General features: G+C 62.1%; 46 protein-coding genes (2 of these 46 running past the window's edge). 21 read left to right on the forward strand and 25 right to left on the reverse strand.

Annotation, left to right across the window (positions count from 1 at the left end):
* The 3 genes in view from M1E16_RS23665 to M1E16_RS23675 are tightly spaced (at most 21 nt apart) and all read right to left on the reverse strand, a layout consistent with a single transcriptional unit that may run on beyond the window.
* On the reverse strand, window positions 1–22 hold the 5' end (the start) of the coding sequence (locus M1E16_RS23665; RefSeq protein ID WP_434605841.1) for a DUF2474 domain-containing protein. It extends 143 nt beyond the left edge of the window; 22 of the gene's 165 nt are visible here — the first part of the coding sequence; the start codon lies at window positions 20–22; its stop codon lies off the left edge, out of view.
* Window positions 23–43: 21 nt separating this feature from the next.
* Window positions 44–1,051, reverse strand: a complete 1,008-nt coding sequence (gene cydB / locus M1E16_RS23670) for a cytochrome d ubiquinol oxidase subunit II (protein WP_434696747.1) — start codon at window positions 1,049–1,051, stop codon at window positions 44–46.
* A 1-nt stretch (window position 1,052) separates the two neighbouring features.
* Complete coding sequence (locus M1E16_RS23675) at window positions 1,053–2,492, reverse strand: cytochrome ubiquinol oxidase subunit I (RefSeq protein ID WP_434601886.1); 1,440 nt, start codon at window positions 2,490–2,492, stop codon at window positions 1,053–1,055.
* 500 nt (window positions 2,493–2,992) lie between these two features.
* Between M1E16_RS23675 and M1E16_RS23680 the strand changes: the two genes are divergently transcribed.
* The 3 genes from M1E16_RS23680 (at window position 2,993) to M1E16_RS23690 (ending at window position 5,912) form a co-directional block, all read left to right on the forward strand.
* Window positions 2,993–4,231: an MFS transporter gene (locus tag M1E16_RS23680; RefSeq protein WP_458128520.1), complete on the forward strand. Its 1,239-nt coding sequence runs from the start codon at window positions 2,993–2,995 to the stop codon at window positions 4,229–4,231.
* A 351-nt stretch (window positions 4,232–4,582) separates the two neighbouring features.
* The gene (locus tag M1E16_RS23685; protein WP_434696745.1) at window positions 4,583–5,029 is read left to right on the forward strand and encodes a hypothetical protein; all 447 of its coding nucleotides are present in this window, start codon (window positions 4,583–4,585) and stop codon (window positions 5,027–5,029) included.
* Window positions 5,030–5,111: 82 nt separating this feature from the next.
* On the forward strand, window positions 5,112–5,912 hold the full coding sequence (locus M1E16_RS23690; protein ID WP_458128521.1) for a hypothetical protein: 801 nt from the start codon (window positions 5,112–5,114) through the stop codon (window positions 5,910–5,912).
* A 161-nt stretch (window positions 5,913–6,073) separates the two neighbouring features.
* On the opposite strand, the gene M1E16_RS23695 is transcribed toward M1E16_RS23690, so the two are convergent.
* From M1E16_RS23695 to M1E16_RS23715, 5 genes are all read right to left on the reverse strand, one after another.
* Window positions 6,074–8,275, reverse strand: coding sequence for a xanthine dehydrogenase family protein molybdopterin-binding subunit (locus tag M1E16_RS23695; RefSeq protein WP_458128522.1), 2,202 nt, complete (start codon window positions 8,273–8,275; stop codon window positions 6,074–6,076).
* A complete protein-coding gene (locus tag M1E16_RS23700; protein WP_458128523.1) occupies window positions 8,272–9,264 on the reverse strand; it encodes an FAD binding domain-containing protein in 993 nt (330 codons plus the stop codon). Before M1E16_RS23700 ends, M1E16_RS23695 begins: the two co-directional genes overlap by 4 nt.
* Window positions 9,261–9,785 carry a (2Fe-2S)-binding protein gene (locus M1E16_RS23705; RefSeq protein WP_434571674.1) on the reverse strand — a complete coding sequence of 175 codons (525 nt, stop codon included), beginning with the start codon at window positions 9,783–9,785 and terminating at the stop codon, window positions 9,261–9,263. Before M1E16_RS23705 ends, M1E16_RS23700 begins: the two co-directional genes overlap by 4 nt.
* Before the next feature lie 178 nt (window positions 9,786–9,963).
* On the reverse strand, window positions 9,964–10,530 hold the full coding sequence (locus M1E16_RS23710; RefSeq protein WP_458128524.1) for a DJ-1 family glyoxalase III: 567 nt from the start codon (window positions 10,528–10,530) through the stop codon (window positions 9,964–9,966).
* A gap of 80 nt (window positions 10,531–10,610) precedes the next feature.
* Window positions 10,611–11,057: a DUF4879 domain-containing protein gene (locus M1E16_RS23715; RefSeq protein WP_458128525.1), complete on the reverse strand. Its 447-nt coding sequence runs from the start codon at window positions 11,055–11,057 to the stop codon at window positions 10,611–10,613.
* Window positions 11,058–11,266: 209 nt separating this feature from the next.
* Here M1E16_RS23715 and M1E16_RS23720 point away from each other — a divergent pair, with 209 nt between their 5' ends.
* The 4 genes from M1E16_RS23720 (at window position 11,267) to M1E16_RS23735 (ending at window position 15,198) form a co-directional block, all read left to right on the forward strand.
* Window positions 11,267–12,562 (forward strand): NCS2 family permease, encoded by a 1,296-nt coding sequence (locus M1E16_RS23720; protein WP_458128526.1) that lies wholly within the window; start codon window positions 11,267–11,269, stop codon window positions 12,560–12,562.
* Window positions 12,559–13,638, forward strand: coding sequence for a tRNA (uridine(54)-C5)-methyltransferase TrmA (trmA, locus tag M1E16_RS23725; protein WP_458128527.1), 1,080 nt, complete (start codon window positions 12,559–12,561; stop codon window positions 13,636–13,638). The genes M1E16_RS23720 and trmA overlap by 4 nt, the downstream gene beginning before the upstream one ends.
* A 262-nt stretch (window positions 13,639–13,900) precedes the next feature.
* Window positions 13,901–14,341, forward strand: coding sequence for a type II 3-dehydroquinate dehydratase (gene aroQ / locus M1E16_RS23730; RefSeq protein WP_305498655.1), 441 nt, complete (start codon window positions 13,901–13,903; stop codon window positions 14,339–14,341).
* A gap of 5 nt (window positions 14,342–14,346) precedes the next feature.
* Window positions 14,347–15,198 (forward strand): shikimate dehydrogenase, encoded by an 852-nt coding sequence (locus tag M1E16_RS23735; RefSeq protein WP_458128528.1) that lies wholly within the window; start codon window positions 14,347–14,349, stop codon window positions 15,196–15,198.
* Between the two features lie 127 nt (window positions 15,199–15,325).
* Here M1E16_RS23735 and M1E16_RS23740 read toward each other — a convergent pair whose 3' ends face one another.
* Both M1E16_RS23740 and quiC read right to left on the reverse strand, forming a co-directional pair.
* Window positions 15,326–16,003 (reverse strand): TetR/AcrR family transcriptional regulator, encoded by a 678-nt coding sequence (locus M1E16_RS23740; RefSeq protein ID WP_320389482.1) that lies wholly within the window; start codon window positions 16,001–16,003, stop codon window positions 15,326–15,328.
* A 102-nt stretch (window positions 16,004–16,105) separates the two neighbouring features.
* A complete protein-coding gene (gene quiC, locus M1E16_RS23745; RefSeq protein ID WP_458128529.1) occupies window positions 16,106–18,004 on the reverse strand; it encodes a 3-dehydroshikimate dehydratase QuiC in 1,899 nt (632 codons plus the stop codon).
* A 269-nt stretch (window positions 18,005–18,273) separates the two neighbouring features.
* On the opposite strand from quiC, the gene M1E16_RS23750 reads away from it, so the two are divergent.
* A complete protein-coding gene (locus M1E16_RS23750) occupies window positions 18,274–19,611 on the forward strand; it encodes an MFS transporter (protein WP_458128530.1) in 1,338 nt (445 codons plus the stop codon).
* Between the two features lie 154 nt (window positions 19,612–19,765).
* Here M1E16_RS23750 and M1E16_RS23755 read toward each other — a convergent pair whose 3' ends face one another.
* Window positions 19,766–20,644 carry a DMT family transporter gene (locus M1E16_RS23755; RefSeq protein ID WP_458128531.1) on the reverse strand — a complete coding sequence of 293 codons (879 nt, stop codon included), beginning with the start codon at window positions 20,642–20,644 and terminating at the stop codon, window positions 19,766–19,768.
* 245 nt (window positions 20,645–20,889) lie between these two features.
* Here M1E16_RS23755 and ypfJ point away from each other — a divergent pair, with 245 nt between their 5' ends.
* A complete protein-coding gene (gene ypfJ, locus M1E16_RS23760) occupies window positions 20,890–21,777 on the forward strand; it encodes a KPN_02809 family neutral zinc metallopeptidase (RefSeq protein ID WP_434655494.1) in 888 nt (295 codons plus the stop codon).
* On the forward strand, window positions 21,778–22,725 hold the full coding sequence (locus M1E16_RS23765) for an alpha/beta hydrolase (RefSeq protein ID WP_458128532.1): 948 nt from the start codon (window positions 21,778–21,780) through the stop codon (window positions 22,723–22,725). It begins immediately after the preceding gene.
* Between the two features lie 123 nt (window positions 22,726–22,848).
* On the opposite strand, the gene M1E16_RS23770 is transcribed toward M1E16_RS23765, so the two are convergent.
* The 3 genes from M1E16_RS23770 to M1E16_RS23780 all read right to left on the reverse strand — a co-directional run bounded on the left by M1E16_RS23770 (window position 22,849) and on the right by M1E16_RS23780 (window position 24,983).
* Window positions 22,849–23,442 (reverse strand): HAD family hydrolase, encoded by a 594-nt coding sequence (locus M1E16_RS23770; RefSeq protein WP_458128533.1) that lies wholly within the window; start codon window positions 23,440–23,442, stop codon window positions 22,849–22,851.
* A complete protein-coding gene (tesB, locus tag M1E16_RS23775) occupies window positions 23,439–24,308 on the reverse strand; it encodes an acyl-CoA thioesterase II (protein ID WP_072411434.1) in 870 nt (289 codons plus the stop codon). Before tesB ends, M1E16_RS23770 begins: the two co-directional genes overlap by 4 nt.
* A gap of 105 nt (window positions 24,309–24,413) precedes the next feature.
* A complete protein-coding gene (locus M1E16_RS23780) occupies window positions 24,414–24,983 on the reverse strand; it encodes a GNAT family N-acetyltransferase (RefSeq protein ID WP_434571658.1) in 570 nt (189 codons plus the stop codon).
* 72 nt (window positions 24,984–25,055) lie between these two features.
* On the opposite strand from M1E16_RS23780, the gene M1E16_RS23785 reads away from it, so the two are divergent.
* Together M1E16_RS23785 and M1E16_RS23790 are read left to right on the forward strand one after the other, a co-directional pair.
* Window positions 25,056–25,976, forward strand: coding sequence for a histone deacetylase family protein (locus M1E16_RS23785; protein WP_458128534.1), 921 nt, complete (start codon window positions 25,056–25,058; stop codon window positions 25,974–25,976).
* A gap of 281 nt (window positions 25,977–26,257) precedes the next feature.
* Window positions 26,258–27,505 carry a TIGR03862 family flavoprotein gene (locus M1E16_RS23790; RefSeq protein ID WP_458128535.1) on the forward strand — a complete coding sequence of 416 codons (1,248 nt, stop codon included), beginning with the start codon at window positions 26,258–26,260 and terminating at the stop codon, window positions 27,503–27,505.
* A gap of 70 nt (window positions 27,506–27,575) precedes the next feature.
* Here the strand turns inward: M1E16_RS23790 and M1E16_RS23795 are convergent, their stop codons facing one another.
* The 5 genes from M1E16_RS23795 to M1E16_RS23815 all read right to left on the reverse strand — a co-directional run bounded on the left by M1E16_RS23795 (window position 27,576) and on the right by M1E16_RS23815 (window position 32,246).
* Window positions 27,576–28,913, reverse strand: coding sequence for a DEAD/DEAH box helicase (locus tag M1E16_RS23795; protein ID WP_458128536.1), 1,338 nt, complete (start codon window positions 28,911–28,913; stop codon window positions 27,576–27,578).
* A gap of 58 nt (window positions 28,914–28,971) precedes the next feature.
* Window positions 28,972–29,874 carry a drug/metabolite exporter YedA gene (gene yedA / locus M1E16_RS23800; protein WP_458128537.1) on the reverse strand — a complete coding sequence of 301 codons (903 nt, stop codon included), beginning with the start codon at window positions 29,872–29,874 and terminating at the stop codon, window positions 28,972–28,974.
* Between the two features lie 375 nt (window positions 29,875–30,249).
* The gene (locus M1E16_RS23805; RefSeq protein WP_458128538.1) at window positions 30,250–30,861 is read right to left on the reverse strand and encodes a 3'-5' exonuclease; all 612 of its coding nucleotides are present in this window, start codon (window positions 30,859–30,861) and stop codon (window positions 30,250–30,252) included.
* 21 nt (window positions 30,862–30,882) lie between these two features.
* The gene (locus M1E16_RS23810) at window positions 30,883–31,362 is read right to left on the reverse strand and encodes a LabA-like NYN domain-containing protein (protein ID WP_008012653.1); all 480 of its coding nucleotides are present in this window, start codon (window positions 31,360–31,362) and stop codon (window positions 30,883–30,885) included.
* A 128-nt stretch (window positions 31,363–31,490) separates the two neighbouring features.
* Entirely contained in the window at window positions 31,491–32,246 is a 756-nt protein-coding gene (locus M1E16_RS23815; RefSeq protein ID WP_458128539.1) for a DUF2076 domain-containing protein, read from the reverse strand.
* Window positions 32,247–32,422: 176 nt separating this feature from the next.
* On the opposite strand from M1E16_RS23815, the gene M1E16_RS23820 reads away from it, so the two are divergent.
* Together M1E16_RS23820 and M1E16_RS23825 are read left to right on the forward strand one after the other, a co-directional pair.
* The gene (locus M1E16_RS23820) at window positions 32,423–33,082 is read left to right on the forward strand and encodes a YciC family protein (RefSeq protein WP_434571649.1); all 660 of its coding nucleotides are present in this window, start codon (window positions 32,423–32,425) and stop codon (window positions 33,080–33,082) included.
* Window positions 33,079–34,158, forward strand: coding sequence for an endonuclease/exonuclease/phosphatase family protein (locus tag M1E16_RS23825; RefSeq protein ID WP_458128540.1), 1,080 nt, complete (start codon window positions 33,079–33,081; stop codon window positions 34,156–34,158). The genes M1E16_RS23820 and M1E16_RS23825 overlap by 4 nt, the downstream gene beginning before the upstream one ends.
* 130 nt (window positions 34,159–34,288) lie before the next feature.
* Here M1E16_RS23825 and hrpB read toward each other — a convergent pair whose 3' ends face one another.
* Window positions 34,289–36,805, reverse strand: coding sequence for an ATP-dependent helicase HrpB (gene hrpB / locus M1E16_RS23830; RefSeq protein ID WP_458128541.1), 2,517 nt, complete (start codon window positions 36,803–36,805; stop codon window positions 34,289–34,291).
* Between the two features lie 95 nt (window positions 36,806–36,900).
* Between hrpB and M1E16_RS23835 the strand changes: the two genes are divergently transcribed.
* Together M1E16_RS23835 and M1E16_RS23840 are read left to right on the forward strand one after the other, a co-directional pair.
* Complete coding sequence (locus M1E16_RS23835; protein ID WP_434571645.1) at window positions 36,901–37,320, forward strand: polyribonucleotide nucleotidyltransferase; 420 nt, start codon at window positions 36,901–36,903, stop codon at window positions 37,318–37,320.
* A gap of 27 nt (window positions 37,321–37,347) precedes the next feature.
* Window positions 37,348–38,241, forward strand: coding sequence for a cation diffusion facilitator family transporter (locus M1E16_RS23840; protein ID WP_458128542.1), 894 nt, complete (start codon window positions 37,348–37,350; stop codon window positions 38,239–38,241).
* 145 nt (window positions 38,242–38,386) lie between these two features.
* Here M1E16_RS23840 and M1E16_RS23845 read toward each other — a convergent pair whose 3' ends face one another.
* Window positions 38,387–39,367 carry a DUF6515 family protein gene (locus M1E16_RS23845; protein ID WP_434571643.1) on the reverse strand — a complete coding sequence of 327 codons (981 nt, stop codon included), beginning with the start codon at window positions 39,365–39,367 and terminating at the stop codon, window positions 38,387–38,389.
* Window positions 39,368–39,710: 343 nt separating this feature from the next.
* Between M1E16_RS23845 and M1E16_RS23850 the strand changes: the two genes are divergently transcribed.
* From M1E16_RS23850 to M1E16_RS23870, 5 genes are all read left to right on the forward strand, one after another.
* The gene (locus M1E16_RS23850) at window positions 39,711–41,402 is read left to right on the forward strand and encodes a ShlB/FhaC/HecB family hemolysin secretion/activation protein (RefSeq protein WP_458128543.1); all 1,692 of its coding nucleotides are present in this window, start codon (window positions 39,711–39,713) and stop codon (window positions 41,400–41,402) included.
* Window positions 41,403–41,437: 35 nt separating this feature from the next.
* Window positions 41,438–51,076, forward strand: a complete 9,639-nt coding sequence (locus tag M1E16_RS23855) for a hemagglutinin repeat-containing protein (RefSeq protein ID WP_458128544.1) — start codon at window positions 41,438–41,440, stop codon at window positions 51,074–51,076.
* 20 nt (window positions 51,077–51,096) lie between these two features.
* On the forward strand, window positions 51,097–51,879 hold the full coding sequence (locus M1E16_RS23860) for a hypothetical protein (protein WP_458128545.1): 783 nt from the start codon (window positions 51,097–51,099) through the stop codon (window positions 51,877–51,879).
* A 324-nt stretch (window positions 51,880–52,203) separates the two neighbouring features.
* A complete protein-coding gene (locus M1E16_RS23865; protein WP_305498616.1) occupies window positions 52,204–52,683 on the forward strand; it encodes an Lrp/AsnC family transcriptional regulator in 480 nt (159 codons plus the stop codon).
* Window positions 52,684–52,909: 226 nt separating this feature from the next.
* The gene (locus M1E16_RS23870; protein ID WP_305498615.1) at window positions 52,910–53,119 is read left to right on the forward strand and encodes a DUF2788 domain-containing protein; all 210 of its coding nucleotides are present in this window, start codon (window positions 52,910–52,912) and stop codon (window positions 53,117–53,119) included.
* On the opposite strand, the gene M1E16_RS23875 is transcribed toward M1E16_RS23870, so the two are convergent.
* The 4 genes from M1E16_RS23875 to M1E16_RS23890 all read right to left on the reverse strand — a co-directional run.
* Window positions 53,114–53,680: a pseudouridine synthase gene (locus M1E16_RS23875; RefSeq protein ID WP_434574092.1), complete on the reverse strand. Its 567-nt coding sequence runs from the start codon at window positions 53,678–53,680 to the stop codon at window positions 53,114–53,116. The two genes, M1E16_RS23870 and M1E16_RS23875, sit on opposite strands and share 6 nt — an antisense overlap.
* A 145-nt stretch (window positions 53,681–53,825) precedes the next feature.
* Window positions 53,826–55,325 (reverse strand): AMP nucleosidase, encoded by a 1,500-nt coding sequence (gene amn / locus M1E16_RS23880; RefSeq protein ID WP_458128546.1) that lies wholly within the window; start codon window positions 55,323–55,325, stop codon window positions 53,826–53,828.
* Between the two features lie 565 nt (window positions 55,326–55,890).
* On the reverse strand, window positions 55,891–57,540 hold the full coding sequence (locus M1E16_RS23885; RefSeq protein WP_458128547.1) for an acyl-CoA dehydrogenase family protein: 1,650 nt from the start codon (window positions 57,538–57,540) through the stop codon (window positions 55,891–55,893).
* A 73-nt stretch (window positions 57,541–57,613) separates the two neighbouring features.
* Window positions 57,614–57,671, reverse strand: the 3' end of a protein-coding gene (locus M1E16_RS23890; protein ID WP_458128548.1) for a hybrid sensor histidine kinase/response regulator. Its footprint extends 2,327 nt past the window's final position; the window shows 58 of its 2,385 coding nt (coding positions 2,328–2,385); the start codon falls outside the window, past its right edge — the gene reads right to left on this strand; its stop codon occupies window positions 57,614–57,616.

A 57,671-nucleotide genomic window follows, 5' to 3' on the forward strand; every position in this document is an offset into this window, starting at 1 on the left:
CTTTCAAGTCAGGCTTGGCCATTCTCGGCACCTCGCAGGTCGGTCAATGGTAGCCATCGTCATGGGTGACCTTGCCGCGGAACACGTAGTAACTCCAGAAGGTGTACACCAGGATCAACGGAATGATGAACAGCGTGCCGACCAGCATGAAGCCCTGGCTCTGGGGCGGTGACGCGGCGTCCCAGATCGAAATGGATGGCGGCACGATGTTCGGCCACAAGCTGATGCCGAGGCCACTGTAGCCAAGAAAGATCAACACCAGCGTCAGGATGAACGGCGTGTAGTTGGCGTTGCGGGCCACGGCGCGGAACAAGCCGTACATGGTGACGAGCACCAGGATAGGCACCGGCAGGAACCAGAACAGGTTCGGCAGGGTGAACCAGCGTGCCGCGATGTCGGCGTGAGCCAGCGGCGTCCAGATGCTGACGATGCCTATCACGGCGAGCACCACGAATGCCAGTGGCCTGGCCAGGTCGTGCATCTGCTCTTGCAGCTTGCCTTCGGTCTTCATGATCAGCCAGGTACAGCCGAGTAAAGCGTAGGCGGCGATCAACGCCAGGCCGCAGAACACCGTAAACGGGGTGAACCAATCCAGGGAGCCGCCGGCAAACTGGCGATTGACCACCTCGAAACCGTCGATGAATGCCCCCAGCGCCACGCCCTGGAAAAAGGTCGCCGTCAGCGAACCACCGATGAACGCCTTGTCCCACAAATGCCGCTTCTCGGCCTTGGCCTTGAAACGGAACTCGAATGCCACGCCCCGGAAGATCAGGCCGATGAGCATCAGGATCAACGGCAGGTACAGCGCCGAGAGCACCACCGAATAGGCCAGCGGAAACGCCCCGAACAGCCCGGCGCCGCCCAGCACCAGCCAGGTTTCGTTACCGTCCCAGACTGGCGCGACGGTATTCATCATCACGTCGCGGTCGCGTTCGCCCTTGACGAAGGGGAAAAGAATGCCGATCCCCAGGTCGAAGCCGTCCATGATCACGTACATCATGATGCCGAAGATGATGACCACGGCCCAGATCAGCGGAAGATCAATACCCATCTCAATTCCCCTTGTGCGAGCTGTCGTTGTGGTCCACTTCGTCGTCGCCTTCGTTGGCGGCCGACAATGGACGGGCCGGGGTGCGTTTCTGGCCCGGACCGCCATCGCTCGGCTCGGCTTCGTGAGCCACTGGGCCCTTGCGCACCAGGCGCAGCATGTAGCTCAGGCCCGCACCGAACAGCGCGAAATACACCACCACGAACATGATCAGGGTGAAGCTCATTTGCGCAAAGCTGTGGCCGGACGAGGCATCCGCCGTGCGCATCAGGCCGTAGACCACCCAGGGTTGGCGGCCGATTTCAGTGGTGAACCAGCCCGCGAGAATCGCAATCAAGCCCGACGGTCCCATCCACAGCACCAGGTGCAAAAACGGCCGGGATTGGTAGAGCCGTTCACCACGCCGCAGCCAGAGGCTGCACAGGCCGGTGAAAATCATCAGCAGCCCCAGGCCCACCATGACCCGGAACGACCAGAACACGATGGTCGAATTCGGCCGGTCCTCCGGCGGAAACTCCTTCAGGGCCGGCACTTGATCGGTCAGCGAGTGCGTCAGGATCAGGCTGCCCAGGTAAGGGATCTCCACGGCAAATCTGGTTTCCTCGGCTTCCATGTCCGGCCAGCCGAACAGAATCAGGGGCGTGGGCTCATCGCCGACGTTTTCCCAGTGCCCCTCGATCGCGGCGATTTTTGCCGGCTGGTGCTTGAGCGTGTTGAGCCCGTGGAAGTCGCCGATGACCGCTTGCACCGGCGCCACCAGCAGGGCCATCCACATCGCCATGGAAAGCATGCGGCGAATGGCCGGATTATCGCGACCACGGAGCAAATGCCAGGCCGCCGACGATCCGACGAAGAACGCCGTGGCAACAAATGCCGCGACCGACATGTGCAACAGGCGGTAAGGGAACGAGGGGTTGAACACCACCGCCAGCCAGTCCACCGGGATGACCCGGCCATCGATGATTTCGTAGCCCTGCGGAGTCTGCATCCAGCTGTTGGAGGAAAGAATCCAGAAAGTCGAGATCAGGGTGCCGATCGCCACCATGACAGTGGAGAAGAAGTGCAGCCCCCTGCCGACGCGGTTCCAGCCGAACAACATGACCCCGAGGAAACCCGCCTCCAGGAAGAATGCCGTGAGCACCTCATAGGTCAGCAACGGCCCGGTGACCGCACCGGCAAAGTCCGAAAAGCGGCTCCAGTTAGTGCCGAACTGATAGGCCATGACCAGCCCGGACACCACGCCCATGCCGAAGTTGACGGCAAATATCTTCGACCAGAAGTGGTAAAGGTCGCGGTAGGTGTCGTCACGCGTCTTCAGCCACAGCCCTTCGAGCACCGCCAGGTAGCTCGCCAGGCCAATGGTGATGGCCGGGAACAGGATGTGGAACGAGATGGTGAATGCGAACTGGATTCGGGCGAGATCGAGCGCCTCCAAACCGAACATAAGTCTTCCTCTGTCAGGTAAAACCGGCTGCGGGCGGGGCTTGCATCACAGCTCCCTGGGGATATGGAGTGTGATGCTTTTCAAATCGTTCTTTTTTTAGAACCGTCACAACGCAGGATTCTGGCCGGGTGGCCCCAGCGCAACGCCTTTGCAGGCATTGATCTGGATCAAGCAATGCTCAAAGAGTAGACCCATATTTGCCGATGGACGGCGTGGTCTTTTGTCGCGTGGCAGGTTGTCTCAGTGCTGTCATCCTGTTCCAAGTCTGGATTTCCCAAACCTGCACGGCCCCCGTGGCGAGGGAGCTTGCTCCCGCTCGGTTGCGTAGCGACCGTCAAAAATCGAGGGCCGCTGCGCAGCCCAGCGGGAGCAAGCTCCCTCGCCACTAAAGCTCCAAACTGTCCAAGATCGATGTTTGGCTAACTATTTTTCCAGCCACCGCAACTTCCAGTTACAGCTCGGTGATAATCTCGCTCTTCACGTTACCGGACCCGTCATAGATGCCCAGCCAAGCGCCCTTGCTGCTCCGTCACCACCGACCTTTCATCGCCTTCTGGCTGGCCCGGATCTTCACGGCGAGCGGCTTCCAGATGCTCACCGTGGCCATTGGCTGGAACCTCTATCAACTGACCGGCAACGTCTTGGACCTGGGTCTCGTAGGGCTGGTCGAGTTCGCACCGCGGGTGCTGTTCATGCTGCACACCGGGCATGTGGCCGATCGGTATGACCGGCGCAAGGTCGCGGCCATCTGCCAATCCCTGCAGGCGACGATTGCCGTGGCGCTGGTGATCGGCAGCGCCACCGATAATGTTACGCGCGAGATGATCTTCATCCTGGCGTTCCTGCTGGGCGCGGCCCGCTCCTTCGAAATGCCGACGACCCAGGCGCTGCTGCCGAGCATCGTGCCTTCCGCGCTGTTTCCCCGCGCCGTGGCCGCTGCGCAGTCGGCACAGCAATCGGCGACCATCGTCGCGCCCGCCTTGGGCGGTTTGCTGTACGCCTTCGGCAGCGTCTGGGTCTACGGGCCGACCGTGCTGCTCTACCTCATCGCCTGCGGCCTGATGCTCAACCTGCCCGCCCGGCAGACGCCGTTGAACAAAGGCAAGGCGACCCTGGATTCGCTGCTGGCGGGCATCCGCTTCATCCGCAGCCGGCCGGATATTCTCGGGGCGATTTCCCTGGACCTGTTCGCGGTATTGCTGGGGGGCGCGACGGCGTTGCTGCCGGTATTCGCCAAGGACATCCTGCTCACCGGCCCCTGGGGCCTGGGCCTGTTGCGCTCGGCACCGGCGGTGGGCGCCTTGCTGATGTCGTTGTGGCTGGCGCGGTTTGCCGTCGAGCGCAAGGTTGGCCGAGTGATGTTTACGGCGGTGGGCGTGTTCGGCGTCGCCACGATCGCCTTCGGCCTCTCCACTTCGTTCTGGTTTTCCTTGGCAGTACTGGTGGTGCTGGGCGCGGCGGACATGATCAGCATGGTCATCCGCGCCTCTTTCGTGCAATTGGAAACGCCGGACGAAATGCGTGGCCGGGTCAGCGCCGTGAACGGCCTGTTCATCGGCGCCTCGAACCAGCTGGGCGAATTCGAATCCGGCCTGACCGCCCACTGGTTCGGCACGGTGCCAGCGGTGGTCATGGGCGGCGTCGGCACGCTGCTGGTGACCGGGGCCTGGATCAAACTGTTCCCGACCCTGGCCAACCGCGACCGCATGCACGAGCCGGTTGTCGAAACGAAAGCCTAGGGCGTATTGCTTCGGGGACCGCTAAGCTTTTTTGCCTGTGGGTATGGCCTTGCGGGCTTGCTGGGTTTGGCCGATTTTTCTCTGTTCGATTCTTGGGCATCCGAGTTGAGGAGTGCATTGGGCCTTTTCGGCAGTATTTGTGGGAAGAGTCCTAAGGGCCAAACCTGCTTGTTTATATAAACAACTTACTTACTACACGCCAGAGTAAATCTTCTTACGTATCTTTCCCTTATTAACATACGCAGACTTATTGGCATTGCAAAAAACCACTTAGCGTCACACCATGCAAAAAACATCCTCCGTGAAGCAATACCGGCAACGTTGTATAAAAATCGATACAGGGAACAAACCATGCGCGCATCAAACTGGATAATAACAACTCTTGCATTGACAATTTTCTCCGTGGCTTCAGCTATGGCTGGGCCAACCGTAACCGTCACATTCAAGAACCTTGGCACAAAGGACGCGACATACACCGTTACAAACAACAACGAAGCCTCCACCAGGAACAATTCCAACCCCACCCCCACGTCATCAATAAAAGCAGACCAATCCAACACCTACAAGGTGCAAAGTCGAACCTCTCCAGATGCCAACTTTGCAAGTTTGCGCTACAAAATGGGCAGCAAGGAGTGTGTTTATTCAACTACTTTCGTGGCGACTGCAGGTTCAGGAGGCTCCAAGATTCCAAGATGGAAGGAGTCTGCTACTCCGAGTGGCGGTGCTATCTGCACTATCACAGTCCTGTCCAGAGACTTCAGAACTTATGAATGGGCAGTGCAAATCACCATGAAGTAAGGACCGTTCGAATTCGAAGTCTTTTCAGGCCTGGCCTCGGAAAATAAATGTCTGCACACCTCGCGAGGAAAAGGTGACCACCATGGCAATTTCCAATATCAATTTCATGACCCACAGCGCTCCCACTCTGAATAAAGCAACCGGAGCCAAAGCCACCGTCAGCGATAATCTGAATATCATTCACGACCCGGTAAATACCGGAGGTGATGACAGCAGCACCGTTTCTCCGCTCTCACGCCAATTGAGCGAGGCTGCTGAACGCGCAGAGGCGCGGGACGCTAGCCTGAGCAGGAAAGAGCTTTTCGCCTTGGCCATGAGCACAGCAGAAAAATTGGGTGAGGATTATATTGAAACCAAAGCCAGATATGATGCTGAAGTTCCTGATACCGATGACCCCGAACTCTTGGCGCGTGCCAGACAGGCCACTGAATACATCAACGGAGTCGTCACAGACGGCCGAGGCAAAAATCCTTTTTCCGGGATGCCGAGAGATCAACTGACCTTGATCATTTACGATGACAGCGGCGCTTTTACCGTCAATGAGCGGCGCTCTGCGCAACATGAAGTAGGCCAGCAGGAAGAGGCATGGCGGCAGATAGTCATCGCCAAGTCGGGGATGGAATCCAGCAACACAGGAAAAATGACCGATTTCTACAAGAATGTGCTCGAGCATTACCGTGGCTTGCCCGCCATTGAACAATCGCAGTATCCAGCCGATTACGAAGCCAGGCTGCTGCTTGATATAGCAATGGACCTCAAAATACCTGTTACCGATAGTGAAAACTTCTGGAACGAACTCTTCAAGGGCGATACCTCACTGGCCAAGCCCACCGCCCCCACCGAGGAGAAAGCAGCGGTCAACACCCATATCAAGGAGCCCTGAACAGATTATTCAAGAGCGACAACCCGCTGTTCGACAAGCCCCCACCTGAGCGGGACGCATGACAACTGGAGGCTCTCCGTTGAACTCAGCAGGCGTTTGAACCACTGCTCTCCAGCCTGTGGAACCGAAGTCCCACAGGCTCACTGTTATTCACCACTCCATCAGAGCAATTTATCCAGCGTAATGGGAAAGTCCCGCACCCGCTTGCCGGTCGCATGGTAAATGGCATTAGCCACCGCCGCCGCCACGCCCACGATGCCGATTTCACCGACGCCCTTGGACCCCAGCGCATTGACGATGTCGTCCTGTTCATCGACGAACACCACGTCGATGTCACCGATGTCGGCGTTGACCGGCACGTGGTATTCGGCCAGGTTGTGGTTCATATGACGGCCCAGGGCGTGGTCGGTCAGGGTCTCTTCGTGCAAGGCCATGCCAACGCCCCAGACCACGCCACCGAGAATCTGGCTGCGGGCGGTTTTCGGGTTGATTACCCGCCCGGCCGCGATGGCGCTGACCACGCGGTTGACCTTCACCGTGCCCAGGTCTTCGTCGACCAGCACCTCGACGAACACCGCCGAGTGCGTAGCAGTGGCATAGGCCTGGCGTTTCTCCTCCGGCTGGGCCGTGACTTGTGCCTGCAACGGCGTCTCGCCGCTGTTCTGAGCGAGCTCCGCCAGGGTGACACTGGCCTCCCCCATGCGCAGTTCACCGTCGACAAACGTCACTTGCTCAAGGGTTGCGCCGCTGAAGGCCGGGCAAGTTTGCCGAGCCACGGCGAGCAGTTTTTCCCGCAGCGCCTCACAGGCTTGCTGCACTGCGGTGCCGACGGACGAGACGGTAAACGAACCGCCCTGCAGCGGTGCGGTCGGCAGCGACGAATCGCCAAGCACAAAAGTGACATTCTCCAAGGAAACGCCGGACGTCTCGGCAGCAATCTGGGTCATGACGGTATAGGTACCGGTGCCGATGTCAGTGGTCGCGCTGCTGACGGTCAGCTTGCCGTTGGGATCCAGCGACGCTCGGGCGCTGGCCTTCTGCTGCATGGCCTCCCAGACACCGCCGGCCATGCCCCAACCTACCAGTTGCCGCCCTGCGCGCATGCTGCGCGGCTCCGGATTGCGCTTGCTCCAACCGAAACGGTCGGCACCCTGGGCATAACATTCACGCAACTCCTTGCTCGAATACGGCTTGCCTTCGTTCTCGTTACGTTCGGCGTAGTTGATCAAGCGCAGCTGGACCGGGTCGATGGCCAGGGCGCAGGCCAACTCGTCCATGGCGCACTCCAGACCGATCAGTCCAAGGGCGGCGCCGGGGGCACGCATGTCCAGCGGCGTGTAGACGTCCAGGGGCACCAGCTTGTAGCTCAATTCGACGTTATCGCAGTGATAGAGCATGCCGCTCCATTCCACCACATGCTCGGTGAAGTCCTCGAAGCGCGACGTCTGGCCTACGGCGCTATGGGCCACCGCGAGCAAACGTCCGTTGGCCGCAGCTCCCAGTTGCACGCGCTGGAAGGTCCGGGGCCGGTAGCCGAAGGTAAACATTTGCTGACGGGTCAGGCTGACCCGCACCGAGCGCTTGAGCGTCAGCGCGGCCATTACCGCCAACGGCAACTGGTACTGCGGGCGCAGCCCGGAACCGAAAGCGCCGCCAACGTAGGCGGCAAACACCCGCACCTGTTCTTTTTCCAGCCCGAACACCTCTTGTACATAGGCCTGGCAATTCTGCGTGCCCTGGGTTTTGTCATGGATGTGCAGGCTGCCGTCGGGTTGGTACAGAACGGTCGAAGCGTGGGGCTCCATCGGGTTGTGATGTTCTATCGGCGTGCTGTAGGACACATCAACGCTGAGTGCCGAGCTGGCGTACTCGCCCTGAAAATTCCCACGGGGCTTGGGCAATTCGGCCGGTGCCGGATGCGCTTCGTTTTGCAGGATCGTCAGATCGGTCTGATGGTCCTGGGTCTCGTAGTCGATCTCAACGAGCGAGCCGGCATAACGCGCCAACTCGAGATTTTCCGCAACCACCAGGGCGAGCGGCTGGCCGCTGTAGAGGACCTGGTCGTTGAACAACGGCCGGAACGGCGAACCCTCCGCGGCATCGGCATCCTGGTAGGGCTCGTCGTAACTGGCGATCTTCGGGCGGTTGGTATGGTCGATCACCGCGACGACGCCCGGCAGCGCCAGGGCTCGGGAAGCATCGATGCGCACGACCCGGCCACGGGCGATACCGCTGGAGACGACACTGCCGTGCAGCAGGCCATCTTCGGGATACTCCCCGGCGTATCGGGCCCGACCGGTGACCTTGAGCAGGCCATCGGTCCGGTCAAGCGGCTTGCCTATGGTTTTGCTCAATGCATTCATCGGGTGGTTCCCCCCACCAGCGCGGCATCGCTCAAGGCGCGGATAATTGCCCGGCGTGCCAGTTTGACTTTGAAGCCGTTGTGCTCCAGCGGCTCGGCGTTCTGCATTAACGCATCGGCAGCCGCCGTAAAGGTTTCGCGGCTGACGGGCTGGCCGACCAGCCAGTTTTCCACGGCCTTGTCGCGCCACGGTTTGTGGGCTACACCGCCGAGGGCCAGCCGAGCCTGGCGAATCACCGGCCCATCAAGCTCCAGCGCCGCCGCCACCGAAACCAGCGCAAAGGCGTAGGAGGCCCGGTCACGGATCTTCAGGTAGTGGCTATGTTCAGCAAAACCCACTGGGGGCAACTCGATGTAGGTGATCAGCTCGTCATCGGCCAATTGGTTGTCCCGATCCGGTGCGTCACCGGGCAGACGGTGAAAATCCGCGAACTCGATGGTCCGCGCGCCGCCCCGTCCCAGCACATGAACAACCGCCTCAAGCGCCGCCAGGGCCACGCACATGTCCGACGGATGAGTCGCCACGCACTGATCACTGGCGCCGAAAATCGCGTGGATCCGGTTCAGGCCGCTTCGGGCCGGGCAACCGCTGCCTGGGCGCCGCTTGTTGCACGGCACGGAGGCGTCATAAAAGTAATAGCAGCGCGTGCGTTGCAACAGGTTGCCACCGGTGCTGGCCATATTGCGCAACTGCGGCGAGGCACCCGCCAGGATGGCTTGGGCGAGCAGCGGATAGCGCCGTTGAATCCACGGATGCCAGGCCAGATCGGCATTACTCACCAATGCGCCAATCATCACCCCGCCCGACGGGGTCTCGCTGAGGTCCGTCAAAGGCAGACCGGTGATATCGATCAAGTGCTGGGGGCGGCTGAGGTTTTCCTTCATCAGGTCCAGCAGGTTGGTACCACCGGCGATGAAGCGCGAGTTCGCACTGGACAACTCGACGGCCGCCTGCACGGTGTCGGGCTTGCTGTAGCTAAAGGGATTCATCGCTCGCCCTCCGTTGGCTGGCAGAGCGGAAGCGCTTCCTCGATCGCGTCGCGAATATTGTTGTAGGCGCCGCATCGGCAGAGGTTGCCGCTCATCAGTTCGCTGATTTCGGCGCTGGTCTGCGCCCGGCCCTCGTTGGCCAGCCCCACCGCCGAACAGATCTGCCCCGGCGTGCAGTAGCCGCACTGGAACGCGTCATGCTTGATGAACGCCCGTTGCATGGGGTGCAGCTCATCGCCATTGGCCAAGCCCTCGACGGTGGTCAACTCAGCGCCGTCGCACATCACCGCCAGGGTCAGGCAGGCGTTGATGCGCTTGCCATCGCGCAACACCGTGCAGGCGCCGCATTGGCCGTGATCGCAGCCTTTCTTGCTGCCTACCAGGTCCAGTTGCTCGCGCAGCAGGTCCAGCAGCGTAGTCCAGGGCAGCACCTGCAACTCACGCACGGCGCCATTGAGTGTCAGACGTATCGGATGACGGACGAAGGACGCCTGCGTCGCTTCGGACAAGGTCGCGCTCATGGAACACCTCACGGTTGGTCGTACTCGCGGCGTTTTGGGAAACCGCCGTCATAAGGGGTACGACTTCGAGGTGGGGTGAGCGTTCAAGGCAATTGGGCGACGAAACGCCAGCGGCCGCTGCGCAGCCGAGCGGGAGCAAGCTCCCTCGCCACAGGGCTACTCTCGATTAAAGGAAAGATCAGGCCAGCAACTCCGCCCCCACCACGCCCCTCACACCCTTGCCGGCGAGTTGCTCCACCAGCGTCAGGGCAAATATCAGGGCGGCGGCCGAGCCTTGGGCGGTGATGCAATTGCCATCCACCACCACCGGCTGGTTGACGAAGCTGCATCCGGACAGTTGCTGGCTCACGGCGGGCAGGCACGTCATGCGGCGCTGGCGTAGCACGCCGAACGCCTGGAGTACCAGCGCCGGCGCTTCGGCGATGGCGGCAAAAAATCGCCCAGCGGCGGCCTGGTCCCTGACCAACTGGTGCAAAGGCTGGTGGGCGGCCAGATGCTGCGCGCCAATGATGCCGCCCGGCAGGACGATCAGGTCGAAATCCTGGACCAGCATGTCCACCAGCATGCCGTCGGCGGTCAGGCGCGTGCCGCGTGCACAGGTGAGCATGCGTCGGCCCTCAATACTCGCCACCACCACTTCGAGCTGCGCACGACGCAACACATCGATCAGCGTCACCGTCTGCAAATCGTCGACGCCTTCAGCCACGGCAATCAGGGCTCGGGGGATCTTGGTTCCAGGAATCATGGGCGCTCTCCGCTGGGTGATTCCCTCAAGACTAGCCAGCTTTGCCGGGCCGTGTCAGGTGAAGACAGCCCGTGACGTGGTCATTTGATGTAGAGCTCGGTCGCCATCCGGTTCCCCGGCGCGTTGATTGACACATTGCTGAAGCTGAAAGTGCCTTCCTGCTTGCCCTTCAGATCGAAGATATACAGGTAGCCGACCACCTTGGTGCTCGTCGAACAGTCGTTGAGATTGCCATTGCTGAACGCACACACTGGCGAGCGGGTGCCGTCGACTTCGAAGCCGTCCAGCGTGACATGAGGTTGGCGGCCATAACCGACCTCCAGCACGTAGACCTTGATATTCGCCCCGCTGTGATCGCAACGGGTCTGCGTCTGCCCCGCCGCGATATCCTCGAAACCACAGGTCGGCGATTCGACCTTGAGCACCTTGACCTCGCTCAGCGGCGGCGCCGAGGCGGCGTGCGCCGCCGGTCCGAGCAGCCCCAGGTTCAACGCGCAGGCCCATGCGAATTTTTTCATGCGATACATACCGACCTCCCCGGAATCGCGCGCAGTATGGCCCAACTTTTGCGTCTGCACACTTTGCGACGCACACCGAGGATCGCAGCCTCATCGCCGCGCTGCTATGATGCGCGGCTTTTTCCGACCCGCAGAAAATCCCGGGCGCCCCTGGCGCAGTGTGCTTTGCTGTTGAGGTCGATACATTCACGGCGCCGCGCGCGCCACGGGGAGCAGACATGCTGGAAAGGCTGTTTCAACTCAAGGCACACAACACCAACGTGCGGACCGAGATCCTGGCGGGCGTCACGACCTTCCTGGCCATGGCCTACATTCTGTTCGTCAACCCGAGCATTCTCGGCGAAACCGGCATGGACAAGGGTGCCGTATTCGTCGCCACCTGCCTGGCGGCGGCCATCGGTTCGACGGTCATGGGCCTGATCGCCAACTACCCGATCGCCCTCGCACCGGGCATGGGCCTGAATGCCTTCTTCACCTACACCGTGGTCTTGCACATGGGCCATACCTGGCAAGTGGCGCTGGGTGCGGTGTTTGTCTCCGCCGTATTGTTTTTCTTGCTATCGATCTTTCGTATTCGCGAATGGATCATCAACAGCATCCCGCTGCCACTGCGCTCGGCCATCGCCGCCGGTATCGGGCTGTTCCTGGCGCTGATCGCCCTGAACAACGCTGGCATCGTGGTGAAAAACCCGGCGACCATGGTCGGTCTCGGCGACCTGAAGCAACCGGCACCAATCCTGGCGACCCTGGGCTTCGTCCTGATCGTCGCCCTGGAAGCACTGAAAGTGCGCGGCGCCGTGCTGATCGGCATCCTGGCGGTCACCGTCGTCTCGATCGTAATGGGCTTCACGCCGTTTGGCGGGATCATTTCCGTGCCGCCCTCCCTCGCCCCGACGTTTTTGCAACTGGACATCAAGGGCGCCCTGGACATCGGTCTGGTGAGCGTGATCTTCGCCTTCCTCTTCGTCGACCTGTTCGACAACTCCGGCACCCTGATCGGCGTCGCCAAGCGCGCCGGGCTGATGGGCAAGGACGGCCACATGCCGAAGATGGGCCGCGCGCTGATCGCCGACAGCACCGCCGCCATGGCCGGTTCGCTGCTGGGCACCTCGACGACCACCAGCTACATCGAGTCGGCGGCAGGCGTCAGCGCCGGCGGACGCACCGGCCTGACCGCCATCGTCGTGGCGATCCTGTTCCTGCTGGCGCTGTTCTTCTCGCCACTGGCCGCCAGCGTCCCGGCCTTCGCCACCGCGCCGGCCCTGTTGTTTGTGGCCGTGTTGATGACCTCCGGCCTGGCCGAGATCGACTGGGACGACATCACCGTCGCCGCCCCGGTGGTGATCACGGCGCTGGCAATGCCGTTCACCTACTCCATCGCCAATGGCATCGCCTTCGGCTTCATCGCCTGGACCGCCATCAAACTGGTGTCCGGCCGTGGCCGTGAGCTGAACCCGGCGCTGGTCATCCTGTCGATCCTGTTCGTTATCAAGTTGGGTTGGTTCAACGCATGACTTTTGATTCCCAAGCCTACGCCGCCCAGTTGCAGGACAAGGTCACGCGCTTGCGTGACTTGCTGGCTCCGTTCAATGCACCCGAGCCCGAGGTATTCGACTCGCCGTTGCAGAACTTCCGCCTGCGCGCCGAATTCCGCCTGTGGCGCGAGGCCGGCGAACGCCACTACGCGATGTTTTCCCAGGATGACAAGCGCACGCCGATCCTGATCGAAGAGTTCCCCATCGCCAGCTTGCGCATCAACCAGTTGATGCCGCAGCTCAAGGCCGCCTGGCAGGCCAGTGCGCCGTTGAGCCACAAGCTGTTCCAAGTGGAATTCCTGACCACCCTGGCCGGCGACGCGATGATCACCCTGTGTTATCACCGCCCGCTGGATGAACACTGGCACGCCGCGGCGTCGAAGCTCGCGACCGACCTGGGCGTCAGTATCATCGGGCGCTCCAAAGGCAAACGGGAAGTGATCGGCCACGATTATGTGGTGGAAAAAATTGAGGTGGGCGGCCGTGCCTTCAGCTATCGCCAGCCCGAAGGCGCCTTCACCCAGCCCAACGGCACGGTAAACCAGAAGATGCTCAATTGGGCTTATGAAGCCTTGGGCGATCGCAGCGACGATCTGCTGGAGCTTTACTGCGGCAACGGCAACTTCACGTTGCCCCTGGCCACCCGCGCGCGCAAAGTGCTCGCCACTGAAATCAGCAAGACATCGGTCAGCGCCGCGCTGAGCAACCTCAGCGAAAACGCTGTGGATAACGTCACGTTGGTACGGCTGTCCGCCGAGGAACTGACCGAAGCCTTGAACGAAGTCCGCCCATTTCGCCGCTTGCAGGGTATCGACCTGAAAAGCTACGAATTCGGCAGCGTCTTCGTCGACCCACCTCGCGCCGGCATGGACCCGGACACCTGCGAACTGACCCGACGCTTCGACAACATTCTCTACATCTCCTGCAACCCGGAAACCCTCGCCGCGAACATCGCGCAGTTGAGCGACACCCACCGCATCACGCGCTGCGCGTTGTTCGATCAGTTTCCGTGGACTCATCACATGGAATCCGGCGTGTTGCTGACCCGGCGCTGACCTACGCAAACCGTCGTGGCGAGGGAGCTTGCTCCCGCTCGGTTGCACAGCAACCGCAAAAACCTGGGGCTGCTGCGCAGCCCAGCGGGAGCAAGCTCCCTCGCCACAACTGCCCTCTCCTTGTAACGGCAATGTTCGATCATCGAACAGTTATTGTCCGATGACCGCTGCTTTATTTGACCAAATTAACCATCTAGTACAATTTATCCCCACAGGCTGAACTACAGCCCACACCAACAATAAAAATGTGGAGAAAATTGCGATGCCTCCGATCGTTCTGGTGCTCAACGGCCCGAACCTGAACCTGCTCGGCACCCGCGAGCCGGCCACCTATGGCCACGAAACCCTGGCTGATATTTCCGCGCTGTGCGGCCGCGCCGCCGAGGAGTTCGGCCTGGCCGTGGAGTTCCGCCAGACCAACCAGGAGGGCGAATTGCTTGACTGGATCCACGGCGCCCGTGGCCGGTGTGCCGGGATCATCATCAACCCGGCGGCCTGGACCCACACTTCGGTTGCGATCCGCGATGCGCTGGTGGCCAGTGAAGTCCCGGTGATCGAAGTCCACCTGTCCAACGTCCACGCCCGCGAAACCTTTCGTCACCACTCCTTTGTCTCGTCAGTCGCCATCGGCGTGATGTGCGGGTTCGGCAGCCATGGTTATCGCCTGGCCCTGGAGCATTTCAGTCAGCGGTTGAAGGGTTGATGAGTATGTCCAACGTCACTGTACTGGCCGGCCTGATCGGCGCGGGCATCCAGGCCTCTCGCACGCCGGCGCTCCACGAACACGAAGGCGATGCCCAAGGCATGCGTTACCTGTATCGGCTGATTGATCTGGATGCGCTGAAACTCGACAGCGGCGCCCTGGCCGATTTGCTCGTGGCTGCCGAACGCATGAGTTTTACCGGGCTGAATATCACGTTTCCCTGTAAACAGGCGATCATCCCGCTGCTGGACGAGTTGTCGCCCGAAGCGCGCGGCATCGGTGCGGTAAATACCGTGGTGCTCAAGAATGGCAAACGCATCGGCCACAACACCGACTGCCTCGGCTTCGCCGAGGGCTTTCGGCGTGGCCTGGGCGATGTTACCCGTCGCCATGTCGTCCAGATGGGCGCAGGGGGTGCCGGGGCTGCCGTTGCCCACGCGCTACTCGCCGAAGGCGTGGAGACGCTGAGCATCTTTGATGTCGAGACCAGCCGTGCCGAGGCGCTGGCGAATAACCTGAACCAACAGTTCGGCACCGGCCGTGCTCGCGCCGGGCATGACCTGCCCGCCGCCATGGCCGAGGCCGAAGGCCTGGTGAACACCACGCCCATGGGCATGGCGAAACTGCCGGGCATGCCGGTACCGGTGGAACTGTTGCGAGGCGATCTGTGGGTCGCGGAAATCGTCTATTTCCCGTTGGAAACCGAACTGCTGCGCAACGCCCGCGCCCTCGGCTGCCGCACGCTGGATGGCGGCACCATGGCGGTGTTCCAGGCGGTGAAAGCGTTCGAACTGTTCAGCGGAGTGGCGCCGGATGCGGGGCGGATGCTGGCTCATTTTCAGCGCATGGATAATTAAAGCCGAGTGAAATTCCTCTGTGGGAGCGAGCCTGCTCGCGAATGCGTTGTTTCAGTAGGCGAATTTGTGACTGGCACAGCGCATTCGCGAGCAGGCTCGCTCCCACAAGGTATGCAGAGGTTCGGTGTCAGGCCTGCAAGTACCGCAATACCGATTCACAGACCATCTGCCGATGGCGCTGCTTGACCGCTTCGTCCGACAGATCGATCTGAAAGATCTCACCGAACGTCTGGCGGTTGGACACCCGATAGAAGCAGAACGAACTGATCAGCAGATGCACATCCAGCGGCTCGAGACCGGCGCGGAACACGCCCTCCTCGGCGCCTCGGCGCAATATCACGCCAAGGGAATCGAGGATGGTGTTGGTCATCGCCTTGATCGCGCCAGATTGCTTCACGTATTCGGCGTTGTGGATGTTCTCGATGCAGACGATACGCACGAAGTCCACATTGCGGTCATGGTGGTCGAAAGTGAATTCCACCAGGCGCCGGATTGCGTCGACCGGCGCCAGCTCCGCCAGGTGCAGGCGGCTTTCGGTAGTGCGGATATCGCCGTAGAGTTTTTCCAGCACCTCGACGTACAGCTGCTCCTTGCTGCCGAAGTAGTAATAGATCATCCGCTTGGAGGTGTGGATGCGCTCGGCGATGGCGTCGACCCGCGCGCCGGCCAGGCCCTGCTGGACGAACTCGACGATGGCTTCCTGAAGAATATTTTCCCGGGTCTTTTCCGGGTTGTTCTTGCGACTCTTGCGCGGCGCGGCGACAGGTTCGTCGAGGGCTGCGGAAAGCTCTGGATTCATAGTCATTACGGGCTCACGGCCATCACTGCACAGGTTCGCGATTATGGGCCGCACCGCACAGTGAAGGAAGCCACGGCGTTGCCCTTTACCGCCGCGCTTACGATTTCCCTACAACTTGGCGTGCCGCAAGCCGCCGCTGCGGGACTTGGCCATGGCCGCCAGCCGCACCGCGACGTTGGCCGCGCCGTAGCCGGCATAACCGTTCTTGCGCTGGATGATTTCGAAGAAAAACCGCCCTTCGAACGGTTCGGTATAGACGTGAAACAACTCGCCGCCTTGGGCGTCACGGTCGTACAACACGTTGAAATAGGCCAGCTCGCTGAGAAACTCATCGTCGAAATCGAAACGTGCCGCCAGGTCATCGTAGTAATTGAGCGGAATGTCCAGCAACGGCACCCCGGCCTCTTTGGCACGGCTGACCTGGGCGAAGATATCGTCGCAGTCAAAGGCGATATGGTGCACGCCGGAACCGCGATAACTCGACAGCGCGTGTGAGATCGCGGTGTTGCGGTTCTCGGAAATGTTCAGCGGCAAGCGAATCGAACTGCAGCGGCTGCGCAACGCACGGCTTTTCACCAGGCCATAGGGGTCGGGCAACACCACTTCATCGTCAGCTTCGAAATCCAGCAGGCTCTTGTAGAACAGCACCCAACTGTCGAGGCTGTCGGCCGGCAGCGCCATCGCCATGTGGTCGATGCGCTTGAGCCCGGCGCCGATGACCGCACCGGGTTGCAAGTTGAAATCGGTGCCATAGACATCGGCGTCCTGGTCCACCAGGTAGATCAGGCTGCCATCCGGCGCTCGCACCGCCGCCAGCTCCAGCTCGTTGGGCCCGACCAGGCCACGATAAGGCTGGCCCTTGTAGGCCACCGCCCGCTTGAGAGCGCTGGCGCTGTCCTTGACCCGCACGGCGGTGGCGCACAACGATGGGCCATGGGCTTCAAAAAAGCTGTGGGCGAAGGAATACGGCTCGCAATTGAGGATCAGGTTGATATCGCCCTGGCGCAACAGGCTGACGTTCTTGGAGCGATGCTGGCCGGCCTTGACGAACCCCAGCCGCTCCAGCCAGTGGGAGAGCTTGGCGCCGAGGTTGTCATCCACGGCGAACTCCAGGAATTCAACGCCGTTGTATTCGCTGGCCGGCGCTGTCGCGAAGAGGATATCGCTGTTCTGCGCAGGCGCTTGCGCGGCCAGGCGCTCACGGGTTTTTTCTTCCAGGTACAGCAGCGAACGCAAACCGTCGGCGGCGTTGGCCCTGGGCGGCGCGGCGCGAAACCCGTCGTTGAAGATCTCCAGCGACAGCGGCCCGGTGTAACCGCTCTGGATGATCGGCGCGAGGAAACCCGGCAGGTCGAATTCGCCCTGGCCCGGGAAACAGCGAAAATGCCGGCTCCACTCCAGGACGTCCATCGCCAGGATCGGTGCGTCGGCCATCTGCACGAAAAAAATCTTCTCCCCGGGAATCTCGGCGATGGCGCCCGGGTCGCCCTTGAGGGACAAGGTGTGGAAGCTGTCGAGCAGCACGCCCAGGCTGGGGTGATCGGCCTGGCGCACGATGTTCCAGACCTGTTGATAAGTATTCACGTGGCGGCCCCAGGCCAACGCTTCATAGCCGATGCGCAGGCCCCGCGCCCCGGCACGCTCCGCCAGCAAACGCAGGTCATCGATCAGTATCTGTTCGTCGCCGACACTGTCGGCCGAGGCATTGCTGCACACCAGCACCAGATCGGTGCCCAGCTCTTGCATCAGGTCGAATTTACGCTCGGCGCGGTCGAGGTTGCGCGCCAGACGATCCCGGCGGCAGCCTTCAAAATCCCGAAATGGCTGGAACAAGGTGATGGCGATACCCAGGTCGGCGCACATCTGCCTGATTTCCCGAGGGCTGCCGTCGTAATACAGGAGGTCGTTCTCGAAAATTTCCACGCCGTCGAAACCAGCGGCGGCAATCGCTTCGAGTTTTTCCGGCAGGGTACCGCTCAAGGAAACAGTGGCAATGGAACGCTGCATGACTTCGGCTCCCGGGACAGGCATCGGCTACACGAGGTGCGCCGCTTTTGAAAGAGTCAGCCGATTATTGAGCGGTCGGTTTTTTTGGGCAATTTAATATGTACCATCCGGTTAGTTTTTTGGGCGATTATCGAACACAATGCCCGATCAGCGAATTGACGATTTTTTGTCCACTGCGCACCATCGACCCCACATTGACGCCGGGTTGCGGCGCGAGCCTCAATGCAGACCCAGACCACACCATAAGAATTTCAAGAACGGGTGCACCTATGATTCCTTCCCAGAGTTCCCGCCTGGCCCCCGGCCTGAGTGCCGCCCACGACGGCATCGGCGACAAGATCCGTGGCGCCATGGCCGTGGGCAAGACCCGTTGGGGCATGCTTGCCCTGGTGTTTTTCGCCACCACCCTGAACTACATCGACCGCGCCGCCCTTGGGGTGATGCAGCCGATCCTGGCCAAGGAGATGAGCTGGACGGCGATGGACTACGCCAATATCAACTTCTGGTTCCAGGTCGGTTATGCGGTCGGCTTCCTGCTGCAAGGTCGCCTGATCGACCGGATCGGCGTCAAGCGTGTGTTCTTCTGCGCCGTGCTGCTCTGGAGCCTGGCAACCGGCGCCCATGGCCTGGCCACTTCGGCGGTGGGCTTCATGGTCTGCCGCTTCATCCTCGGCCTGACCGAAGCCGCCAACTACCCGGCCTGCGTAAAGACCACGCGACTGTGGTTCCCGGCCGGCGAACGGGCCGTGGCCACCGGTATCTTCAACGCCGGCACTAACGTTGGCGCGATGTTCACGCCGATGCTGCTGCCGCTGATCCTGCACGTGTGGGGCTGGCAGGCCGCGTTCCTGTGCATGGCCGCGCTGGGCGGGATCTGGTTGCTGTTCTGGGGCCTGAAATACTTCAACCCGGAAGATCACCCCAGCGTCAAACAGTCGGAACTGGACTACATCCAGGCCCAGGAAGAACCGGACCAGGTCCGCGTACCGTTCTCCCGTATCCTGCGCATGCGTGGCACCTGGGCCTTCGCCCTGGCGTACTCGATTACCGCGCCGGTGTTCTGGTTCTACCTCTACTGGCTGCCGCCGTTTCTCAACCAGCAATACAACCTGGGCATCAACGTGACCCAGATGGGCATCCCGCTGATCATCATCTACCTGACCGCCGACTTCGGCAGCGTCGGCGGCGGGATCCTGTCCTCGTTCCTGATCGGTCGCGGGGTCAACCCGATCAAGGCGCGACTGGTCTCCATGCTGCTGTTCGCCTGCTGCATCGTTGGGGTAATCATGGCCGCCGGCTCCAGCAGCCTGTGGGTGGCGGTGTTTGCCATTTCCCTGGCCATCGGCGCGCACCAGGCCTGGACGGCAAATATCTGGAGCCTGGTGATGGACTACACGCCCAAGCACATGATGAGCACGGTGTTCGGCTTCGGCGGCATGTGCGCGGCCGTCGGCGGGATGTTCATGACCCAGTTGGTGGGGCACATCCTGACCGTCACCAATAACAACTACACGGTGCTGTTCACCCTGATTCCGGCGATGTATTTCATTGCGCTGATCTGGATGTACTTCATGGCGCCGCGCAAGGTTCCGACCCTGGAAAACTGACCGTGAACTAACGGACAGCGATTTACCCGTGGCGAGGGAGCTTGCTCCCGCTCGATTGCGCAGCAATCGTAAAAAAGCGAGGGCCGCTTCGCAGCCCAGCGGGAGCAAGCTCCCTCGCCACAAAAGCCTGTGCCAGCCATAAAAGGCTTGAGCTTTACTTGCGCCGCTGCTGCCACGCCGCTGCCAATCCACTCAAGCAGATCAGGACGATACCCACCACCGTGGTCAGCGTCGGCGTATGGCTGAACAACAGCCAGCCGAGCAGCCCGGCGAAAATAATCTGGCAATACCCGAACGGCGCCAGCAGCGCCGGGGCGGCGAAGCGGAAGGCCTGGGTCAGCATCAGGTGCGCGGTCATCCCGCAGGCACCCAATGCGAGCATCATCAAGCCGTGGGTCACGCTGGGCAATTGCCAGAAGAACGGCACCAGCGCGCTCATCACCAGGGTATTGCACAGTCCTGCGAAAAAGTTACTGGTGGTCGGGCTGTCGATCTCGCTGAGCTTGCGCGTGAGCAATTGGTAGAAACAGAAAAACAGCGCCGAACAGAACGGCAACAGCACCGCCGGCGTGAACAGATCACCACCGGGGTGAACGATGATCAGCACCCCGATAAATCCGAAGATCACCGCGATCCACTGACCGCGCGTCACGTGTTCGCCCAGCAACGGCACTGACAGCGCGGTGACCAGCACGGGGGCGAGGAAGTTGACCGCGGTCGCCTCGGCCAAGGGGATGTACATCAGCGCCGTGGTGAAAAACAGACTGGTGCCCAACAGGCACAACGCCCGGGCCAGTTGCCACAACGGACGCTTGGTCCGCAGCACCCGCAGCCCCGAGCGCGGCAGGAAAATGCCCGCCATCAACAACGTGTGCACCACGTAACGGGCCCAGACCACCATGATGATCGGATAAAAACCCGAGAGATATTTGGACAACGCGTCGTGACTGGAAAACAGGAACGTTGCGACCAGAATAAGCACGATGCCCTTGAAAGCCTGGTTGACGCCGGAGAGCGGAGTGCTGACGGTCATGAGGGAAACCTGCGTTGCTTGATGAAAGGCCGTGATCCTTGATGCACTTGTTGGGCCAGCGAGGATTCCGATAGTTCTGATCCGAAGTGTAATGAAAATTCCGCCCTCGGGCAGGACCGGCGCACCGATGAACCAAAATCCCTGTCAGTTGCCTGAAAGCTCAAGCATGCGCGCACCTTGCGCTCCTGAAAGCTAGACTCTTCGCCACAGCCATTCTTCGCACGGTCATTCAGAGGATTTCCCCCATGTTATGGAAAAAAGGTCGCCGCAGTGACAACGTGGTGGACGCCCGCGGTGACGGTGGGGGCGGCGGCGGGATGCGTTTTGGTGGCGGCAAGGGCTTGAGCCTGACGGCCATTATCCTGATCGTCGGCATCGGCTGGATCACCGGCCAGGACCCCATGCAGATTCTTGGGCAACTGACCGGGCAGATGGACCAGGCTTCCGCGCCCGCTCCTTCGCAAACGCGCCAGGCGCCACCGGCCAACGACGAACAGGCTGAATTCGTGCGCTCCATCCTGGGCGATACCGAAGACACCTGGGGCCAGGTTTTCCAACAGGCCGGGCGCCAGTACCAGCAACCGAAGCTGGTGCTGTTCAGCGGTCGGGTCAACTCGGCGTGCGGCCTGGCTTCCGCGGCGACAGGCCCCTTTTACTGTCCGGCGGACCGGCAGGTTTACCTGGACATGAGTTTCTTCAAGGAAATGTCCCAGCGCTTTTCCGCCGCCGGAGACTTTGCCCAAGCCTACGTCATCGCCCATGAAGTGGGCCACCACGTGCAGACGCTGCTCGGCGTGTCGGCGAAAATCCAGGAAGCGCGCCAGCAAGGCAGGCAAATGGAAGGCGACGGTGGTTTGCTGGTGCGTCAGGAATTGCAGGCCGATTGCCTGGCGGGCGTCTGGGCCAACCATGCGCAAAAGCGCCTGAACTGGCTTGAACCGGGCGATATCGAAGAGGCCTTGACCGCCGCCAATGCCATTGGCGACGATCGCCTGCAGCAACAAGGCCAGGGCCGCGTGGTGCCGGACTCGTTTACTCACGGCACCTCGGCACAACGGGTGCGCTGGTTCAAGACCGGTTTTTCTCAAGGCCAGGTCAGCCAGTGCGACACCTTTGCGGCGAAAACCCTGTAGATGAAGTGGCGGGCATTGATCGGGCTGGTGCTGTGCTGCGCCGTAGCCCAGGCCGAGGAACACGGCGTCAAGGTGATCGCCGAGGGACGCTTGCAGATCAGGGGCGGCGCCATGGCCGTCGGTGTCAGCCCGCCACCGGCCTCGATCGAGCGGGTGCTGATCATCCTCCATGGTCGGCTGCGCAATGCCGATACTTACTTGCACAGCGCTGAAAAAGCCGCGGCACAGGCCGGTCAGTCGGCGACGACGTTGATCATTGCCCCACAATTTCTCAACGAACATGACGTAGCGCGCCATCAGTTGCCTGCTGAAATCCTGCGCTGGCAGGGCAACGACTGGATGGCGGGAGGCCTGTCCACGGGGCCGAAACCGCTCAGTTCATTCCAGGTGCTGGACGACATCGTTGCGCGGGTCAGCGACCGCCAGCAGTTTCCCGCAGTGAAAGACATCGTCATCGCCGGCCACTCCGGCGGCGCCCAAGTGGTGCAGCGCTATGCCCTGCTTGCCCATGGCACTTATCGCATCAGCCCACGGTTCGTGATCGCCAACCCTTCGTCCTATGCCTACCTGGACGCACAGCGGCCCATGGCGTTCGACCCGGTCAGTTGCCCAGGCTTCAATCGCTGGAAATACGGCCTGGAGAACCTGCCCGCCTACGCTACCGGGCAAACGCCCGCCCAGCTGGAAAATCGCTACATCACGCGCGACATCGTCTATCTGCTGGGGCAACAGGACATCGACCCGGAACATCCGGCGCTGGATAAAGGTTGTGAAGCGCAGACACAAGGGGCTTATCGGCTGCTACGGGGGCATTTCTTCTTTGACTACCTGAACCGGCGTCACCCGCAAGGGTTGAATCAGCGACTGATTGAAGTGCCCGGGGTTGGGCATGATGGGGATGGGATGTTCAATTCACCGGAGGGGTTGAAGGTGTTGTTTGGGCAGTGAACGTTGTGTCGACCGGGAAACCCGTTCGCGAGCAGGCTCGCTCCCACAGGGGACCTGCGGTGGTCCTGAATCGCTGTGGGAGCGAGCCTGCTCGCGAAAGCGGCAAGTCAGGCACCGCCCGAATCAAGCCGAAAGCATCCGCCGCAACTCGGCGCAGTCACGCGCATGCCAGTCCGTCAACTCAGGCCAGGGATTGTCCGGCAGATTCACCAGCACCGTCCGCGCGCCCGCCGCGCGGCCGCAGTCGAGGTCAAAGCGGTAGTCGCCCACCATCACCATGGTCTCGGGCGCCACGTTCCAGGCCTCGGCCAGTTTCAACAGGCCACCGGGATGAGGTTTGGGCGGCGCTTCATCACGGCCGAGAACGTCCTCCACGGCAAAACAATCGGCCAGGCCGATCGCGTCAAGCGTCACGTGGGCGAGCTCGCGGGCATTGCGCGTCAGGATGCCCAGGCGATAACCACGCCCGGCCAACTGGCGGACCAGCTCCACCGCCCCCGGCGCGGGCCTGGAGCCCAGCGCCAGGTCCCGCTCGTGTTCCAGCAACCAGGCATGTTTGGCCGCGGCTTCTTCAGCGGGCAATCCCGCCAGATGCGTGAGGATGTCGTCTTCAGGCGGAATCGCCAGGGCCACGCGGATCGCGGCGAAATCATGCACGGCGATGGTCAGCGTGCCGTCCATGTCGAAAACCCAGTGCCGCACATCGGCCAGGCTCATGCCCAGTCCTTGCGATGGCGGATCAGGCCTTCCTGGGTCACCGAGGCCACCAGTTGCCCGGCGCGATTGAACACACTGCCGCGGGAGAAACCACGGGAATTACCGGCCCAGGGGCTGTCCATGGCGTAGAGCAACCAGTCATCGGCGCGCAGGTCGGCGTGGAACCACAACGCGTGGTCGAGGCTGGCGACCTGCATGTCCTTGTGCCAGACCGATTTGCCATGAGGCAGCAACGAGGTGGTCAGCAGGCCGAAATCCGACGCGTAGGCCAGCAGGTATTTATGCAGGGCCGGGGAATCCGCCAAGGCGCCATCGGCACGAAACCACACGTACTTGACCGGATCGGCCGGTTGCGGGTTGTACGGGTCCTTTTCGGTGACCGGGCGCACCTCGATCGGCTTTGGGCACAGCAGTTTTTCGCGCATGTGTTCAGGCAACAGGTGCGCGCGCTGCTGGGTCAGTTCCAGTTCCGAGGGCAGGTTTTCCGGCCCGACGACTTGCGGCATGGTGCTCTGGTGCTCGAAGCCCTGCTCGTCGTACTGGAACGACGCGCTGCAGGTGAAGATCGGGTTGCCCTTCTGGATCGCCGTGACCCGTCGGGTGCTGAAGCTGCCGCCATCACGCACGCGATCCACCTGGTAGACCACCGGCAACGCCGCATCGCCCGGACGCAGGAAGTAGCCATGCATCGAATGCACATGGCGCGCCTCTTCCACGGTCTGGCTGGCCGCCGACAGCGACTGGCCCAGCACCTGGCCGCCGAACAGCTGGCGAAAGCCCAGGTCTTGGCTGCGACCGCGAAACAGGTTCTCTTCGATCGGTTCCAGGGTCAGCAGGTCGACCAGATCTTCCAACACGTGGCTCATTCAGATTTTCCTCACACAGCACAAAACCGCGCAGGCTGTGCTGCGGCGGCGGATCGATAATTGGCCCGGGGCCATTTTGGCGGGCATTGTAAACGTCCGTGTCGGTTAACCGTGAAGGGTCTGCAACCATTGCTCACGATTGATGCGATAGAGCACATGGTGACGCAATGGATGACCGACCGCGAGCTTTGGGTGTTCGAAATCATCGTCCGGATCGTGCTGCATGCCGATGGCCTGCATGACCTTCTGCGAAGGCAAGTTATCCACAGCGGTAAACGCCACCACTTCATCCAGGCCCAGGCGGTCGAAGGCACAACGCAACGCGGTCCATGCGGCTTCGCTGGCATACCCCAGCCCCCAGTGTTCGCGCGCCAGGCGCCAGCCGATTTCCACCGCCGGGGTGAAATGCGCATCGAACCCGACCACGCCCAGCCCGGTAAAACCGATGAAGGCACCGGTGTCCTTGCGCTCCAATGCCCACAAACCAAAACCATGCTCGGCAAAATGCCCGCGCACCCGGCCGATCAACGCAGCGCTTTCCAGGCGACTCAGGGGGGCCGGAAAATAACGCATCACTTGCGGATCGGCAGACATCGCCGCAAACGCCGGCAGATCTTCATCGCGCCACTGCCGCAGAATCAGCCGTGCGCTTTCCACTTCCAGTATCGGCTCCATCTTCACTCCCTTTCCATGCCCAGAGTCTACATCGCTGGTAGGATCCGTCACTCACCCGCCACTGAAAACACCATGCCGCTACCGCTGATCTACCACGAAGACTACAGCCCCGAATTCCCTGCGGAGCACCGTTTCCCCATGGACAAGTTCCGCCTGCTGCGCGATCACCTGGTGGACAGCGGCCTGGCCCGGGACGCGGACCTGCTGCGTCCGGCCCTATGCCCGCCGGACATCCTCGCCTTGGCCCACGATCGCGCCTATATCGAACGCTACATGGGCGGCGAGTTGTCCCGCGAAGACCAACGGCGCCTCGGCCTGCCCTGGAGCGAAGCCTTGGCTCGCCGAACGGTACGCGCCGTCGGCGGATCACTGCTGGCCGCCGAGCAGGCCCTCGAGTACGGACTGGCCTGTCACCTGGCCGGCGGTACCCATCACGCCCACTACGACCACCCGGCCGGATTTTGCATCTTCAATGACCTGGCGGTGATCAGCCGCTATTTCCTCGCCAGCGGTCAGGTCTCGCGAGTGCTGATTTTCGACTGCGACGTGCACCAGGGCGACGGTACGGCTCGAATACTCCATGACACTCCCGACGCCGTGACAGTTTCCTTGCACTGCGAAAAGAATTTTCCTGCACGCAAGGCGCAAAGCGACTGGGATATTCCCCTGCCGATGGGCATGGAGGACGCCGCCTACCTGAAAGTCGTCGATGACGCGCTCAATTACCTGCTGCCGCTCTATCAGCCGGATCTGGTGCTCTATGACGCTGGCGTCGATGTGCACAAGGACGATGCCCTCGGTTACCTGAAGCTGACCGACGAAGGCCTCGCCGCCCGGGACGAGAGCGTCATGCGCCATTGCCTGGGCCGGGACATTCCGGTAGTCGGCGTGATCGGCGGCGGCTATAGCAAGGATCGCAAGGCCCTGGCCCGCAGGCACGGAATCCTGCACCACAGCGCACAGAAGGTCTGGACGTCATCAGGTTGTCATTGAAGTCTGGGTGCGTTACCCACAATGCCTGTGGAGCGGCCTGTGGATAACCTGAGCGAAAGGGCCTGCAACCTATGCCGTCTATAGCTCGCAAGAGCTTGGCTGTTTTTTAACCAGACTTTCCACGCATCCTGTATCCCCCCTGTGGGAGCGAGCCCGCTCGCGAATACGGTGCGCCAGTTGATAGTCATGTAACTGACACACCGCATTCGCGAGCAGGCTCGCTCCCACAGGGATTCGAGCTGGTAGAATGCCCCGCCTACTCCTGTCCCCACAGCCCGATCATGACCTCGACCACCAAGTCTTCCACCCCAAACATCGCCATCATCGGCGGCGGCCCCGCCGGCCTCATGGCGGCCGAGGTGTTGAGCCAGGCCGGCCTCCAGGTCGACCTGTACGACGGCATGCCATCGGTGGGCAGGAAATTTCTGCTGGCCGGTGTCGGCGGCATGAACATCACTCACTCGGAAGCTTTCCCGGCGTTCCTCTCCCGCTACGGCGAACGCACGCCGAATATCGCCCCGCTGCTGCGGGCATTCGGCGCCGATGAGTTGTGCGAATGGATTCACGGCCTGGGCATCGACACCTTTGTCGGCAGCTCCGGGCGGGTATTTCCTACCGATATGAAGGCCGCCCCGCTGCTGCGCGCCTGGCTCAAGCGCCTGCGCGACGCCGGCGTGGTGATTCATACGCGCCACCGCTGGCTTGGCTGGAATGCCGACGGCAGCCTGCGCATTGCCAGCCCGGACGGGGAAAAGGCCCTACAGCCCGACGCGACCTTATTGGCGCTGGGAGGCGGCAGTTGGTCACGCCTGGGCTCCGACGGTGCCTGGATGTTGCCGCTGGAACAGCGCGGCGTGGCCCTCGCGCCCTTGCAGCCAAGCAACTGCGGGTTCGATGTGCCGGGCTGGAGCGATCTGCTGATCGCCAAATTTGCCGGCACCCCACTGAAGAACATTGCCATCGGCCTCGACGATGACGTGCCACGCCTCGGCGAATGCGTCATCACCGCCACCGGCATCGAGGGCAGCCTGATCTATGCGCTATCGGCGCGGATTCGTGAGGCTATCAACCAACACGGCAGCGAGACCATTCATCTGGACCTGCTGCCGGGCCGGCCTGCGGACAAGATTCTCCTGGCATTAAGCAAGCCGCGCGGTTCTCGCTCGATGGCCAAGCATCTGCACAGCCAGTTGGGGCTCGACGGGGTGAAGGCAGCGTTGTTACGGGAACTGACTTCAGCCGATTGTTTTGCCGACATGGCGCGGCTGGCCCAGGCGATCAAGGCGTTGCCGGTCACGCTGGTGAAAACCCGTCCGCTGGACGAAGCCATCAGCAGTGCCGGCGGCGTGACCTTCGAGGCACTCGATGAGCGACTGATGCTCAAGCAAGTGCCCGGCGTTTTCTGTGCGGGAGAGATGCTCGATTGGGAAGCGCCGACCGGCGGGTACTTGCTTACGGCATGCTTTGCCAGCGGCCGTGCGGCGGGGTTGGGGATGGTGGAGTTTCTTCGAAACAGCCGCGAGCTATAAGCTGCAAGCTGCAAGCTGCAGACCATACACATCCAACTTGCCGCTCGCAGCTTGGAACTTGCGGCTGCCGTCAAGGCTTACGCTTGCGCGGTCCGGTATTGAACACCGGCACTTTTCGCACAGGTTTCACCGAAGGCTCCACCGGCCCCGAGTCGCCACTGTCCACCCACTTGCCAAGGTTGCGCTTGCCGCCACCGCCGGAAGCTTTCGGCTTTTTTGGTTTTTTCGGTTTCTTGATCACCTGGCCGCTGGCATCGGTTTCCGGCACGCGATGCTCAGGTTCGAAATCCTGTTCCATCTGTCGGGGCAATGCCTGGCGGGTCAGGGTTTCGATGGCCGACAGCAGATTCACTTCATCGGCGCAGACCAGGGAAATCGCCTGCCCGGTGGCACCCGCACGGCCCGTACGACCGATACGGTGGATGTAGTCCTCGGCGACGATCGGCAAATCGAAGTTCACCACCAGCGGCAAGTCCTCGATGTCCAAGCCACGGGCCGCGACGTCGGTGGCCACCAGGATCTGCACTTCGCTGGCCTTGAAACGATCCAGCGCACGCTGGCGGGTCGCCTGGGGTTTGTCGCCGTGGATGCCATCGGCGTTGACGCCCAGGCCCTGGAGTTTTTCCACCAGTGCATCGACGCCGTTGCGGGTCTTGGCGAATACCAGCACCTGCTTCCACTTGTGCTTGCGCATCAGGTGAATGAACAGTTCCGGCTTGCGCTTCTTGTCCACCGTCACCACCCATTGCTTGACGGTGTTGGCGGCCACGTTGCGCGGGCTCACTTCGATGCTCAGCGGGTCGTTGAGCATCTGCCCGGCCAGCAGGCGGATCGCATCGGAGAAGGTCGCCGAGAACAGCAAGGTCTGGCGCTTCTTCGGCAGGGCCTTATAGATGTTCGCCAGTTCTTCGGAGAAGCCCAGGTCGAGCATGCGGTCGGCCTCGTCCAGCACCAGGGTCTGCAACTGGTTGAACTTCAGCGCGTTCTGGCGGAACAGGTCGAGCAAGCGGCCCGGCGTGGCCACCAGCAAGTCGACGCCTTTGCGCAGCTTCATCATTTGCGGGTTGATGCTGACGCCGCCGTACACGGCGTAGGTGCTCAGCGGCAGGTTCTGCGCGTACTGGCGCACGCTTTCATGGACCTGCTCGGCCAGCTCGCGGGTCGGCACCAGAATCAGCGCGCGCACCGAGTTGGCGGCAACTTTCGGTCCTTCGGTGGTCAACAACTGCAACAGCGGCACGGCGAAACCGGCGGTCTTGCCGGTGCCGGTCTGGGCTGCGGCCATCAGGTCGCGACCGGCGAGCACCGCCGGCATAGCTTGGGCCTGGACCGGGGTCGGCGTCTGGTAGCCGAGCGTCTCGAGGGCGCGCAGCAGGGGTTCGATCAGGCCAAGAGTGGCGAAAGTCATGGAGATACCGTAGGAAAAATCAGCGCAAGGTGTGCAATGCGCGGCAGTTTACCCTAAATCATGATTCGGCCGGTGCGGGCTTGGGCTTGCGCCACTGCGGCAATCCGATCAGGACCACGGCGCTGATAATCACCAGCATCGCCAAAGCCTCTTCAATACCGATGGTTTCCCCGGCGAAGACGATCCCCAGCAACACCGCCACCGCCGGGTTGACATAGGCGTAGCTGGTGGCTGCGGCCGGACGCACATGCTTGAGCAAGTACATGTAGGCGTTGAAGGCGATGATCGAACCGAAACCGATCAGATAGACCAGCGCGAACCAGCCTTCCAGCGGCGGCATGCTTTCCAGGCGCTCGCCACTGGCGAAGCTGCCGATCAACAGCACCACGCCGGCCACCAGCATCTCCACGGCGCTGGCCATGGCGCCTGCGGGTAGTTGCACATGTTTACTCAACACCGAACCGAAGGCCCACGAGGCGGCGGCGAACACCAGCAAAGCCGCCCCCAACGGGCTCGACTGCAGGTTGGAACCCAGGTTGAGCATGGCAATGCCGATCAACCCCAACACAATCCCCGCCCACTCGAGACGGGTATTGCGTGCACCCCAGAAATACCCGCAGAGCAAGGTGAACAACGGCACCGTCGCCACGGCCAGCGCCGCCACGCCCGAAGCTACGCCTGTATGCTCGGCGATACTCACCGCACCATTGCCGAAGGTCAGCAGCAACACCCCAATCAGCGCCCCGGCCTTCCACTGCGCCCAGGTCGGCGCCGGTGCCCCGCGCCAGCGCAGGAAGCCATACATCAACGACCCGGCGATCACGAAACGAATCCCGGCCAGCAGCAAGGGCGGCCAATGCTCGACGCCGATGCGAATCACCAGGTAGGTCGATCCCCAGATGACGTACAAGGCGAAGAAGGCAGCGATCAATGGCAACGGAAAACGGCGTGGGCCAGGCATGTTCAGCTCGAAGTCAGGACGATGAAACCTGTCATTCTAAAAAGGCAATCGACAGAAATTAAGTTACAAAATCTGTTTATCCGAGCCATACACTTTTCAAGACACAGTAAATGACTCATCAACACAATCCACCCCGTGGGAGCGAGCCTGCTCGCGAAAGCTACAGACCAGCCAACATCGATGCCGACTGACACACCGCCTTCGCGAGCAAGCTCGCTCCCACAATGGAGCTTGTGCTGTACGCATCATCTGAGTAGCCATCGAACCCTGTGGGAGCGAGCTTGCTCGCGAAGGCGTCCGCCCTGCCAACATCTGTGGTGGCTGACACACTGCTTTCGCGAGCAGGCTCGCTCCCACAGGAGAGTTGTGCAGTGTTCAGAACCCGCGATGGCGCTTGAGATGCTCGTTGATCTTCGCTGCCGGCACCTTCTGCAAGCTGCACAGCAGATCATGGGACAGCTCCCGCAACCCATGCTTTTGCCGCAGCTCCGAGGCCAGGTGCGCGGTGAGGTTGGCGGCCATTTCGGCGTCGGCCATGGCCCGGTGAGCCTGGCCGGTGTAGGGCAGGCCGGCGAAAGCGTTGAGCGTGCCGAGCTTGTGGTTCGGCGCCGCTGGCATCAGGCGTCGGGCCAACAGCAGTGAACAGGCAAAATTCTGCAAGCGGGTGCGCTTGATTCGTCCCAGTTCGAAGTCCCAGAACTTCTGGTCGAACGCGGCATTGTGGGCCAACAGCGGCGTAATGCCGACGAACTCGTTGACCTCGTTCATGACCTTTTCCGCTGGCGGTGCGCTGCGCAGCATGGCATTGCTGATACCGGTCAGTTGCTCAATGAAGGCCGGCACGCGCACGCCGGCGTTCATCAGGCTCTGGTAACGGTCGACTATCCGGCCTTGCTCAAGGATCACCACGGCGATTTCGGTGGCCCGGCAACCGCTGCTCGGGGTGATGCCGGTGGTTTCAAAGTCGATGACTGCGATGCGTTCCAAACCGGTGGGGCTCCTTGAAAATCAGTTCTTGAGCAGCAACGCGCCTTCGATCGGCACGTAGCGGCTGGCGGCGCGGATCAGCGAGTTGGCGGTCAGCCCAGGTACTCCATAGGCCACAGCCTGCACGCCGTGTTTGCTGATGATGCGTTCGAGCAACATGTCGAAATCGCCATCACCGGAGGCCAGGACCACCTCGTCGACATGGTCGGCGGCGTCCATGATGTCCAGGGTGATGCCCACGTCCCAGTCGCCCTTGGCCGAGCCGTCGCTGCGCTGGATATAGGGCTTGAGTTTCACGATGAACCCCAGGTTGCGCAGGATCTGCTGGAACTGCTGTTGCTTGCTGTCACCGCGATCGATCGCGTAGGCATAGGCCTCGACGATCTGCCCCTGCTTGCTCACATCAGCCCACAGCGCCGCGTAGTTGAAATGGCAGCCATAGGCTTGGCGCACGGTGTAGTAGAGGTTCTGGACATCGGCGAACACTGCGATTTTTTTCACCGCGTTTCCTCTTGAATGCACACGCACGCAGGCCACCCGGGCCGAAAAGTCACCCAGTATGCCAGTCTCGAGGAGCGTTCCGCGAATAATCGCCCCGAGGCGCCAGGGCGCCCCGGACGAACGGCAGATCAGACGAAAGAGTCGTCGTCGCCGAACAAGGACGAATCGTCGCTGTAGTCGACGTCGCTGAAACCGCCCTGATCGTTGCCGTAGCTATTGCTGTCGGCCACGCGCTGATCATCGCCCCAACCGCTGTCACCGTTGTTGGCGGTGTCATTGACCGGCTGGGCCGGCTCTTCCTTGAGGACCTCGACGATCTCCTCGGGTTGATTGCTGTGGAACAGGCTACTGATGCCCTGGGCGAGCATCACACCACCGGCCACGCCCGCCGCGGTTTTCAAGGCGCCACCGAGAAAGCTGCCCGCCGCTGGGGCCTGCTGTTGCGGCGCGGCATAGTTGCCGGGCGCAGCGCCAAAGCCTGGCTGGGCCGGTGCGTTGAAGGAAGGCCGCGCAGGTTCGCGCCAGCCGCCACCGCTGGATGCCGGTGCGCTTGCTGGCGGTGAATCGCGGTTGCTGCCACCGAAGATACTCGAAAGGAAACCACCGCCGCCGCTTGGCGCCGAAGTCTGGCTGCGGGCCTGCTGCAATTCGCCCTGCAATTGCTCGACCTGTTGGGCGAGCTGTCTGTTCTGCTCGTCCAGGCGCTTGATCGCCGCCTCTTGCACCAGGATCGCCTGGGCCATGAAATAGCCCGCGGCAGGCTGGTTGGCCAAGTGTTCCTTGATCCGCGCCTCTGCCTGGGCGTCGCGCGGGGCTGAATCCTTTTCGGCCTGTTGCAGCCGGGAAAACAGTCCATCGATCAGGGTTTGTTCTTCGCTGTTCATGGCGACCTCATCAGATTGCCGGATTAAAACCAGGCCGGTCGCAAAGACCGGTGCGATTCAGTAATGGGGTTGCGCAGGAAGCTTTCAATGGTCTTTACCTGATGTTTACGTTTGCTTGTGCGGTCGCTTGATCGGTTAAAGTGTCGGACCGCTTTTTCGAACTGCGATACCGACTCATGAATCCGTTAGAAGTACTGCGTGACTCCTTGTATTTTTTCAAGCGCAACCTGGGCCGGATCGCCCAGCTGTGCCTGCCGCTGGTAATACTTGAGGCGGTCCTGCAACAAGGGGTGGACAGCGCCATCGGCGCCGACGGTTTCTCCGGCTACAGCGTGATCGTCGGTCTCCTCGTGTACCCGCTGTATACCGCGGCGTTGATCCTGTTTCTCGATGCTCGCAGTCGCGGCGAAGCCCCGCGTGCCCGTGACCTGCTCGCGGCAGCCCTCCTCCAGTGGCCGCGCTTCGCCTTGCTGACCGCCCTTAACACGTTGCTGATCCTGATCGGCATTTCCTTGTACTTCCTGCCGGGGCTGTGGCTGATGGTCGTCCTCGCCTTCGGTGAATACCTGTTGGTTTTGCGGGGCATGGCGCCTTTGGCGGCCATGAAGGAAAGCGCGCGCCTGAGTCGAGGCAATTTCTGGCGAATCCTGTTATGCATCCTCGCCGTAATGGTCCCGTTGTGGCTGCTCAAGGGCGCCAGCGTCTCGGTGTATCCGCCGCCGCAGAACCCCTTCATCAGTTTGCTGATCGACAGCGTCCACAGTTTCCTGCAACTGTTCACTACCGTGGTGCTGTTCCGAATGTTCATGTTGATTGCAGAAAAACCCGAGCCATGACCCGTCTGCTGCGATACGTCTTGTTGGGCCTGTTGTTGCTCGTCGGCATTGCGGCCTTTTCCATCTATGGCCCGACCTGGCGCCCACAGGCCCGGGAAGCGATGCCCGTCAGCTGCTCCGCGAACGCCCCACCGCTGGTGCCCGGCCAAGCCCTGAAGGTGATGACCTGGAACGTCCAGTTCCTGGCTGGCAAGCGCTACGTGTTCTGGCACGACCTGGCCGAGGGCGACGATGAAAGCCCGACCCCGGAAGACATGGCCTTCAGCCTCGACGAAGTGGCACGGGTCATTCGCGACGAGCAGCCGGACGTGGTGCTGTTGCAGGAACTCGACAACGGCGCCAAGGCCAGCGACTACCAGAACCAGCTCAAGCTCTTGCAGGAACGGCTGGCCGACCTCTATCCCTGCGGCACCAGCGCTTTTGACTGGAAAGCCGACTTCATTCCCAGCCCACATATCTTCGGCAGCGTTGGCCGCCAGTTGGCGACGCTGAGCCGCTATCGCATCGACCACGCCGAGCGGGTGCAATTGCCGGTGGCCGAGGCGAACTTCATCACCCGCCAGTTCCAGCCGAAAAATGCCTTGCTGGTGAGTTACCTGCCCCTGAGCGGCGGCGGCCAACTGGCGGTGCTCAATACACATCTGGAGCGGGCCACCCAGCCGGACGACACTGCGCGCGCGCAAGTCAGCGCGATAGCCAAGGCCTTGGACAAGCTTGAATCCGCCGGCACTCCCTGGCTGACCGGGGGAGACTTCAACCTGTTACCCCTGGGCCAATACCGACGCCTGCCCACCGAGCAACGCTCACCCTACTCCGCCGACAGCGAATTGCACCTGCTGTGGGACAAATACCCGATGATCCCCACCAACAACGAGGCCAGCGGCATCGACCGCGCAAACTGGCTGACCCACTACCCCAACGACCCCGGCCTCAACGGTCCCGACCGGACCGTCGATTACCTGTTCTACAGCCCCCGCCTCAAACGGGTCGAAGCCCAGGTCCGGCAGGACGATACGTTGCGCATTTCCGATCATTTGCCGGTGATCGCGCGGTTTCTGTTGCCGGCTACCCCGTGATCCAGACAACCGCGCCGCACTCCTGTGGGAGCGAGCCTGCTCGCGAAGACGGTGTCACGGTCGACGGAGATGCTGAATGTGCGACCTCTTCGCGAGCAGGCTCGCTCCCACAGGAGGTTTGTGTTGGGCCTCACTTACGCGGCTTGGCCCGCGCCGTCGCCTCCGCCACCAGCGGGTCGTCCGGCCAGTAGTGCTTGGGATACCGTCCCTTGAGATCCTTCTTCACCTCGGCGTAAGTACTGCGCCAGAAGTTCGCCAGGTCCTGGGTCACTTGCACTGGTCGGCGCGCGGGCGATAGCAGGTGCAGCTTGACCACCTGCCGACCACCGGCGATACGCGGGGTGTCGGCCAGGCCGAAAAGCTCCTGCAAGCGCACCGCGAGAATGGGTGGGTGTTCGCTGTAATCCAGGCGAATCGATGAACCGGAAGGCACGCTCAAGTGCTGCGGCGCGAGTTCGTCCAGCCTTTGCGGCAGAGGCCAGGGCAACAGGTTACGGACGATGCTCGACAGATCCAGGTTGGCAAAATGACTGAGGCGCGACACCCGGCCCAGATACGGCATCAGCCAGTCTTCAAGACTGAGCAGCAACGCCGCATCGCTGACATCCGGCCACTCGCTGTCGCCCTTGGTATCCAGGTCGAGCCGGCGCAGCAGCGCCACCCGCGCTTGCCACTGCCGCTGCTCCGGCGTCCACGGCAACAACTCCAACCCCTTGCGGCGTACCAGGTTGACCAGCGCCCGGCTGCGGGCAGATTCATCCAGGCCGGTCAATGGCTCGCGGCTGAGCACCAGTTCACCGACCTTGCGCTGGCGCTCGGCCCGCAGCACGCCTTCGCGCTCATCCCAGTCCAATTGATCTTCGGTACGTACCTGTTCCGCCAGCACCGAATCGAACAGCGCCGGATCGAAATCCGTCGCCAGATAGATCCGTTCTTCCCGCTGGCCTTGGCGACTGCCCAGTTCGGCAATCACCAACCACGGTTGCTTCATCAAGCTATCGGCCTCGGCAAACAGCGCCGCGCGCCCATTCGCCAGGCGATATTCCGCACCGCCGGGTCGCCGCTGTTGCGCGACGCGATCCGGATAGGCCAGCGCCAACAGCGCGCCGAGCCAACGCGGATGCTCGGGATCGGCGACAGCTTCCTCGGCCTTGCCGCGCAAGTAGCCACGATATTGCCGGGCCAATTGCCGCGCCCGCTGCACACCGCCCTGAGCGCCGCGTGCCGCTCGTTCCTCGCCGGACAGTAACGCCAGGCGACTGTGCAAATCCGCGCCGGCGCCTCGAAGAATGTCACGTTCGCCCAACAGCGCCGCGACATTGCAGGCCATGTCCGCCAGCCCCAGCGCCTGGCCCCGCAGCAGCAAGTGCGCGATGCGCGGATGGGCCGGCAGCTCGGCCATGGCCTGGCCGTGCCGAGTCAGTTGTCCACCGTCCAGCGCGCCCAGGCGCTGCAATAAATCCCGCGCCTGGGCATAAGCGGCGGTCGGCGGGACGTCGAGCCACGTCAACTGCTGCGGCGTCACGCCCCAGCGGCCCAACTGCAAGGCCAGCCCGGCCAGGTCCGCCGAGAGAATCTCGGCGCTGCCGTAGGCCGCCAGCTGTTCATGCTGGTCTTCGGACCACAGCCGGTAACACACCCCCGGCTCCAGTCGCCCGGCCCGGCCGGCCCGTTGGGTGGCGCTGGCGCGGGAGATACGCTGGGTGTCGAGGCGGGTCATGCCACTGCCCGGGTCGAAGCGCGGTACGCGGGCGAGCCCGGCATCGACCACCACCCGCACACCGTTGATGGTCAGGCTGGTCTCGGCGATGTTGGTGGCGAGCACCACTTTGCGCTGGCCGGGCGGTGCCGGATCGATGGCGGCGCGTTGGGCGGCCAGGTCCAGCTCGCCATGCAGTGGACACAGCAACACGTTGCCGCCCTCGCCCAAGGCTTCGGCCAATTGTTGATGAACGCGGCGAATCTCCGCCTGCCCCGGCAGGAACACCAGCACGCTGCCGGTTTCCTCGTGCAGCGCTTCGAGAAGGGTCTGCACCAGTCGCGGTTCGATGAATTCGCCGGGCTGGAATGGCCGGCCCCAGCGCACCGCCACCGGGAACATGCGTCCTTCGCTGCGCAGGATCGGCGCATCGTCCAGCAACCCGGCCAGGCGTTCGCCTTCCAGGGTCGCGGACATCAACAGAATCTTCAGCGGCTGCTCGTCCCGAAACAGCTCCCGACCGTTGAGGCTCAACGCCAGGGCCAGGTCGGCATCGAGGCTGCGCTCGTGGAATTCATCAAAAATCAACAGCCCCACGCCATCCAGTGCCGGGTCATCCTGTAGGCGACGGGTGAGGATGCCTTCGGTGACCACTTCAATGCGGGTTTTCGGCCCGACCTTGCTGTCGAGGCGAATCCGGTAGCCCACGGTTTCGCCGACCTTTTCCCCCAGCTCGCTGGCCAGGCGCTCAGCCGCCGCCCGTGCCGCCAGGCGCCGGGGTTCGAGCATCAGAATGGTCTGCCCGGCCAGCCACGGCTCGTTCAACAGGGCCAAGGGAACACGGGTGGTCTTACCAGCACCGGGGGGCGCTTCGAGCACCGCTTCGTGGCGCGACGCCAAGGCTTGGCGCAGGGCCGGTAAAACTTCATCAATCGGCAAAGAAATCATGCTGGCTCCAAAACAGAGGGCCGAGTATAACGGCGAACTGTTTAGCGTGGTCTGGACTCCAACCAGCAACGCCCTTACCTGCTCAGGAGATTGTTATGCGTATTCCATTTCGCGTGATCGGCGGCGTGCTGGTCGCCAGCCTGCTGACCCAGATCAGCGCCTGTGGCTCGATCTTCTACCCCGACCGTCGCGGCCAGATCGAGGGCAAGATCGACCCGGCCATCGCCGCGCTCGACGCCGTCGGCCTGCTGTTCTACATCATCCCCGGCCTGATCGCCTTTGCCGTGGATTTTGCCACCGGCGCGATCTATTTCGAGCCGGGCAGAAGCGTGCAGATCGAACCGGAGAAACTCAAGCCGGCCATCAACGCCGACGGCACGGTCAATAATCAGAAGCTGCAAGCCATCCTGGAGCGCGAGCTGGGCCGCAGCTTCCCGCTGGACGACCCGCGCCTGATCCAGCACAAGGGCAACGTGCAACAACTGGCCACGCTCGGTCTCGTACCCGCCGCGTAAGAGGCGCAGCCCAAGGAAGACCGCGCCATGACCACCAGCGCCGAACATGCTCGCCTGCTACGCCTGGCCACCCGCGCATCGGTGGCCGTGGCGTGCATTCTGATCGTTGCCAAGGCGCTGGCCTGGTGGCTCAGCGGCTCGGTAAGCATGCTTGCCGGCCTGACCGACTCGGCGCTGGACGGCGTCACCTCGTTGCTCAATCTGCTGGCGGTGCATTACGCCCTGCGACCGGCTGATGACGATCATCGCTACGGGCACGGCAAGGCTGAATCACTGGCCGGCATGGCCCAGGCACTCTTTATTGGCGGCAGCGCGGTGCTGATCGCATTGCAGGCATACGAACGACTCAAGCAGCCGCTGCCGGTCGAGGCGCCCTGGCTCAGCGTCGGCGTGATCGTGTTTTCTCTGGCACTGACCCTGGCGCTGCTGGCGTTGCAGCATCGGGTCGTGCGCGCCACCGGCTCCAACGCCGTGCGCGCCGACTCGCTGCACTACCGCTCGGACCTGTTGCTCAACGGCAGCATCCTGGTAGCCCTGGTCCTGGCAGGGTTCGGCTGGTACCAGCTCGATGCCTGGTTCGGCCTGGGCATCGCCGCGTACATCCTCTGGAGCGCAGTGCAGATTGCCCGGGAAAGCTTCGCCGTGCTGATGGATGAAGAGCTGCCGCCGGACGTCAGCCAGCACATGCTCGAACTGGCCTGCGCGGTGCCCGGCGTGGTCGGCGCCCATGACCTGCGCACACGAATCTCCGGCAACCACTGGTTCGTGCAGTTGCACCTGGAATTGCCGGGCGAGCTGACCCTGTCAGTGGCCCACGGCATCAGCGACCAAGCCGCCGACGCGATCCATCGCGCTTATCCGAAGGCCGAGGTGCTGGTGCATGCCGATCCGTCAGAAGTGGTGAAGCGCGCCAACGCTTGATACTCAAGATTTGAACACACAACCTGTGGCGAGGGAGCTTGCTCCCGCTCGGTTGCGCAGCGACCGCAAGATCTTAGGGCCGCTGCGCAGCCCAGCGGGAGCAAGCTCCCTCGCCACAGGGAGCTGTTTTTTCTATTTCGAGTAATCAGTACGTCACCTGATACCCACGACTGCTCAAGCAATCGCCCTGGGCCCGGCGGTAGGTTTGCACCACTTCCGGCGCCGGTGGGTAGGTATAGGTGCGCGGGTCGAAACCACTCTGCTGCACCGCCCAGCGATAGCAATCGTAGCCGTCCTGGTTGACCTGCTCGGGCGACTGGCCGTTGGCCGGATAAGCCACCACGTCGAAGCTGTTGCCCTGGGGCTGCGGCTGCGGATTGGCGACCGGCGCCTCGACCACGACGTAGTCCCGGGTGTTGGCTTCATAAATGTAATAGGCACCGGCGGCGAGGAAAAACAGCGAGCTGCCGATCCAGACCTCACGGGCATAATCGGGCAGATAGCGGGTACGAATGCCCCGAGGCGGCTGCACTACGACATAACGCGGCCCTTGCGGACGATACCAGTAGCCACCCGAGTAGAAATAATCCTGGCCGCGATAAGGCACACGGTAATTCCGATCTGGGAAACGATCGATCACATACCCTGGCCGATATTGCGGCCCCTGTCCCCAACCGTTGCCATGGCCGTCCGGCCGACCGGGCCAGTGCTGATCGGGCCGGTTGTCGTGGCCTGGACGTGGCCCGCCGTTCGGATAGCCGTCGTTGCGCCGTGGAATGTCGCGGTAGTAGCCCGGTCGCGGCTCCTGGGTCTGGGTCACGCTGTCGGGCCGGCCCTGGATCGGCAGATTGTTGCCGGGTTGCTGTTGCGGCGGGCGGTTGTGTACGTTGGGGTCCTGCGGTGGGCGCTCGTAGTGTTGCCCACCTGGAGATTGCGGCTGGACCTCGAACTGTCGGCTGTTATCGCCACGAATGATCTCGTTGCTTTGCGGCCGGGGCTGGCCTGAATAACCCGGGCCATTACCGTTTGGGCCGCCACGGTTCTGCTGATCATCCGCCATTCCCTGCGCACTGACACTTGCCCACAACAGACCAACACCTGCCAAACGCCAGATGCGCGACTTCATGAAATTCCTCACAGCGGTTCGGGGCCTGAAAATAAGACTGGAAAAGCCCAGGCCGGTTCGGCGACAGGTTATCAGGCGCGGGGCTTGATTCGCAGGACGACAGCAAAATTTCATGGCGCTTGCCTCGGTTATGAGAGCACGACCGCACAGCAATCAAGGCCTTATGCCATCATTCAGGAGAGATGAAATGGCAACTACCGTTCGTCGGCTTTATCCAAGGCTTTTTTATTACAAGAAGTTTTAGGATTTAATATGCCCACCGTTTCAACCGGGCCGCATGGACTTTTGCGCCTGAAACGACCGCTGGCATCCGCCGCAATTAGCCGTTCAAGGGAATGAAGGCATGACCCGCTTTAGTCTTTCGCACTTTTTTGCTGCTGGTGCGATTTTTACCTCCCTCGCCAACGCCGCGCCCCTGCAAAGTCCTGGGGATCGCGACCTGATTCGTGACCGCCAGCAGCAATTGCTGCAGGAACAACAAAAACGCCTCGACGAGCTTCAGCAACTGCCAGGCAAGACCTTGCCGGCACCTGAGCCGGCCAGCCCCGACGACAGCCGCTGCTTCGACATCAAGACCATCGAGCTTGAAGGCGCGAACCACCTCGATGCAGGCATGCGCGATCAACTGCTCAAGCCTTATCGGAACCAATGCCTGTCGCTCGGGCAGATCAATACCCTGCTCAAGGCTGTGACCCACCACTATCTGGAACGCGGGTTCGTTACCACGCGCGCCTACTTGCCGCAGCAGGATCTCTCGGGCGGCGTACTGAAGATCGTTGTGGTCGAGGGGCAGCTCGAAGGTTTCGACAGCTCCGCCATCGTCAGTCCCCGCGAGTTGGCGATGACCTTTCCCGGCCAGATTGGCGCGCCGCTGAACCTGCGGGAACTGGAACAACTGGTGGATCAACTGGGCCGTCTGCCGTCCCGCCAGGCCCAGTTGGAGCTGACTCCGGGCGAGCAAGTCGGCGGCAGTCGCATCAGCCTCAAGGGCGAACGTGAAAAACCCTGGCAGGTCTCGGCTACCCGCAACAACGACGGCGACCGCAGCACCGGCCAGCAGCAGATGGGCCTGGGCCTGGACTGGGACAGCCCGCTGGGCCTGGCCGACCAATTGAGCCTGCGCGCCAACCAGGACGCGGTCAGCGATCACTGGCGCCATTCCGACAACCAGAGCCTTTACTACAGCGTGCCCTACGGCTGGTGGACGTTCAATTACGCCTACAGCCAGAGCTTCTACCGCGCCAGCGGCAACGCCCAGGGCTACGTATTCGGTTATGACGGCACCAGCAAGAATCACGCAGTACGCGCCGAGCGCGTATTGCACCGCGACAACGTCAGCAAGACCGGCATCAGCTTCGGCCTCAGCCAACTGCGCACGCGCAACTACGTCGACGACAACTTCATCGACGCCTCCAGCGTGACCATCACCGAGACCCAGTTGAGCCTCAACCATGGCCGGCGCATCGGGACCGCGTTCATCAACCTGGACGCCGGATGGCAACAGGGGATCGGCGCGCTGGATGCCCAGCGTGACAGCGCTCACGACGAACCGCAGTCGCGCTACAACAAATACAGCCTGACGCTGAGCTACTTGCAGCCTTTCCGTCTGTGGGGCGAAAGCTTCAGCTTCGACAGCCTTGCCACCGGCCAACGCAGCGAAGATCAACTCTACAGCCCGCAACGAATCAGCCTCGGCGGTGTCAGTTCGGTACGTGGCCTGCAAGATCAGACCCTGACCGGCGACAGCGGCGGTTACTGGCGCAACCAGTTACGCTGGCGCCGGCCCGTGACTTGGCAACCTTCGCAGCCGGTATTACAGGAATACGGCGTGGCGTTTGCCTACGACGTCGGCGTGATCGAGGGCACCTCCTCGAATCCCGACGAACGTGGCCGCGTCACCGGCAATGCCCTGGAGTTCAATGCCAGGGGCAAGCACCTGGCCACTTCCGTGAGCTTCGCCCGCTCGTTGGAACGCCCCGGGATTATCGAGAAACGTGAGCGTCCGGTGTATTTCCGCGTCGATCTGTTTTTCTGATATCCGATTCGCACTTGTCAATGGAAGACTCGCACATGGACGTCCGTACCCCGCTGTCTCAATGCATCGCCCTGTCCCTGGCCTCGATTGTGCTGCTCAACCCTTTGGTCGTCGCAGCGGCAGGTCTCACCGTCGACGCGGCAGCGGGCGGCAAGACTGCCATTGGCGCGGCAGGCAATGGCGTGCCGGTGATCAATATCAACGGTGCCAATGGCAGCGGGCTGTCCCATAACAAGTTCACCGACTACAACGTCGGCCAGAATGGCGTCATCCTCAACAACGCCACCGGCAAGACCCAGCGCACGCAACTGGGCGGCATCATTCTGGGCAACGACAACCTCAAGGGCCAGGCCGCACAGGTCATCCTCAACGAAGTCACCAGCGGTAATCGCAGCCACATGGCCGGCTACACCGAAGTCGCCGGGCAAGCGGCGCGCGTCATTGTCGCCAACCCCAACGGCATCACCTGCAGCGGCTGTGGCTTCATCAACACCCCGCGCGCAACCCTGACCACCGGTAAACCCGTCCTGGACGGCGAGCGCCTGGACCGGTTCCAGGTCGACGGCGGCGACATCAGCATCGAAGGCGCTGGCCTGGATGCCAGCGAGGTCGACCAATTCGACCTGATCACTCGCAGCGCCAAGCTCAACGCCAATATCCATGCGAAGAACCTCAACGTGGTGACCGGCCGCAATGACGTCAACGCCGAGAACCTGAGCGCCACCGCTCGCGCCGACGATGGCAGCGAAAAACCGCAACTGGCCATCGACAGCTCGGCGCTGGGCGGCATGTACGCCGGGGCGATACGCCTGGTGGGCACGGAGAAAGGCGTAGGGGTGCGCCTGGCCGGCGACATGGCTGCCAGCGCTGGCGACATCCGGATCGACGCCAACGGCAAGGTCAGCCTGAACAATGCCAGCGCCAACCAGGCGATCGCCGTGAACGGGCAGAGCGTGGATGTTCAGGGCAAGGTTTATGCCGGCACCCAGGTCGATATCAAGACCCCGGGCAACGTGACAATCAGCCAAAGTATCGCTACCCGGGACAAGGTGGCCATTACCAGCGCCGGCAAAGTGACCAACAGCGGCATTATCGAAGCCGGGGTCAATCCGGACAACACGCGCAACCCGACCGGCGACGCCGCCCTCACCGCGCGGCAATTGAGCAACAGCGGTACTGTGACTGCCAGTCGTGGTCTCCAGGTACAGGCCACCGAGCTCGTTGACAACCAGAACGGGATTCTCCAGGGCGCCATCGTCGGCCTGACCAGCGATCGCCTGGTCAACCAGGGCGCGGCAGCGCGGGTGCTGGGCATGAATTCGCTGTCCCTGGTGACGCCTGCCATCGTCAACCTGGGCGGCCTGATTCGCTTCGGTGACGGCCAGTCCGCCGCCCTCAACCTCGACAGCCTGGATAACACCGACGGCCGTATCGAATTGGCCGGCGCAAACCTTGAACTGAACGCCAGGCAACTGAACAACCTGCGCGGCTCGGTAATTGCCGACCAACTGAAAGTGACCGCTGATCGCCTGGACAACCAGGCCGGCCTGATTGCCGCCAGCGTCGGCCAGTCAACCATCAAAGTCGCAGGCCCGCTCGACAACACGGGCGGCACGCTACAGGCGCAGGGCCTGCTGGAAATCGGCGCCGCCCAGGTGCTCAACCAGGGGGGCAAGATGGTCGCCGATCATTTGCAGCTGACCGCAGAGCGCCTCGACAACAGCGCCAATGGCTTGCTCAGTGCTGAGCTGGGCAATACCGACCTGACGATCGCTCAAGAATTGCTCAACAACGGTGGCCGGATCCAGGCAAGCGCTGCTATGAACGTGGACGCGGCCAGCGTCGACAACATCGGCGGCACCCTGGTGGGCAAAAAAATGACCCTGGTCAGCCACGGTGCCCTGAACAACCAGCAAGGCAAGATCGGCGCCGAAGACCTGGTCATCAATGCGCAGGACCTGGACAACACTGAAGGCCTGCTGCAAGGCACGAACATCGCGACCCTGACTGCCCGCGACCTGGACAACTTCAAGGGCACCATCAACGGCGGCCAACTCACCACCCAACTGCGTAACCTCACACGCAACACCCAGGGCGTGCTCAGCGCAGAGACCGGCAAGCTGACCATGGTCGTGACCCAGCAACTGGCCAACAGCGCCGGTCATCTGCAATCCAGGGGCGGCGATCTCGACATCACCTCTGCCGGGCTGGACAACCAGCAAGGTGTGATCACCGGCAAACAGCTGCTGATGACCCAAACCGGCCTGCTGGACAACCGTGGCGGCCGCATCGTCGCTGACCAACTGACGCTCAACGCCGGACGCATAGATAACCGCGCCGAGGGTTTGTTATTGGCCGGTGCCGGCGGCGCATTGCTGACGCTGCGCGACCAAGGCGCAACGCCCGGGCAACTCCTCAACAATCAAGGTCGCGTACAAAGCGACGGTCATTTGCAGGTCAACGGCAGCGATATTGACAACCAAAGCGGCGTGTTGCTCGGCCAAAGCGTAGGCGTCACCGCCGCTCAACTGGACAACAGCGCGAAGGGTGCGGTGATTGCTACCGGCGGATCGATCGGCCTGGCAGTCTCAGGCGTGCTGAACAATGCCCTGGGCTTGATCGACGGCGGCGAGTCATCGGTGTTGGTGACCCAGGCCAGCAGAGTGGATAACCAGGGCGGCACGCTGACCGGCAAGCGCCTGGATGTTCAAGGCGCGGTTGTGGATAACCGCAAGGGCCAGTTGCTGTCCGGCGTCGATGGCCTGAAGGTCACCGCCACCACGCTGGACAACAGCGAAGGCCTGATGCTGGCGCAGGCGGGTCATGTGGACCTGCAACTTGCCCAGGGTTCCCTGGATAACCAGGGCGGCGCCGTGCAGGGCAACAGCATCGAGGTAGTAGCCGCCACGGCGAACAACAGCGCACTGGCCGGCAAGGCCGGGCTCATCAACGCCCAGGCGGGAAATCTGAAATTGCTGGTCGACCAGTTGACCAACCAGGCCGGCCGCCTTTATGCCCAGGGCCTGCTCGACAGCCAGGGCTCTACCCTGGATAACCGGGCGGGTGGCGAGATCAGCGCGAAAAACCTGACCCTCAGTGCCTCGAACATCTACAACCAGAGCGGCCTGATCGAGTCGGGCGGCAACCTGCGGTTGACCGGCGGCAACCTGGAAAACGCCACCGGCCGTATCCGCGCCATTGGCGGCGACCTGAGCCAGATCCTCCTGAACGGCGCCCTGAACAACCAGGGCGGTTCCATCGGGATCACCAGTCAGGCCCTCAACCTCAAGGCCGGCGCGCTGAACAACCAGGCCGGCAACATCGAGCACGCCGGGACGGGACTGCTCAAGGTCGACCTGACCAGCCTCACCGGCAACCAGGGCAGCCTCATCGGTCTTGGCAGCGGTGACCTGGACATAACCTCGGTCGATGGCACCGGGCGCCTGCAACTCAACGGCGCACTGGACGTGGCCGTGAATGGCGATCTCAAACTGTTGGCCGGCGACCGCATCGCCAGTGCCAGCGGCCTTGCACTGAGCGCCGCAACACTGACCAGCAGCGGCGAAATACTCAGCGACGGCGACCTGGGCCTGACGCTCACCGGAGACGTCAACAACGCCGGCCTGCTGTCGGCAGCCAAGGCCGTCAGCCTCTCGGCCGGCAATTTGCTCCAGGATAACGGCCGCATTGCCAGTGGTGGCGATATCACGCTTGAGCTGCGTGGCCGGCTCGACAACCTGGGGCGCCTGATTGCCAACCAGAACCTCAAGGTCCAGGCGGCCCAGGTCAGCAACCGCGGCACCCTCGGCGCAATGGGCCAGCTCGACATCTTCGCCGGCGGTGGCATCAGCACCTCGGCCAATACCCTGATCTACAGCGGCGCCGACATGAACCTGCGCGGCGCCACGCTGAGCAACACTTACGGCGACATCTACAGCAAGGGCAACCTGAGCTTCGCCGGCCTCGACGGCGGTCAGGCGCAAAGCCTGAGCAACCGTTCGGCGAACATCGAAAGCGAAGGCGACATGAACCTCAATGTCGCCAGCCTGGAAAATACCAAGGACGAGTTCGAACTCGGCGAATCGCTGGTCAGTCGCCGCATCGACATCAACTGCACCGATTGCTCCGGCGACCACCACACCGCGACATTCATCGTCAACAGCACCTACCTTGGCAAAATCATCAAGGACTCTCCTGGCGCACGGCTGATTGCCGGGCGTGACCTGTTGATCAACGCCGGCACCGTGGAGAACAAACAAAGCCTGATAGCCGCCAACCGGGACGCCTTCGTCAATGCCACGAACTTCTACAACCGTGGCGCCACCCTCGACCAACGCGTGGAAAGCACCACTTACTTCCTGCACGGCGTCGAGCAAGGCGATTTCCGCTGGGCGGAATCCAATGCCCATGCCTGGAACGCCGCCAATGCCGGTAGCGCTCCGGACCAGCAGCAACCGATTCCCGCGGCGATTACCCAGTACCCGCTCATCGGCCAGAGCAGCGTCGTGCACACCGGCACGCAGACCGCAAACGCCTCGACCCTGCAGTCCGGACGCCAGTTGAACCTCAACGTCTCCGGCAATATTGAAAACGGCACCCTGACCCAACAGGCCACCGCCCAACTGACCGGCCAGACCCTGAGCAACACGGTTGGCCTGCTCGGCGGCCAGACCATCACGGTCAACGCCTTGGGCAGTGGCGGCAGCACCCAGGTAGCGGCCGATGTCCGCCGTGTCGAGCGTGTCACCGCCGATGGCAGCACCCAGGTCAGCTTCGTGCCCGTGGACTTCGCTGGCGTTCCTTTCGTTGCGGTCGACCCTACGGCGCTTGCCACTTACCGCCTGCCGGAAGGTGACTATGGTCTGTTCGTACGCAGCCAGAATCCGAACAGCCATTATCTGATCGAGACCAACCCGAACCTGACCAACCTGTCGCGATTCATGAGTTCCGACTACATGTTCGGCCTGCTGGGCTACAACGACGACCGCAGCTGGCGTCGCCTGGGTGATGGCCTGTACGAGACCCGCCTGATTCGCGAAGCGGTGCTGGCCCAGACCGGTCAACGCTTCCTCGCGGGCAGCCTGACCAGCGACTACGACCAGTACCAGTACCTGATGGACAATGCCGTCGCTTCCAAGGATCAGTTGCAGTTGAGCGTTGGCGTCGCCCTGACCTCCCAGCAAGTAGCCGCGTTGACTCATGACATCGTCTGGATGGAAACCCGCCGGGTGGAAGGCCAGGATGTATTGGTGCCGGTGCTCTACCTGGCCCAGGCCGAATCGCGCAATCTGCGTGGCGGCAGCCTGGTACAAGCCCGGGATATCAACCTGTTGGCCGGCAACGACCTGACCAGCGTCGGTACCCTGCGAGCCAGCAACGACCTGACGGTTGAAGCCGGGAACAACCTTTATCAAGGCGGCCTGGCGCAAGCTGGCGAGCGCGTCAGCCTGATGGCCCAGAACAGTATTCGCAACGCCCTGGGCGGCGAAGTACGCGGCAATCAGGTCGACCTCAGCGCAATCAAAGGCGACATCGTCAACGAGCGTGCGGCCATGCAGGTGCTCTACGGTTCGGGCACGCGGACCAACCTCGACCAAGGCAGCCTGATCAGTGCCCGTCAGCAATTGAACGTCAATGCCGGACGCGACCTGACCAACAAGGGGCAGATTCACAGCGACGGCAACGCCAGCCTGAACGCCGGTCGCGATGTGGAAATGCTCGCGGTAACGGATCACACCTTTACCCAGAGCGCGATCCGTCGTGGCCTGGTCACCAACGACACAGTGAAAAACCTCGGCTCCAGCGTGACCACCGGTGGCGACCTGGCCGTCACCGCCGGGCGCGACATGGCTATTGTCGCAAGCCAGCTCAAGGCGGGTCATGACGTGGCGCTCAAGGCCGGGAATGACATGGCGATCATCTCGGCGCTGGACGAACAGTCCTCGACGTTCTACCAGAAGAAAAAGGGCTCCTGGGGCAAAAGCAAAACCACCCAGAGCGCTGATTCGGCAACCACTAACGTAGCGTCTCGCATCGAAGCCGGACACGACCTGACCGTCAACATCACCCAGGACAAAGACGGGCGTATCGGTCTGACTGGCGGCCAGGACGTGACCGTGATCGGCAGCCAGCTCAAGGCCGGAAATGATCTGCTGGTGGGCGGTGCCGGCAGTGTCAACCTGATGTCGGCGCAAGAGCAGACCGACAGCAGTTACAGCGTGAAGAAAAAGGGCAGCTTCGGCCTGAGCAAAAGCGGCAACAGCCGCAGCTCCAGCAGCATCACTCAGGTGGGCAGCGAGTTGAGCGCCGGCAATGACGCTGTGGTCGTCGCTGGCAGCAATGTCAATCTGTCCGCCAGCCGAGTCGATGCCAAACGCGACGCCGAATTGCGTGCCGGGATGGTCGACAAGAACGGCGACGTCAACCTGATGGACGCGGCCAATGAGTCAACCAGCCACAGCGAGAGGTACAAGAGCAGGATCGGCTTCAGCACTTCCGGTAATTTCATTTCCGTCGCCTCGGCAAAAAAGGCCGGCCAGGAAAACCTGCAGAGTCAAAGTGTCGGTAGCCAAGTCAGTGGTGGGCGCGACGTCACCGTACAGAGCTTCCGTGACGTCAACATGGTCGGCAGCTCCGCCGAGGCCGGGCGCAATCTGCAAGTCGGTGCCGGACGCGACGTCAACGTGTTGGCCGGTAGCAACAGCCAGGACCAGAGCAACTGGAAATCCACCAAGCAGGCCGGACTGTCACTGGAAAGCGACCGCAACGGCTTCACCGCGTTCGCCGGGCGCGAAGCGACCAAGGTCAGGTCCCGCGATGCCCAGCAGACCGCCGCCGGCAGCCAACTGGTGGCTGGCCAGGACATGACCGTCCAGGCCGGGCGCGACCTGACCCTCGAAGGCGCGGGCGTGGACGCCGGGCGTGATATCAACCTGCAGGCAACGCGCGACATCAACGTCGATGCCGCCGATGAAACCTTCATCCAGGAACGCAGCAAGACGCGCGATCGCAACGGCCTTACCGCCAATATCAGCCACAACTACGGCAATACCAAGGACGCCATCAACGGCACCGGGAAGGGCGAAGACAATGTCAGCAAGGCCTCCAGTGTGCTCAGCACCGTGGACGCCATCAACTCCTTCACCTCCGGACCGACCAGCGCGACCCATTTCGGCTCGGCCAGCCAGGGCACCCGCTCGCGCTCGGAAATCCGCGACAACGTCCCCTCGACCCTGAGTGCCGGCCGCGACATCAATGCCGTCGCCGGTAACGATCTCAATGTCCGTGGCAGTCAGTTCGAAGCCGGGCGCGACATCACCCTGGTGGGCAAGAACGTCAACCTGGATGTTGCCCGTGGCGAGATCAACGAAGAAAGCCAGACCACCCGCAGCCAGGGCGGCATCAACGGCCAGAGCGGTGGCGGCAGTGGCCGCGCCGGGATCGGCGGCAGCAATGGTGTAGCCAGCGAAGAGATGACCCAGGGCACCAACAATCCGAGCGTGCTGCTTTCCGGGCGTGACACCAACGTCGAGGCCAGCGAGAACCTGAACATGGTCGGCACCCAGGTGATTGCCGGCCAGGACATCGACCTGCGTGCAGGCAAGGACCTGAACATCCGCGCCGCGCAGAACGATTCCAAGAGTGAATCCAACCGTCGCAGCGGTGGCGGCGAAGTCGGCATCGCCGTGGGCGGCAAGGACTTCATCGCGGTCTACGCCAGCGTCGACATGGGCAAGGGCAAGCTTGAGCGCGAGACCGAGAAACAGCAGACTGCCTACCTCTATGCAGGGAACCAGTTGCGCTTCAACAGCGGCAATGACACCACCATCGCCGGCGCCAATCTGCGTGCCAACGAAGTGGTTGGCCGCGTGGGCAGGGACCTGCTCGTGTCGTCGGTGCCGGACACCGGCAAAGTCAGCGGCAAGCAATTTGATGCCAGTGTCACCGTCAGCATCGGCCTGGCCGGTGGCGGTGGGGTGAGCGGCTCGGTGGGCGTGGGCAAGACCACCGGCAAGACCAACTGGGTCGAGCAGCAAACCAGCATCACCGGTAAAAACGGCGTGGATATCCGCACCGAGAAACACACCCAGATCGATGGCGCGCTGATCGCCGCCGACAACGGCAAACTCAAGCTCGACACCAACACCCTGGGCTTTCGCAACATCAACGGCGAAGACAAGGAGCATAGCTACTACGTCAACGTCGGCGGTGCCTTTGGTTGGGGCGCGGACGCGGGTAACGGCGCCAAGGCCACCGGCGGCAAGGACGTGGCGTTCACTGGCGACAAGAGCCTGAGCGGTGCGCCCAAGGAAGGCTTCAATGGCTGGAGCGTGAGCGGCTACGACTACCGCAAGGAGCGCGAGCAGGATGTGCGCGCCACCGTCGGCGTGGGCAACATTATCGTGCGCAACGACGCAGCGACCGGACAAGTTTCCACCGCCGGCCTCAACCGTGACCTGACCAAGGCCTACGACATCACCCGGGACAAGGAAAAACGCACCGAGCTTTACGTGAGCGAGTCGTCGCTCAATTCGGTAGCCAACCCGTCGCAGACTTTGAATCGGTGGAAAAAAGGCTTGCAAGACTACGCCAAGAACAGCTCCAAACTGTTCAAGCCCTATGGCGACATGACCGACGCCACCGAGAAGGCCCTGGCGGAAAATCCGGGCCTGGCGCCTTTGGCGTGGATCCCGGGCGTGCTGCAAGCCGCCCTGGACAAAACCTCGTTCGGGACCATGGGTCTGATGCCGGGCGTGATCAGCCATGGTGGCGTAGCCACGCAGTTGCCTGTGCTGCTCAGCGGTGACATGAGTTTTTATCGCGCTAAAGTGGTTAACCAGATAGATACAACCACTGGCGAGATCATGATGGACCCGAAAACCGGCAAGCCGCTGGTGGAGAAAATCGACTTCGACCTGATTGTGCGTCCCGATGCCCAGGGAGTGATTGCCATCAACGGCATCCAGAACTCGCTGCAGCAGGCAGCGGTGAATGGCGCCATGCAAGGCGGCAAGGACAGTTTCATTCAAGGCTACAACCCGGAGCACGGCTTCCTGGGTGACCTGGTGGAGTCCCTATGGGATGTGGCGCTGGGTAGCGTCATACGCTCCGGTAACGCGCGACAAGTGAGCGAGTTCTACCAGTCGGGCGTTGATCAAGGCTTCAAACTGGACCTGGTGGGCCACAGCCAGGGCGCATTGATAACCTATCGGGGGCTCGATGGCGTGAAATTTGGCGACAGCGCAGGTGGCATACAGCTGTCCGGCGCCCCGGTGTATGCGCAGCATTTCTTTGATGCCGCCAAGGAGGCAGGTTTCAACACCGACCAGGGCAACGCGGTATTCCAGGTCAACCGCCCGGACAGCCAGGTGTTTTTTGGCATGTTGCCCAAGACCGATCCGGTCTCCGACATGCTGGGCTTCAATAATTTCAACTCGAACGACCCGATCAGCCGGCTACTCGGCGCCCTGTTTACCTTCCCCGGCCTCTTGGCTACGGACAGCCCGCACTCCAACTACCTGTGCCAGGTGCGATCCATGTGCGAGACAGGTAGCAACCAGGTGCAAAAGGACTTCAAGAACGGCACGACCGGCAAGGACGGTACCAAGAAAAAGATCTACATCGTGCCGACCTTCATCGACAAGGACGGCAATTTATCTGGCGCCTCGCTTTGAGGCCAGGACGTGTCGCGTTGATGCTGCTGTCCGTTGCCCTATGGGGCTGCGGGCGCGCATCGCTGGTATATGAGGACGATGAACGACTGAGCCGTATGCTCTGTGAAGTAGGGGAACAGCGGGTAGTCTTGAGCCCGCGCTTCTCCTACGACCTGCCCGAACCTTTGCGGCGCACCTCCTGCGGTACGGTTCAAAGTGGCTTCAATTACGACAAGCGCCGGGACATTCAATCGGCGAGCGCCTCCGGCAGCTTTCGCTCCAACGGCCTCGTGGTACTGGCCTCATCGCGGTGGATGACCGTCGAAAGCCTGCTTGATGGCAAGAACGCTGGGGCACTTTACCCTCCTCAGCAGTTCCTGCAGAACGAACTCGACCTGATGGACCTGACCGAGAGCAAAGCTCGCCCCGAGGGGATCGACTGGGTGAGCCGAAATGGCATGCAATGCCTGCGTTTCTACGATATCTGGCACAGCCCAACAGGAGAATGGGAGGAGGAAGTCAGATACTGGTGTTGGGAAAACCAGAGCGGCCTGGCACAACCATTCTCGGTACGCGCCGGCCAGCGCCTGGCCGAAGGCCGCCGGGGCTACGATCTGGATGAGGCCTTTATCCAGCCGTTTTTCCAGAGCCTGAAAATCAATCGCCTGTCCGCAGCCGAACTGGCCGAAGCCAACACGCTCATCCAGGCTGCCTGCGCCCACGTCAAATCCCGCTACGACCAGCACCTGAATTGGGGTTCCGATTATTCGGACAAACGCCTGACCCGCCAGCGTCTGCGCGCCTGCGGTTATGACGCGCCCTAGCCAAGGCAAACAAAAAAGGGAGGCCCGTCGGCCTCCCCTTGAGAATCTAGTCCGTGCGCGACGCTTGTGGCATCGGCTCACCTCACGCCGTCTTCTGGACAGTGTGCAGCTCGGGGGTCTGCCAGTACCTATGGGTACTGCGACCGCAGCCGGCCTGATTGGGCGGGCTGCACTGGACTGTTGTCCGAGCAGTGATCTTGGTGGTTAGCATAGGCCCGAGGCGCCGACAGATGATTGCTAAGATTGCTTGAATAAACACTACTTGCGCAATTTTTACCCCTGGATGGATAATCTTCCGCAATTAACCGGATAAAGGCCCGCTCAATGAGCAAACTCGACCGTTACGACCTGAGCATCCTGGCGGAATTGCAGCGCGACGCGCGCATCTCGAACCAGGAATTGGCCGAGCGCATCGGCCTGTCGCCCTCCCCCTGCTCGCGGCGGGTCAAGCAATTGGAAGACGACGGCTACATCACCCGCCAGGTTGCCCTGCTCGATCGCAAGATGCTCGGCCTGAGCCTGACCGCCTATGTGCTGATCGGCATGGACCGCCACACCCCCGACCGCTTCGAGACCTTCGAAGCCGCGATCCGCAACCTGCCGCAAGTGCTTGAATGCAGCCTGGTGACCGGCATCGACGCGGACTACCAACTGAAGGTGGTGGTGCCGGACATGGATCATTACCAGAAGCTGCTGCTGGGCCACCTGACCCGGATCGAAGGCGTCACCAGCGTGCGTTCGAGTTTTGTGCTGAACCAGGTGCTCAACAGTACCGAGCTGCCGCTGACTCACCTGCGCAGCTGAGAGCTTCTGTGGCGAGGGAGCTTGCTCCCGCTGGGTTGCGCAGCGACCCCAAATCTCCACTGGTTTGCGACTGCTGCGCAGTCGAGCGGGAGCAAGCTCCCTCGCCACAAAAAGCAGCCCATGATTATCCGGGCTGCGACACACCGCCGCAGCCCGATCCTGCGCCCCGCCGCCATGCCGTATACTCGCCCTGCCTTTTCAACCCCGCCCACGCCGGAGTGCGCCGATGGATCCTGCTGTTTTCGAAGAGTGGATGATGACCGGACTGGTCAGCATCCTGATCATTTTCATGGGGTTCATCGTCTGGGACCTGGCGAAGAAATCCAAGGCCGGGCGTTTCGGCTCGTTCATCCTGTTTTTCGTGCTCGGCCTGGGCGTGGCGGCGTTCATCATCAAGAGCGTGGTCATCGGTCTGATCGAATCCGGCTCGTTATAAACGCGCCGGTACCTCTTTCCATTGGCCCTGATCGAGCCCTTCGATCGTCCAGTCACCGATCCTGACCCGCACCAGGCGCAGGGTCGGCAGGCCCACCGCGGCGGTCATGCGCCGCACCTGGCGGTTGCGCCCTTCACGTATCACCAGTTCCAGCCAACTCGTCGGCACGCTTTTGCGAAAGCGCACCGGTGGATTGCGTGGCCATAATTGCGGTTCGTCCAGCTGACGGGCCTCGGCCGGCAGCGTCATACCGTCGTTCAACTCGACCCCATCACGCAAACGCTGCAGTTGCTCGTCGCTCGGCTCACCCTCGACTTGTACCCAGTACGTCTTGGCCAGTTTGTGCTTGGGATCGGCGATGCGCGCCTGCAACTGGCCGTCATTGGTCAGCAACAGCAATCCTTCGCTGTCGCGGTCCAGCCGACCGGCCGGGTAGATGCCCGGTACGTCGATGAAATCCTTGAGCGTGGCGCGCCCTTCGCCGTCGCTGAATTGCGTCAGCACGTCAAAAGGCTTGTTGAACAGGATCAGTTTCGCTTCGGCCGGCGGCGCCTTGGCCACACGGCGCGGGGTGGAAGCGGGAGGCTTCGCGCCAGGGCGGCGGGAAGCGGGGCGTGAAGGACGGGGCATGGCGGCAACAATATCCAACGGTCGAGGCCGACATGCTAGTGGCCCGACCGTTAAATAACCACCGTTCAGGACGGCATCAGCGGAACGGCGGCTCGTCGAAGCTGCGCAGTTTGCGCGAGTGCAACGAGTTGAGTTCGTTGCGCAGCAGGTCCAGCGCCGCGATCCCGATCTTGAGATGCTGGTTGACCGCCCGCTCATAAAACGCGTTGGCCGAGCCCGGCAGCTTGATCTCGCTGTGCAGCGGCTTGTCCGAGACGCACAGCAACGTGCCGTATGGCACCCGCAAGCGATAACCCTGGGCCGCAATGGTGCCGCTTTCCATGTCCACCGCCACGGCGCGGGACAGGTTGATCAACGGACGCTCCTGGGCCCAGCGCAATTCCCAGTTGCGGTCGTCGTAAGTCAGCACGGTGCCGGTGCGCAGGCGTTTTTTCAGCTCGTCGCCTTTTTCGCCAGTGATGTTCGCCGCCGCCTGCTGAAGCGCCAGCTGCACTTCGGCCAGGGCCGGGATCGGGATGTTCGGCGGCACCACGCGGTCGAGGATGCCATCGCGGCGCATGTAGGCGTGGGCCAGGACGTAATCGCCGATTGTCTGGGACTGACGCAGGCCGCCGCAGTGGCCGATCATCAGCCAGCAATGCGGACGCAGCACGGCCAGGTGATCGGTGATGTTCTTGGCATTGGACGGACCAACGCCGATGTTCACCAGGGTCACGCCGTGGCCATCGCTGGCTTGCAAGTGATAGGCCGGCATCTGGTAGCGATGCCAGACCACGCCAGCGGCGATGGCCGAGGCTTCACCATGATCCATGTTCTTGTCGATGATCACGTTGCCCGGCAGCACCATGCGCACGAAACGCGGATCGCTGCGCAACTGCTCCAGCCCGTGGACGATGAACTGGTCGACATAGCGGTGATAGTTGGTCAGTAGAATCCAGGGCTGCACATGGCGCCAATCGCTGCCGGTGTAATGCACGAGCCGGCGCAGGGAGAAATCCACCCGCGCGGCGTCGAACAGCGCCAGGGGCAGCGGGTCGGTGTTTTCCCAATCGTAGAGGCCATCGGCGATGCCATCGGTGGCGGCCGACAGGTCGGTGCTGGGGAACACCCGCGCCAGCACCGCCGCCGTCACACCGGAACCGGCCAGTTCATCGCCCTGCTCCACCACATACGGGTACGGAATGTTCTGCTCACTGACGCCCACCTCGACGGTGATGGTGAAGTCGTGCATCAGCGGGACAAGCTGCTCGAGCAGGTATTTTCGAAATGCCGCCGGGTGGGTGACGGTGACGCTGTAGGTGCCCGGCAGCTGGACCTTGGCGTAGGCGCGGGTGGTCTGCGGGACTTCGCCATGGCAATGGTAGGTCAGGCGCAGGGCCGGATAGCGGAACAATGCGCGTTGCTCGGCATCCGGCTCGATGCGGTCCTTGAGATAACGCTTGAGCGCCTGGTTCAGCGCAGTGGTCGCACGCTCGTGCAGGGCCGCCAGCCGGTCCACGGCTTGCTCGGCGGTTTGAACGACAATAAACGCTTCGGTCACGATCAGCTTCCTGTGTTCTGACTTGCAGGCCTTCATCTTGCCTGCATCGTGGGCCGACGGGAACAGTGGCGTATTAGTTGTCCTTGCGCGGAGCCTTTTGTGGGAGCGGGCTTGCTCGCGATAGCGGTGTGCCAGGAAACGCCGATGCTGAATGTACCGACGCCTTCGCGGGCAGGCCCGCTCCCACAGGGTTTGATGTTTACTCAGATGTTGCGTGCAGCACAGTTCCACTGTGGGAGCGAGCCTGCTCGCGAAAACGGTGTGCCAGGAAACGCCGATGCTGAATGTACCGACGCCTTCGCGGGCAAGCTCGCTCCCACAGGGTTTGATGTTTACTCAGATGTTGCGTGCAGCACAGTTCCACTGTGGGAGCGGGCCTGCTCGCGAAAACGGTGTGCCAGGAAACGCCGATGCTGAATGTACCGACGCCTTCGCGGGCAAGCCCGCTCCCACAGGGTTCGATGTTTACTCAGATGTTGCCTGCAGCACAGGTCCACTGTGGGAGCGAGCCTGCTCGCGAAAGCGGTGTATCAGGCAACATCGATGCTGAATGTACCGACGCCTTCGCGGGCAAGCCCGCTCCCACAGGGGTATGGGTTGTTTAGAAGCCGTGCGGGGTCGAGCGGGCGACTATGGCTGCTACATTCAGGCCGCGGGGCAACGCGCCGTAGACCCGGCCGGTGGAACCCAGCCGGCTGGCGATGAAGGCATCGCTGACGTCGCTGTTCCCCGCTTCCAGCAACAGCCTGGCTTGCAGGCCGACGGCGATGTCTTCGGTCAATTGCCGGGCACGATATTGGATGTCATCGGTGTCCTTGAACGCTGCGTGCAACCGGTCGATATGGGCCGCCAGGCGATTGTCCCCATGGCCGTCGCCCAGTTCGTCGAACAGCACTTCCAACACGCCCGGCTCTTTGGACAGAGCGCGCAAGACGTCAAGGCACTGCACATTGCCGGAGCCTTCCCAGGTTGAATTGACCGGTGCCTCGCGGTACAGGCGCGGCAGGATGCTGTCCTCGACATAGCCGGCACCGCCCATGCATTCGGCCGCCTCGTTGATCATTGCCGGGGCGCGTTTGCAGATCCAGTATTTGCCTACTGCCGTCACCAGCCGGGCGAATTTGGCTTCATGCCCATCGTTCAGATGATCCAGCGCCCGCCCCATGCGCAAGCTCAGCGCCAAAGCAGCCTCGCTTTCCAGGGCCAGGTCGGCGAGTACGTTTTGCATCAGGGGCTGCTCACTCAACAACTTGCCGCCGACCTTGCGGTGCGCGCAATGGTGACTGGCCTGGGTCAGGGCCTGGCGCATAAGGGCACTGGAGCCGACCATACAGTCGAAGCGGGTCATGGCGACCATCTCGATGATCGTCGGCACGCCTCGGCCCTCCTCGCCGACCATCCAGGCCAGCGCACCACGGAACTCCACCTCGCTGGAGGCGTTGGAGCAATTGCCGAGTTTGTTTTTCAAACGCTGGATGTAGAACTGGTTGCGGGTGTCGTCCGGGCGGTGGCGCGGCAGCAAAAAGCAGGTCAGGCCCTTGTCGGTCTGGGCCAGGGTCAGGAAGGCATCGCACATCGGCGCCGAACAGAACCACTTGTGGCCCACCAGCTCATAGGCCTGGCCCGGGCCGCTGGCGCCTACCGGATACGCCTTGGTGGTGTTGGCGCGCACATCGGTGCCGCCCTGCTTCTCGGTCATCGCCATACCGAGAGTGACCCCGGCCTTGTGGGCCATGCCGACGTTACGTGGATCGTATTCGGTGGCGAGCACTTTCGGCACCCAGCGCCCGGCCAGGTCCGGTTGCAGGCGCAGGGCCGGCACACTGGCAAAAGTCATGGTCAACGGACAACCGGTGCCGGCTTCGGCCTGGCTGTGCAGGTACGTCATCGAGGCGCGGGCGACATGCGCGCCAGGTTGCGGATGGGCCCACGGCAGGCTGGGCAGGCCATGTTCGATGGCGGTGCGCATCAGCTCGTGATAGGCAGGATGAAATTCCACCAGGTCGATACGATGGCCGTAACGGTCGTGGCTGGAAAATATTGGCTTGTTCTGGTTGGCCAGGAACCCCGCCTCCATCAACGGCCCGCCGGCCAGGGCACCGTAGGCGTCGATCCGCGCCTGTGCCCACCCTGCGCCGAAACGCCGCGACCATTCTTGCAGCGGCAGGTCAATACGGTACAGGTTGGCACCATCCAGGGACGGTGGTTGATTGGTGACGTCGTGGGTTTCGGCGAACTGGTGCAGGTTCATGACGGGGCTCCTTGGTCGGCCAGCAGAGGTCAGTTAAGCACCGCCTCCTGGCCGATCAAAGTGGCATATCCGCCTAAATACCGGCGCTTTCACCCTGCTTCGGACAAAGTACCCGTCGTTGCAGAATCGCC

This window comes from Pseudomonas sp. Z2-11 (genome assembly GCF_054161305.1).

Coding starts and splice junctions, on each gene's coding strand:
- cydB (WP_434696747.1), bottom strand. CDS start 1,051: ATGGGTATTGATCTTCCGCTGATCTGGGCCGTGGTCATCATCTTCGGC.
- tesB (WP_072411434.1), bottom strand. CDS start 24,308: ATGAGCCACGTGTTGGAAGATCTGGTCGACCTGCTGACCCTGGAACCG.
- M1E16_RS23690 (WP_458128521.1), top strand. CDS start 5,112: ATGGCAATTTCCAATATCAATTTCATGACCCACAGCGCTCCCACTCTG.
- aroQ (WP_305498655.1), top strand. CDS start 13,901: ATGCCTCCGATCGTTCTGGTGCTCAACGGCCCGAACCTGAACCTGCTC.
- M1E16_RS23845 (WP_434571643.1), bottom strand. CDS start 39,367: ATGAAGTCGCGCATCTGGCGTTTGGCAGGTGTTGGTCTGTTGTGGGCA.
- M1E16_RS23680 (WP_458128520.1), top strand. CDS start 2,993: ATGCCCAGCCAAGCGCCCTTGCTGCTCCGTCACCACCGACCTTTCATC.
- M1E16_RS23735 (WP_458128528.1), top strand. CDS start 14,347: ATGTCCAACGTCACTGTACTGGCCGGCCTGATCGGCGCGGGCATCCAG.
- M1E16_RS23840 (WP_458128542.1), top strand. CDS start 37,348: ATGACCACCAGCGCCGAACATGCTCGCCTGCTACGCCTGGCCACCCGC.
- M1E16_RS23860 (WP_458128545.1), top strand. CDS start 51,097: ATGCTGCTGTCCGTTGCCCTATGGGGCTGCGGGCGCGCATCGCTGGTA.
- M1E16_RS23785 (WP_458128534.1), top strand. CDS start 25,056: ATGCCGCTACCGCTGATCTACCACGAAGACTACAGCCCCGAATTCCCT.
- M1E16_RS23855 (WP_458128544.1), top strand. CDS start 41,438: ATGGACGTCCGTACCCCGCTGTCTCAATGCATCGCCCTGTCCCTGGCC.
- M1E16_RS23770 (WP_458128533.1), bottom strand. CDS start 23,442: ATGAGCCTGGCCGATGTGCGGCACTGGGTTTTCGACATGGACGGCACG.
- M1E16_RS23755 (WP_458128531.1), bottom strand. CDS start 20,644: ATGACCGTCAGCACTCCGCTCTCCGGCGTCAACCAGGCTTTCAAGGGC.
- M1E16_RS23850 (WP_458128543.1), top strand. CDS start 39,711: ATGACCCGCTTTAGTCTTTCGCACTTTTTTGCTGCTGGTGCGATTTTT.
- M1E16_RS23885 (WP_458128547.1), bottom strand. CDS start 57,540: ATGAACCTGCACCAGTTCGCCGAAACCCACGACGTCACCAATCAACCA.
- M1E16_RS23705 (WP_434571674.1), bottom strand. CDS start 9,785: ATGAGCGCGACCTTGTCCGAAGCGACGCAGGCGTCCTTCGTCCGTCAT.
- yedA (WP_458128537.1), bottom strand. CDS start 29,874: ATGCCTGGCCCACGCCGTTTTCCGTTGCCATTGATCGCTGCCTTCTTC.
- M1E16_RS23865 (WP_305498616.1), top strand. CDS start 52,204: ATGAGCAAACTCGACCGTTACGACCTGAGCATCCTGGCGGAATTGCAG.
- hrpB (WP_458128541.1), bottom strand. CDS start 36,805: ATGATTTCTTTGCCGATTGATGAAGTTTTACCGGCCCTGCGCCAAGCC.
- M1E16_RS23700 (WP_458128523.1), bottom strand. CDS start 9,264: ATGAATCCCTTTAGCTACAGCAAGCCCGACACCGTGCAGGCGGCCGTC.
- M1E16_RS23695 (WP_458128522.1), bottom strand. CDS start 8,275: ATGAATGCATTGAGCAAAACCATAGGCAAGCCGCTTGACCGGACCGAT.
- trmA (WP_458128527.1), top strand. CDS start 12,559: ATGACTTTTGATTCCCAAGCCTACGCCGCCCAGTTGCAGGACAAGGTC.
- M1E16_RS23835 (WP_434571645.1), top strand. CDS start 36,901: ATGCGTATTCCATTTCGCGTGATCGGCGGCGTGCTGGTCGCCAGCCTG.
- ypfJ (WP_434655494.1), top strand. CDS start 20,890: ATGTTATGGAAAAAAGGTCGCCGCAGTGACAACGTGGTGGACGCCCGC.
- M1E16_RS23720 (WP_458128526.1), top strand. CDS start 11,267: ATGCTGGAAAGGCTGTTTCAACTCAAGGCACACAACACCAACGTGCGG.
- M1E16_RS23820 (WP_434571649.1), top strand. CDS start 32,423: ATGAATCCGTTAGAAGTACTGCGTGACTCCTTGTATTTTTTCAAGCGC.
- M1E16_RS23795 (WP_458128536.1), bottom strand. CDS start 28,913: ATGACTTTCGCCACTCTTGGCCTGATCGAACCCCTGCTGCGCGCCCTC.
- M1E16_RS23765 (WP_458128532.1), top strand. CDS start 21,778: ATGAAGTGGCGGGCATTGATCGGGCTGGTGCTGTGCTGCGCCGTAGCC.
- M1E16_RS23675 (WP_434601886.1), bottom strand. CDS start 2,492: ATGTTCGGTTTGGAGGCGCTCGATCTCGCCCGAATCCAGTTCGCATTC.
- M1E16_RS23715 (WP_458128525.1), bottom strand. CDS start 11,057: ATGTATCGCATGAAAAAATTCGCATGGGCCTGCGCGTTGAACCTGGGG.
- M1E16_RS23710 (WP_458128524.1), bottom strand. CDS start 10,530: ATGATTCCTGGAACCAAGATCCCCCGAGCCCTGATTGCCGTGGCTGAA.
- M1E16_RS23780 (WP_434571658.1), bottom strand. CDS start 24,983: ATGGAGCCGATACTGGAAGTGGAAAGCGCACGGCTGATTCTGCGGCAG.
- M1E16_RS23740 (WP_320389482.1), bottom strand. CDS start 16,003: ATGACTATGAATCCAGAGCTTTCCGCAGCCCTCGACGAACCTGTCGCC.
- M1E16_RS23815 (WP_458128539.1), bottom strand. CDS start 32,246: ATGAACAGCGAAGAACAAACCCTGATCGATGGACTGTTTTCCCGGCTG.
- amn (WP_458128546.1), bottom strand. CDS start 55,325: ATGAAGGCCTGCAAGTCAGAACACAGGAAGCTGATCGTGACCGAAGCG.
- M1E16_RS23825 (WP_458128540.1), top strand. CDS start 33,079: ATGACCCGTCTGCTGCGATACGTCTTGTTGGGCCTGTTGTTGCTCGTC.
- M1E16_RS23750 (WP_458128530.1), top strand. CDS start 18,274: ATGATTCCTTCCCAGAGTTCCCGCCTGGCCCCCGGCCTGAGTGCCGCC.
- M1E16_RS23790 (WP_458128535.1), top strand. CDS start 26,258: ATGACCTCGACCACCAAGTCTTCCACCCCAAACATCGCCATCATCGGC.
- M1E16_RS23870 (WP_305498615.1), top strand. CDS start 52,910: ATGGATCCTGCTGTTTTCGAAGAGTGGATGATGACCGGACTGGTCAGC.
- quiC (WP_458128529.1), bottom strand. CDS start 18,004: ATGCAGCGTTCCATTGCCACTGTTTCCTTGAGCGGTACCCTGCCGGAA.
- M1E16_RS23685 (WP_434696745.1), top strand. CDS start 4,583: ATGCGCGCATCAAACTGGATAATAACAACTCTTGCATTGACAATTTTC.